Source organism: Micromonospora sp. NPDC005979 (assembly GCF_040614415.1).
Taxonomy (GTDB): Bacteria; Actinomycetota; Actinomycetes; order Mycobacteriales; family Micromonosporaceae; genus Micromonospora.
This window is the reverse complement of record NZ_JBEXUR010000022.1, coordinates 57,672-102,442: the sequence shown is the minus strand read 5'-3', so window position 1 is coordinate 102,442 and position 44,771 is coordinate 57,672. Positions and strand designations below refer to the sequence as shown.

General features: G+C 70.9%; 45 protein-coding genes and 2 pseudogenes (1 of these 47 only partly in view). 28 read left to right on the top strand and 19 right to left on the bottom strand.

Annotated features, from left to right (window positions below):
* Nucleotides 1-860 (bottom strand): annotated as a pseudogene (locus ABZ272_RS28275) (hypothetical protein); the annotation flags it as partial.
* A gap of 371 nt (nucleotides 861-1,231) precedes the next feature.
* Here ABZ272_RS28275 and ABZ272_RS28270 point away from each other — a divergent pair.
* From ABZ272_RS28270 to ABZ272_RS28250, 5 genes are all read left to right on the top strand, one after another.
* Entirely contained in the window at nucleotides 1,232-4,381 is a 3,150-nt protein-coding gene (locus ABZ272_RS28270) for a BTAD domain-containing putative transcriptional regulator (RefSeq protein WP_355052971.1), read from the top strand.
* Between the two features lie 119 nt (nucleotides 4,382-4,500).
* Nucleotides 4,501-5,094: a hypothetical protein gene (locus tag ABZ272_RS28265; protein ID WP_355052970.1), complete on the top strand. Its 594-nt coding sequence runs from the start codon at nucleotides 4,501-4,503 to the stop codon at nucleotides 5,092-5,094.
* Nucleotides 5,095-5,723: 629 nt separating this feature from the next.
* On the top strand, nucleotides 5,724-6,170 hold the full coding sequence (locus ABZ272_RS28260) for a hypothetical protein (RefSeq protein ID WP_355052969.1): 447 nt from the start codon (nucleotides 5,724-5,726) through the stop codon (nucleotides 6,168-6,170).
* A gap of 95 nt (nucleotides 6,171-6,265) precedes the next feature.
* Nucleotides 6,266-6,733, top strand: coding sequence for a nuclear transport factor 2 family protein (locus ABZ272_RS28255; protein ID WP_355052968.1), 468 nt, complete (start codon nucleotides 6,266-6,268; stop codon nucleotides 6,731-6,733).
* A 70-nt stretch (nucleotides 6,734-6,803) separates the two neighbouring features.
* A complete protein-coding gene (locus ABZ272_RS28250) occupies nucleotides 6,804-7,235 on the top strand; it encodes a DUF6196 family protein (RefSeq protein WP_355052967.1) in 432 nt (143 codons plus the stop codon).
* 226 nt (nucleotides 7,236-7,461) lie between these two features.
* On the opposite strand, the gene ABZ272_RS28245 is transcribed toward ABZ272_RS28250, so the two are convergent.
* Nucleotides 7,462-7,860, bottom strand: a complete 399-nt coding sequence (locus tag ABZ272_RS28245) for a DUF2809 domain-containing protein (protein ID WP_355052966.1) — start codon at nucleotides 7,858-7,860, stop codon at nucleotides 7,462-7,464.
* Between the two features lie 125 nt (nucleotides 7,861-7,985).
* On the opposite strand from ABZ272_RS28245, the gene ABZ272_RS28240 reads away from it, so the two are divergent.
* Nucleotides 7,986-8,444: a GNAT family N-acetyltransferase gene (locus ABZ272_RS28240; RefSeq protein WP_355052973.1), complete on the top strand. Its 459-nt coding sequence runs from the start codon at nucleotides 7,986-7,988 to the stop codon at nucleotides 8,442-8,444.
* 54 nt (nucleotides 8,445-8,498) lie between these two features.
* Here ABZ272_RS28240 and ABZ272_RS28235 read toward each other — a convergent pair whose 3' ends face one another.
* Both ABZ272_RS28235 and ABZ272_RS28230 read right to left on the bottom strand, forming a co-directional pair.
* Complete coding sequence (locus ABZ272_RS28235) at nucleotides 8,499-9,782, bottom strand: hypothetical protein (RefSeq protein WP_355052965.1); 1,284 nt, start codon at nucleotides 9,780-9,782, stop codon at nucleotides 8,499-8,501.
* Nucleotides 9,779-10,237 carry a hypothetical protein gene (locus ABZ272_RS28230; protein ID WP_355052964.1) on the bottom strand — a complete coding sequence of 153 codons (459 nt, stop codon included), beginning with the start codon at nucleotides 10,235-10,237 and terminating at the stop codon, nucleotides 9,779-9,781. The genes ABZ272_RS28235 and ABZ272_RS28230 overlap by 4 nt, the downstream gene beginning before the upstream one ends.
* A gap of 213 nt (nucleotides 10,238-10,450) precedes the next feature.
* Between ABZ272_RS28230 and ABZ272_RS28225 the strand changes: the two genes are divergently transcribed.
* Nucleotides 10,451-11,485, top strand: coding sequence for an XRE family transcriptional regulator (locus ABZ272_RS28225; protein WP_355052963.1), 1,035 nt, complete (start codon nucleotides 10,451-10,453; stop codon nucleotides 11,483-11,485).
* Between the two features lie 28 nt (nucleotides 11,486-11,513).
* Here the strand turns inward: ABZ272_RS28225 and ABZ272_RS28220 are convergent, their stop codons facing one another.
* The gene (locus ABZ272_RS28220; RefSeq protein ID WP_355052962.1) at nucleotides 11,514-12,008 is read right to left on the bottom strand and encodes an SMI1/KNR4 family protein; all 495 of its coding nucleotides are present in this window, start codon (nucleotides 12,006-12,008) and stop codon (nucleotides 11,514-11,516) included.
* Nucleotides 12,009-12,181: 173 nt separating this feature from the next.
* On the opposite strand from ABZ272_RS28220, the gene ABZ272_RS28215 reads away from it, so the two are divergent.
* Nucleotides 12,182-12,811 carry a VOC family protein gene (locus ABZ272_RS28215; protein ID WP_355052961.1) on the top strand — a complete coding sequence of 210 codons (630 nt, stop codon included), beginning with the start codon at nucleotides 12,182-12,184 and terminating at the stop codon, nucleotides 12,809-12,811.
* A 68-nt stretch (nucleotides 12,812-12,879) separates the two neighbouring features.
* Here ABZ272_RS28215 and ABZ272_RS28210 read toward each other — a convergent pair whose 3' ends face one another.
* Nucleotides 12,880-13,935 (bottom strand): FUSC family protein, encoded by a 1,056-nt coding sequence (locus tag ABZ272_RS28210; RefSeq protein WP_355052960.1) that lies wholly within the window; start codon nucleotides 13,933-13,935, stop codon nucleotides 12,880-12,882.
* A 201-nt stretch (nucleotides 13,936-14,136) separates the two neighbouring features.
* Nucleotides 14,137-15,126 (bottom strand): hypothetical protein, encoded by a 990-nt coding sequence (locus tag ABZ272_RS28205; protein ID WP_355052959.1) that lies wholly within the window; start codon nucleotides 15,124-15,126, stop codon nucleotides 14,137-14,139.
* A 502-nt stretch (nucleotides 15,127-15,628) separates the two neighbouring features.
* On the opposite strand from ABZ272_RS28205, the pseudogene ABZ272_RS28200 reads away from it, so the two are divergent.
* Nucleotides 15,629-15,949: pseudogene (locus tag ABZ272_RS28200) on the top strand (molybdopterin-binding oxidoreductase); the annotation flags it as partial.
* A gap of 145 nt (nucleotides 15,950-16,094) precedes the next feature.
* Here the strand turns inward: ABZ272_RS28200 and ABZ272_RS28195 are convergent.
* On the bottom strand, nucleotides 16,095-16,268 hold the full coding sequence (locus ABZ272_RS28195) for a hypothetical protein (protein WP_355052958.1): 174 nt from the start codon (nucleotides 16,266-16,268) through the stop codon (nucleotides 16,095-16,097).
* A gap of 220 nt (nucleotides 16,269-16,488) precedes the next feature.
* Between ABZ272_RS28195 and ABZ272_RS28190 the strand changes: the two genes are divergently transcribed.
* The gene (locus tag ABZ272_RS28190; RefSeq protein ID WP_355052957.1) at nucleotides 16,489-16,896 is read left to right on the top strand and encodes a zf-HC2 domain-containing protein; all 408 of its coding nucleotides are present in this window, start codon (nucleotides 16,489-16,491) and stop codon (nucleotides 16,894-16,896) included.
* Between the two features lie 59 nt (nucleotides 16,897-16,955).
* Here the strand turns inward: ABZ272_RS28190 and ABZ272_RS28185 are convergent, their stop codons facing one another.
* The gene (locus ABZ272_RS28185; protein WP_355052956.1) at nucleotides 16,956-17,795 is read right to left on the bottom strand and encodes an NAD(P)H-binding protein; all 840 of its coding nucleotides are present in this window, start codon (nucleotides 17,793-17,795) and stop codon (nucleotides 16,956-16,958) included.
* Between the two features lie 108 nt (nucleotides 17,796-17,903).
* Between ABZ272_RS28185 and ABZ272_RS28180 the strand changes: the two genes are divergently transcribed.
* Complete coding sequence (locus ABZ272_RS28180) at nucleotides 17,904-18,266, top strand: helix-turn-helix domain-containing protein (RefSeq protein ID WP_355052955.1); 363 nt, start codon at nucleotides 17,904-17,906, stop codon at nucleotides 18,264-18,266.
* A gap of 102 nt (nucleotides 18,267-18,368) precedes the next feature.
* On the opposite strand, the gene ABZ272_RS28175 is transcribed toward ABZ272_RS28180, so the two are convergent.
* Complete coding sequence (locus ABZ272_RS28175) at nucleotides 18,369-18,791, bottom strand: helix-turn-helix domain-containing protein (protein WP_355052954.1); 423 nt, start codon at nucleotides 18,789-18,791, stop codon at nucleotides 18,369-18,371.
* Between the two features lie 86 nt (nucleotides 18,792-18,877).
* Between ABZ272_RS28175 and ABZ272_RS28170 the strand changes: the two genes are divergently transcribed.
* Nucleotides 18,878-19,681 carry an NAD(P)H-binding protein gene (locus tag ABZ272_RS28170; protein ID WP_355052953.1) on the top strand — a complete coding sequence of 268 codons (804 nt, stop codon included), beginning with the start codon at nucleotides 18,878-18,880 and terminating at the stop codon, nucleotides 19,679-19,681.
* A gap of 236 nt (nucleotides 19,682-19,917) precedes the next feature.
* Nucleotides 19,918-20,589 carry a hypothetical protein gene (locus ABZ272_RS28165; RefSeq protein WP_355052952.1) on the top strand — a complete coding sequence of 224 codons (672 nt, stop codon included), beginning with the start codon at nucleotides 19,918-19,920 and terminating at the stop codon, nucleotides 20,587-20,589.
* A 223-nt stretch (nucleotides 20,590-20,812) separates the two neighbouring features.
* On the opposite strand, the gene ABZ272_RS28160 is transcribed toward ABZ272_RS28165, so the two are convergent.
* From ABZ272_RS28160 to ABZ272_RS28150, 3 genes are all read right to left on the bottom strand, one after another.
* A complete protein-coding gene (locus ABZ272_RS28160; protein WP_355052951.1) occupies nucleotides 20,813-23,053 on the bottom strand; it encodes a glycoside hydrolase family 44 protein in 2,241 nt (746 codons plus the stop codon).
* Between the two features lie 156 nt (nucleotides 23,054-23,209).
* Complete coding sequence (locus ABZ272_RS28155) at nucleotides 23,210-23,443, bottom strand: holin (protein ID WP_355052950.1); 234 nt, start codon at nucleotides 23,441-23,443, stop codon at nucleotides 23,210-23,212.
* Between the two features lie 116 nt (nucleotides 23,444-23,559).
* Nucleotides 23,560-26,415 (bottom strand): BTAD domain-containing putative transcriptional regulator, encoded by a 2,856-nt coding sequence (locus ABZ272_RS28150; protein WP_355052949.1) that lies wholly within the window; start codon nucleotides 26,413-26,415, stop codon nucleotides 23,560-23,562.
* 208 nt (nucleotides 26,416-26,623) lie between these two features.
* Here ABZ272_RS28150 and ABZ272_RS28145 point away from each other — a divergent pair, with 208 nt between their 5' ends.
* Both ABZ272_RS28145 and ABZ272_RS28140 read left to right on the top strand, forming a co-directional pair.
* Nucleotides 26,624-27,451 carry a hypothetical protein gene (locus tag ABZ272_RS28145; RefSeq protein WP_355052948.1) on the top strand — a complete coding sequence of 276 codons (828 nt, stop codon included), beginning with the start codon at nucleotides 26,624-26,626 and terminating at the stop codon, nucleotides 27,449-27,451.
* Between the two features lie 92 nt (nucleotides 27,452-27,543).
* Nucleotides 27,544-28,242: a Type 1 glutamine amidotransferase-like domain-containing protein gene (locus tag ABZ272_RS28140; RefSeq protein ID WP_355052947.1), complete on the top strand. Its 699-nt coding sequence runs from the start codon at nucleotides 27,544-27,546 to the stop codon at nucleotides 28,240-28,242.
* Between the two features lie 57 nt (nucleotides 28,243-28,299).
* Here ABZ272_RS28140 and ABZ272_RS28135 read toward each other — a convergent pair whose 3' ends face one another.
* The gene (locus ABZ272_RS28135) at nucleotides 28,300-29,163 is read right to left on the bottom strand and encodes an aminoglycoside phosphotransferase family protein (RefSeq protein WP_355052946.1); all 864 of its coding nucleotides are present in this window, start codon (nucleotides 29,161-29,163) and stop codon (nucleotides 28,300-28,302) included.
* A gap of 530 nt (nucleotides 29,164-29,693) precedes the next feature.
* Here ABZ272_RS28135 and ABZ272_RS28130 point away from each other — a divergent pair.
* The 6 genes from ABZ272_RS28130 to ABZ272_RS28105 all read left to right on the top strand — a co-directional run bounded on the left by ABZ272_RS28130 (nucleotide 29,694) and on the right by ABZ272_RS28105 (nucleotide 32,821).
* Entirely contained in the window at nucleotides 29,694-29,900 is a 207-nt protein-coding gene (locus ABZ272_RS28130) for a hypothetical protein (protein ID WP_355052945.1), read from the top strand.
* The gene (locus ABZ272_RS28125; RefSeq protein WP_355052944.1) at nucleotides 29,891-30,151 is read left to right on the top strand and encodes a hypothetical protein; all 261 of its coding nucleotides are present in this window, start codon (nucleotides 29,891-29,893) and stop codon (nucleotides 30,149-30,151) included. The genes ABZ272_RS28130 and ABZ272_RS28125 overlap by 10 nt, the downstream gene beginning before the upstream one ends.
* Nucleotides 30,152-30,166: 15 nt before the next feature.
* Nucleotides 30,167-30,634, top strand: a complete 468-nt coding sequence (locus ABZ272_RS28120) for an NUDIX domain-containing protein (protein WP_355052943.1) — start codon at nucleotides 30,167-30,169, stop codon at nucleotides 30,632-30,634.
* Between the two features lie 57 nt (nucleotides 30,635-30,691).
* Nucleotides 30,692-31,264, top strand: coding sequence for a GNAT family protein (locus ABZ272_RS28115; RefSeq protein WP_355052942.1), 573 nt, complete (start codon nucleotides 30,692-30,694; stop codon nucleotides 31,262-31,264).
* Nucleotides 31,265-31,367: 103 nt separating this feature from the next.
* Nucleotides 31,368-32,195, top strand: coding sequence for a TIGR02452 family protein (locus ABZ272_RS28110; protein ID WP_355052941.1), 828 nt, complete (start codon nucleotides 31,368-31,370; stop codon nucleotides 32,193-32,195).
* A 56-nt stretch (nucleotides 32,196-32,251) separates the two neighbouring features.
* Nucleotides 32,252-32,821 (top strand): dihydrofolate reductase family protein, encoded by a 570-nt coding sequence (locus tag ABZ272_RS28105; RefSeq protein WP_355052940.1) that lies wholly within the window; start codon nucleotides 32,252-32,254, stop codon nucleotides 32,819-32,821.
* Here ABZ272_RS28105 and ABZ272_RS28100 read toward each other — a convergent pair.
* The gene (locus tag ABZ272_RS28100) at nucleotides 32,803-34,032 is read right to left on the bottom strand and encodes a DUF418 domain-containing protein (protein WP_355052939.1); all 1,230 of its coding nucleotides are present in this window, start codon (nucleotides 34,030-34,032) and stop codon (nucleotides 32,803-32,805) included. The genes ABZ272_RS28105 and ABZ272_RS28100 overlap by 19 nt on opposite strands.
* Nucleotides 34,033-34,134: 102 nt before the next feature.
* Between ABZ272_RS28100 and ABZ272_RS28095 the strand changes: the two genes are divergently transcribed.
* From ABZ272_RS28095 to ABZ272_RS28085, 3 genes are all read left to right on the top strand, one after another.
* The gene (locus ABZ272_RS28095) at nucleotides 34,135-34,878 is read left to right on the top strand and encodes a TetR/AcrR family transcriptional regulator (protein ID WP_355052938.1); all 744 of its coding nucleotides are present in this window, start codon (nucleotides 34,135-34,137) and stop codon (nucleotides 34,876-34,878) included.
* Between the two features lie 266 nt (nucleotides 34,879-35,144).
* Nucleotides 35,145-38,330: a penicillin acylase family protein gene (locus ABZ272_RS28090; protein WP_355052937.1), complete on the top strand. Its 3,186-nt coding sequence runs from the start codon at nucleotides 35,145-35,147 to the stop codon at nucleotides 38,328-38,330.
* A 210-nt stretch (nucleotides 38,331-38,540) separates the two neighbouring features.
* Entirely contained in the window at nucleotides 38,541-38,810 is a 270-nt protein-coding gene (locus ABZ272_RS28085; RefSeq protein ID WP_355052936.1) for a hypothetical protein, read from the top strand.
* A gap of 76 nt (nucleotides 38,811-38,886) precedes the next feature.
* On the opposite strand, the gene ABZ272_RS28080 is transcribed toward ABZ272_RS28085, so the two are convergent.
* The 3 genes from ABZ272_RS28080 to ABZ272_RS28070 all read right to left on the bottom strand — a co-directional run bounded on the left by ABZ272_RS28080 (nucleotide 38,887) and on the right by ABZ272_RS28070 (nucleotide 40,643).
* The gene (locus ABZ272_RS28080) at nucleotides 38,887-39,252 is read right to left on the bottom strand and encodes a GntR family transcriptional regulator (protein ID WP_355052935.1); all 366 of its coding nucleotides are present in this window, start codon (nucleotides 39,250-39,252) and stop codon (nucleotides 38,887-38,889) included.
* Nucleotides 39,249-40,028 (bottom strand): hypothetical protein, encoded by a 780-nt coding sequence (locus ABZ272_RS28075; protein WP_355052934.1) that lies wholly within the window; start codon nucleotides 40,026-40,028, stop codon nucleotides 39,249-39,251. The genes ABZ272_RS28080 and ABZ272_RS28075 overlap by 4 nt, the downstream gene beginning before the upstream one ends.
* A 63-nt stretch (nucleotides 40,029-40,091) precedes the next feature.
* A complete protein-coding gene (locus tag ABZ272_RS28070) occupies nucleotides 40,092-40,643 on the bottom strand; it encodes a GyrI-like domain-containing protein (RefSeq protein ID WP_355052933.1) in 552 nt (183 codons plus the stop codon).
* A gap of 193 nt (nucleotides 40,644-40,836) precedes the next feature.
* Between ABZ272_RS28070 and ABZ272_RS28065 the strand changes: the two genes are divergently transcribed.
* The 4 genes from ABZ272_RS28065 (at nucleotide 40,837) to ABZ272_RS28050 (ending at nucleotide 43,900) form a co-directional block, all read left to right on the top strand.
* Complete coding sequence (locus tag ABZ272_RS28065) at nucleotides 40,837-41,718, top strand: hypothetical protein (protein ID WP_355052932.1); 882 nt, start codon at nucleotides 40,837-40,839, stop codon at nucleotides 41,716-41,718.
* Complete coding sequence (locus tag ABZ272_RS28060; protein WP_355052931.1) at nucleotides 41,711-42,211, top strand: SigE family RNA polymerase sigma factor; 501 nt, start codon at nucleotides 41,711-41,713, stop codon at nucleotides 42,209-42,211. The genes ABZ272_RS28065 and ABZ272_RS28060 overlap by 8 nt, the downstream gene beginning before the upstream one ends.
* Nucleotides 42,212-42,315: 104 nt before the next feature.
* Entirely contained in the window at nucleotides 42,316-42,993 is a 678-nt protein-coding gene (locus tag ABZ272_RS28055; protein ID WP_355052930.1) for a hypothetical protein, read from the top strand.
* Complete coding sequence (locus ABZ272_RS28050; RefSeq protein WP_355052929.1) at nucleotides 42,986-43,900, top strand: serine hydrolase; 915 nt, start codon at nucleotides 42,986-42,988, stop codon at nucleotides 43,898-43,900. Before ABZ272_RS28055 ends, ABZ272_RS28050 begins: the two co-directional genes overlap by 8 nt.
* Before the next feature lie 60 nt (nucleotides 43,901-43,960).
* On the opposite strand, the gene ABZ272_RS28045 is transcribed toward ABZ272_RS28050, so the two are convergent.
* On the bottom strand, nucleotides 43,961-44,771 hold the 3' portion of the coding sequence (locus tag ABZ272_RS28045) for a histidine decarboxylase (RefSeq protein WP_355052928.1). It continues 404 nt past the right edge of the window; 811 of the gene's 1,215 nt are visible here — the last part of the coding sequence; its start codon lies off the right edge, out of view; the stop codon is at nucleotides 43,961-43,963.

Genomic DNA, 44,771 nt, shown 5'->3' with positions numbered 1-44,771 from the left:
TCGAGGTTGTATTGGCTGGAGGTGTAGAAGCGGCCGCGGCTGGTGACGCCGGCGTCGAAGACGTAGAAGCCGAAGGTGCCGTCGCTGATCTGGTACGCCATGACGACGTCGTCGGTGCCGTCACCGTCGACGTCACCCGAGGCCATCCGATCGCCGACGTTCGCGAGATCGAAGGAACTCTCACCCTTGTAGTCGGTCGTGTGGTCGAACGCCGTACCGGTTGAGTTCCAGCGGTGGATGGTCAGGGTGCCGTCGCCGTCGTCGTGCCCCAGCGCGGGCCCCTTGCGAGCCGTCGCCCCGGCGATCAGGCCGGTGCGACGGATCGGCTTGTAGGTCCTCAGGTCGCTGGCGCTGTTGAACCCACGACTGCCGACGTTGTTGTCCTTGTACGGGTTCTGGACCGTCTGGCCGGTGTCGTTGAAGGAGTAGACGTAGGCGCCCTTGCTGTGGTCGTTCCGGTCGGCCCAGTGCGAGAAGAGCTCGATGTGGCCGCTGCGGACCATCGCGTCGCCGGCCTGGAAGCTGTCGATGCTCCCGAGGGTGTCCCAGCGGGAGTTGTCCACCTGGAAGTCGTCGGTGACGTAGCTGGTGTTCAGGTGCCAGGCCATCGACACGAGACCGGAGCAGTCGCGCCGGTAGGTCTTGTCGCCGTCCATGTCGCTCGCCCAGGAGCCGGTCTGGGTGTAGGTGAGTTCCCGGTCCACCCAGTTCTGTGCGCGGGACATGATCTCGCTGCGGCTGATCGGGCCTTCGATGGTGGAGGCCTGGGCGGGTGCGGACGACACGCTGACCAGGCCCGCGGCGATCATCGTGATGGTGCCGAGGATCGCGGCCGGTCTGCGGGCTCGGAAGCGACGCATGGGTTTTCCCTTCGTGGTGGGGATGAACGGAGTGGTCGCGAACGTGAGTGCAGGTGCACGACAGCCATTGGCTGGACCCGATGCGACAGGTAAAGTCGCAGCGCACGAGCCACCGTGGGGCCTGCCCCCGATGGCTGGTCCCAACTGGTCCTGCTGTGCGGTTGTGTGTTCGCGACCCTTTCGTCGGAGGTGGGATGAGGGCCTGCCGCTCCGGTGAGTGGTCCGCGAGCTGCCGGTGCGGTGGCTGGCAGAACCCTCGCAGCCACATCAGGTAGCGAACCTTGATGGATGCTTGACAACTTCGGACGCCCTGCTAACGGGCAGTCCAGCGGCGCTACGGACGCGGGGGCGAAGCCGTGGAACTATGCATATTGGGTGATCTCCGTGTGGTCGCGGCCGGCCGGCTGATCGAGTTGGGTCCACCGAAGCAGCGGCTGGTGTTCGCGGCGCTCGCGGTGGACGTGGGCCGCAGCGTGCCGATCGAGGCGCTGGTCGACCGGGTCTGGGACGACGCCCCGCCGGCCGACGCCCGGGGCGTCCTGTACACGTACCTCACCCGAATCCGGCGGATCCTGGTCGCTGCCCAGTCCGCCGAGACGGCCCCGATCACGGTCGGCCGCAACCAGACCGGATACCTGCTCGACGTCGACCCGGACCGCGTCGACCTGTACCGCCTGCGCCGCCTCGCCGAGCAGGCGCAAGGCCTCGCGGTGGACCACCGCGACCGGGCGGCGCTGCTGCGGGAGGCGGTCGAGCTGTGGCGGGGCGACCCGCTCGACGGGCTGCCCGGCGCCTGGGCGGCCCGGGTTCGGGAGGGTCTGCGCCAGCAGATCGTCCGAGTCCTGCTCGACTGGGCCGACAGCGAGATCAGCCAGGGCCGCCCGGGACAGGTCGTCGACCGACTCACCGCAGCCCTGGAGCGCAGCCCGCTCATCGAGCCGCTGGCCGTGAGCCTGATGCGCGCCCTGTATTTCAACGGTCGCCGAGCCGAGGCGCTCGACCTGTACGCCCGGACCCGCGTCAAGCTTGCCGACGAGCTGGGCATCGACCCGGGCTCCGACCTGCAGGATGTGCACCGGGAGATCCTGCGCGGCACGCTGCCCGCGCCGCGGGTGGCCGCCGCCCCTGTCGAGGCGCCCCGAGTGGCGCAGCCCGCGGTCGCTGAGGCCGCACGTGTCGAGGCCCAACCGGAGCCAGCGCACCATGCCCCGACGGGCCCCGGCTGCCAGCTTCCGGCCGACCTGCCCGACCACGTCGGCTGCGAACCGGAGATCTGCTGCGCGTTGAGTGTGCTGCAACCCGGCGATGGACGCCCCGAGGGCAACGCCGCGCCCGTGGTGATCCTCTCCGGGCCGGGCGGCGTGGGTAAGACGGCGCTCAGCATCCGGCTCGCGTACCTGCTTCGCCACTCGTACCCCGACGGGCAGATCTTCGTCACCCTCGCCGGCCGAGGCGGCGACTCCGGGGAGGCCCTGGACCGGGTGCTTCGGGCCCTGGGCGCCACCAACATCCAGCAGTTGCCCACGCTGGAGGACAAGCTTGGGCAGTACCGCGCCATGCTGAGCGGACGCCGATTCCTCATCGTGCTCGACTCGGCGGTCAGCGCCGAGGAGGTTCGCCCGCTCGCGCCCGGTGGGCCGGGAAGCGCCCTGATCGTCTCCAGCCGGGCCCTGCTGACCACCATCCCGGGCGCCGAGCAGATCGAGGTGCCGTTGCTCGATCGGGCCGACTCGCTCGTCCTGCTGGAGCGCATCGTCGGGCCGGGCCGGGTGGCGGCCGAGCCGGAGGCGACCGCCGCGCTGGTCGAGATGTGCGCGGGGCTGCCGCTCGCCCTACGGATCGTCGGCGCCCGGATCGCGGCCCGACCGCACCGCCGGATCGCCCGGCTGGCGGAGCGGATGCGCGACGAGCGCGCGAGGCTCGACGAGATGACTGCGGACGGGCTGGCCGTCCGGGTCAGCGTCGCGGTCGGCTACCAGGCGCTCGACCCACCGGCCCGCCGGGCGTTTCGGTTGCTCGGCTTTCTCGGGGTGTCGAGCTTCGCGGACTGGCTGGTGGCGGCACTCGTTGGTGGCTCGATGGACGACGCCGAGGAGCTGCTGGAACAGCTTGCCGACGCCCGCCTGGTGACCGCCGTTGCGGACCCGACGCACCGGCTGCTCCGGTACCACATGCACGACCTGGTCCGGCTGTTCGCCCGCGAACGCGCCGTCGAGGAGGACAGCGACGGTGCGCTGCGCGCCGCGGTGGCCAGAGTGCTGGTCACGGCCACCGAGCTGGGTGAGCGGCTCAACCAGCGGTTGCCGTACGCCGTTCCGCCGCTCTACCGGCAGGCGCCGCTGCCGGTGGACGTGCCGACCATCCCGCTCCCGGCCGACCACCAGCTACCCGGTTGGCTGGAGGTCGAGGCGCCGACGCTGATCGTCGCGGTGGAGCGGGCTGCGGAACTCGGCATGGACGTGGCGGCGTGCGCGCTGGCGGACGCGTTGGTCTACGCGTCCTTCGCGGTCCGCAACGACTTCGTCGGCTGGAGGCGCACCCACGCGGCGGCCTCTGCCGCGGCCAGGGCGGCCGGCAACGCGGTCGGCGAGGCGGTGATCGAGTGCGGTATCGCGCTGCTGCGTTACAAGGAGGACCGGTTCGCCGAGGCCGAGCGGAACTTCCGTACCGCCATCGACCTGTTCGAAGCCGCCGGCCACGAGCACGGGTCAGCCGCGGCGCGCAACGGTCTCGGCACCGTACTGCGTGAGGTGGGCCGGCATCGGGAGGCCGTCCCGCTGCTGACCACAGCCGCCGAGGTGCTGGGCCGATTGGGGGACGAGAACGCCGCCGCGCACGCGACCTACGGCATCGGCTGCTGTCTGCGGGAGCTCGGCGACGACGAGGCGGCACTGAGCTGGATCGGTCGTGCCGTGGACACCTACCGGTCGCTGGGCCACGCTCGCGGCGAGGCCATCGCCGCCCGGGGCATCGGCCTGGTGCATCGGGCCCGGGGTGAGCTGGCCGACGCGGAGCGCTGGTGCTCCCGCGCCCACGACCTGATCGTGGCGAGCGGTGATGAGTTGCTCGCCTGCTACACGGAGCAGGCGCTGGCGAAGGTGTGGGTCCGGCAGGGCAAGATGTGCCGGGCGCAGGAGCCGTTGGAGCACGCCCTCGGCACGTGCCGGCGGCTGCATGACCGGTTCGGGGTGGCGCTGGTCCAGCGGACCATCGGCGAACTGCACCTGGCGGCCGGCCGGCCGGACACCGCCCTGGAGAACCTTCGCCTCGCGCACGACGGGTGGAGCGAGCTGCACCACGATCTCGGTGTGGCACGGACGCTGCGCGACCTGGGTGCGGCTCATGCGGCGCTGGGCGACGTCGCGTCCGCCCACCAGGCGTGGGAGACCGCTGCGGCGAAGTTCCGCCGGCTCGGCACCCGGGAGGCCGGCGAGGCGGCTGGCTGGCACGAGCGGTGGGGATGCGGGTGCGAGGCGACGGCACCGGTGGGCGTAGCCGTGTCGGTCGCGCACCCGGTCTGAACCCACCCTGGCCTGCTCTTCCAGGTTTCGTCCAGATCGCTGGCAGGCCGGCTCCCTAGCGTCGGAGCAGCTCCGGGCACCAGCCCGGGCAGCAGCTTCGACACGATGGAGAGACGTTCATGACGATCCGACGCAGCAGCGCGTACCTGGTAGTGGCGGTGGCCGTGGCCCTTTCGGCGGCCGGCTGCGCGCACGCCGAGCGGACCGGTGTCGCGGCCGGCCGCCCGGCGTCGGCCTCCTCCGGGCCGGCCGCCGCTCCGGACCCGGCGGGCACCGCTGTCGGACCGCAGGCGACGCCCACCACCTCCGGCGTCCCCGCGCCACCGGCTCCCGCCTCCGACGCGGCCAGCTCCGGTACGGGAGCCGGCCGGGCCGCCGACCCCGCCTCCGCCGCCACCGGGCCCACCCGGCTCGCCGCCCTGCCGACCACTGACACCGACCCGTCCTGCCGGCCGCCGGTCCTACTCGAGGCCACCGGCGCCGCGCTCAACGGGCAGAGCGTCGACGACGTGCAGGTGCTGGGCTGCCGCAACGGCTTCGCCCGACTGATGGCGATCGCTCCGCGGTCGGCCCCGATTCCCGGCGGCGGCCAGGTGTTCCTGCGCAAGGACACCAAGGGCTGGCAGGTCGTCGGACGTACCTCGGCGTCCACCGACTGCGGCGACCCGGGCCTGGTAACCGCGGTCCGGGCGGTCTGCACCGGACTGGCCTGACGGCCGGCGGCGGCTTCCGGGCCGGGCGGGCCGGCCGGAGGGGAGACCGTCCGGCTCCCGGGCCCGACGAGCGGCAGTGCCGAAGACGACGGATACTCGCCTGATGACTGGACCGGATCTCGACCCCGAACAGTATCCTCCCATCGACCCACGTGAACCGGTGCCCGACGACGCGGGCGTCCTTCTGCCTGGTGGACCGGACGAGTTGCCCGAAGCCCCGCACGAACCGTCGCCAGACGATGGTGGCAACGCCGGCGGCGTGCGCGAGCCGGCATAGACAAACGCCGCGACCTGCGAACTCTGTGCGGTGACCTCTTCGCCGATTGCGAAGGCGTCAGCGTCGGCGCCCCGGGGAGTCGGTAGGGCGGCGCCCGCGTATGCCAACGAGCGCGCACCTGATCTTGACCAAACGCGCTCAGCCTTGGCGGAACGGGCGAGTGATCGGGTGCTTCTGATCAGCTGCTTCGCCCTCGTTCGTGGACGTATTGCGGCGCAGGTGCAGGGCGAAGGCGGTGATCCAGGTCCAGCCGCGCACCGTGCGGCGAGTTGATCAAGTTTCAGTGCCATTGCGGAGGATGGACGCAAGCCTGCCTTCCGGCTATCTTGCTTCAAGATCAAGGGGGGTCAACGTGGGTGCGTCCGGGTGGAGCTACTACGTCGCATATCAGCCGGATCTCCAAGTCGCGCTGGACGGACTGCGGCGGCAGGTTTTCGAGACCGGCGACTACTGGTGGGCCGTGCCGTACGAGTACGGCAAGTCGGCGGCGGATTTTCCGAATCGGCCGATGACGGAGGCCGAGCTGTGGGCGGACGAATCCGTCCAGGAGTCCGGTACCCACTCGATACTGGATATGTCGCGAATCTTGGCCGACGGTGAAGAGCCTGACTACGGGACGATTCAGCCGGTGGTCGAGGCCGAGGCGATCGAGTACCTGGGTACCCGCAAGCTGACTCGGTCGCACGTGGAGGCGATCGAACCTCTCGCTAACCGAAGCTGGTTCGGCCGGTGCGCGGTTTTGCATGACGCTGACGGCAATCCCAGCGAAATCTACTTCTGGGGTTCCTCTGGTGACTAGGGCTGTGTCGTAGCTGGACGGAGGTGTCGGCCCTCTCCGCATGTCGCCCTCGGCATGACACGCGTGACATCTATCTGATTCGAAGGAGGCTCGGCATGACTGATCCACGCGAAACGTTCCTCCGACTGGTGAACGGTGTCTGCGACGGTCCGTACGAAGACCTGGCCGACCTGTATGGCGAACAAACCCACGTCACGCATCCGTTTCACCCGCTCGATCCGCCACCGCTGCGCAGCCGCAGCGAGCTGCACGAGCATTTCACCGCGACACCTCCGGTGGGGCGGACATTGAACCGTAAGCCGGTCGACGTGAGGATTCATGAAACCGCGGACCCGGAGGTGATTGTCGCCGAGTTTGCCTATCAGGGGCGGGTCGCCGAGACGGGTGAGGCCTTCACGGTGCCGTGCGTCTTCGTGATGCGTATCCGCGATGGGCTCATTATCGAGTCCCGGGACTACATCGACCACGTCGCCAGCGCGCGAGCGTGGGGTCAACTCGACAACCTGTTGACCGCACTCCGGCCGCAGACGAGCAGCACCATCGACGGCGAACCCCGACCCTGACTCACGCCCCGCCAGCAGCGGTGTGTCGAGGGCGACTGCGTTGGCTGCCGTCCTGGGGCAGGATCGTTGCGTGGTCAGCATCAGCCAGGAATCCCGTGACGAAACCGCGCAGCGGCTGCGACGCGTCATAGCGGCCGCCGAACTGGTCATATTCGACGGCGAGTGGTCGTTTTTCGAGGCGCCGCTCACTCAGCCACCGGCCTTGACGGTTGACCTGCTGGCCGTGGTGCGCGACGAGGATCGGTGGTCCTGGCTGGCGCCAGTCGGGGCGACCGACGGTGAGCGCTTCACGGTGTTCTCGTTCCACTTCCCGCCGGAACTGGACAACAGCGGGTTCGTCGGGTGGCTGGCCACCGAGTTGAAGCGCCGGCTGGGTACCGGGGTGTTCGTCATCTGTGGTCACAACGGCGACCGCGGTGGCATCTACGACTACTGGGGTTGCCCAACGCGGGTCCGCGCCGAGGTCGTACAGGTCCTGAGTGAGCTGCGAGCCGGCCGGTAGACACAGCGGCGGTGGCCTCCGAAACATGGCGGCTGACGATGCACCCCGGAAATGCCCAGGTGCCGGTCCCCGGCACCGCCGCCGCGAGCGGCCTACGCCGTTTGGCCGGTCGGAGCGCCCCCGGCCTCGACTTGGTCTGGATCACATTCGTACCGGCGCCCTTCGGCGCGACGCGGCCGCGCAAGCGACGAGGCTGGGGCACGTCGGGGACGGCTGGAAACCGATGTCACGCGTCGGTTGTGCGGTGGCGGGCGCGTACCAGGTGGTGCAGCGCCACCAGGGGAGCCACGCCCGCCGGATACCAGGCCAGGTCGACCGGGTCGAATTGCACACCCAGCGCGAGCCTCGCGGCGAGGCTCCGCGCCGACAGTTCGGCTGGCACCCCGGTCAGCTGTGCGAGCTCCACCACCCAGCAGAAGGCCGTGGCGACGGTCCCGGCGGGCATCGGCGCCATCCGTGGCCACAGGAACAGCACTACGGCCCAGACCATCGACGCGTACAGCGCGGTGCCGGAGTACTGCCGCAGCGCCCCGTCGTCGAAGGCGCGAATCAGCAGTGCGAGGCCCAGAAACAGCAGCGCGACCAGGGGCATGAGCCACCGCACCGTACGGGGCTTGATCGACATTCCCGATACGGTAGCCCGTTGCCGGACCGCCACCTGTCCTGCCTCTCGGCTCGATCGAGGGCGCCTACGCACGCCCTCGCTCTGCGCGCGCCGCGGCCTGGGGTTGATGTGAGGATGGCGACGTGATGAGCATCGGCCCGTTGACACACCTCGACCGCGGCGAGTGGGAAGCGTTGACCCGGAGTTTCCACGCGCACTGGGCTGGCCGGCCGGGTCGACCCGCGATTGAGGTCGACGACGATGGCTACGAACGGACCTGGCAACGCCTGGTGGACGGTGGGCAGATCCGGGGCATCTGCGCACGGCTCGACGGCACGATGGTCGGCATCGCGCATTACCTGTTCCACCTAAGCGTCTGGGGCGCCGGGAGGTGCTATCTGGCCGAACTGTTCGTCACGCCCGAGGTACGACGGCGAGGCATTGCCACCGCAATGATCGAATGGGTGGCGCAGGATGCCGACAAGCACGGCTCCCCACGCCTGTATTGGAACACCGAGGTCGATGCCGAGGCCCGAGCTCTGTACGACAAGATCGCGGTCTACCGGGGCTACGTCGTGTACAACTACTCACCGTCGGCCACTTAAGGCCAGGTCAGTACGCCGATCGCGCGATGCCGCGCCCTCGTGGTCGTTCACGCGTCAACGGACGACGAGCGCGTCGCTCATGCGGAAAGCCTCTTCGGCGCGGTCGATGTGCTGACCGTCGTCGAACGCGGTGCTGGCTATCCGGAATCGTGACGGCTCGGCGATCTCCGCACTGGCGAGAGTCCACGGTCCTTCGCGGTCTGCGCCCGGCACCGCGGCGAGGAGGGCGACGCCGCCGTGCTGAGGGACGTCGTGGTCGGCGTGGGGCTCGTCGTACCGTGCGTGACGCAGCACGACCGGGCCGGAGCGGATCGTCTCAGGCGGCACCCCGGGGGGTACGTGACGCCACCGTCGAACAAGCTCCGCGAAGGCGGTCTGACGCTCGGCGCCACGACGCGTGCTCGCGGCGAGAATGGCGCTGCCCGCGTCGGCCGCGATGCGGCAGATGTCGAGGATCGGCACGCCGGCGGCCAGCTTCGGATAGTAGTGGACGAGCCGAGCGTGGTTCAGCAACATGACGAGCGCTTGAGCGGCGGCCCGTTGCGGTGCTTCGAGGGTCGACGTCGGTACCGGCTTTCGTCGGTGCGGCCGCGTGTGCGGGGTGACGAGGTCGGCCGCCCGGCCGGCCGTCGACTCGTACCATCGCGGGTCGTCGGGCCAGACGGAAGCCTCGGTCGCCCGCAGGCGACCGGTGCGCCCGATCGCCACCCCCGGCCCGGCGTCGGTGCGGCTCACGGCCATCCCGACCCGGTCCTCGGCGTCGAACCACAGATCGGCGACCCCGTCGAAGGTGAACTTCAGCGGCGCGTCCGGCCAGGGCTTCTGGGACCCGTCCCGCGAGACGCGTCCGGTACCGGGGGTGAACCGGCGTGGAGTGGCCAGGGTGAGCTGTACCCGCAGTCCCGCATCCGAAGGTCGGGCCGTGAGCGAGCGCACGCTGCCGGCGGCGAGGTCGTAGTCGCGGGCGAGCGCGTCGACGACTTCCGCGGTCAGCCGGAAGGTGCCCGGGAAGACGCGACCCAGGTAGTCCCGATGGACGGAACGGTCCGGCTGTGCGGTGGGGAGCACTCTGTCCAGGCTCGGGTCCAGGTCGACCATCAGCCTGCGTCGGTCGGCACCGAGGTCGGCCATCCACCGTAGGCCGGCGCGCGCTCGTCTGGATCGAAGTGGCCTCGGCGCGCATGCCGCGCCCACCAGAGGTACGGCGTTGTTGTCCCAGATATCGGCGATGCGGCCGATCCGAGCCGCGTCGAAGCCCCGGGCGTCCGTGGCCAGGGCGGTGATCTCGCGGATGGAGCGGTCGAGCAGCCCGGCGAAGGCTTCCAGCGGCGAACTCACGGCCGCGAGTATCGCACCCGCGAACACCCGGCCGCTCGGACGGCGTCCTGGCCGAGGAGCTCGACGCGTACCGTGCCGGCCCCGGTGGGCGATCCGACCCACAGAGGTAGGGCACCGGCCCGGGCGAGGGAGATCTCCGGCTCGCTCGACATCGGCCGGACGGCGGCGGCGACGGGTACGTCCACGGCGGCGGCGGACGGCCACTCAGGGCGGGCCGCCTTACGCAACGCGGCCTGCTCCTCCAGGTCGACAGCACGCGGGCGGGCCGGTGCCGACGTCCCCTTGACCGGCGCGACCGGGTTCTTCGCAGCGGGGGAGCGGGGGTGGCCGGCGGGTCCGGCGTGTGCGGGCGCCGCCCCGGCCAAACTGATGACCAGCGCCAGGACGAGAGCGCCGGCCAGCGAGCCACGACCGGCGCGTATCCAGCCGATCCGACGGGTACCTGGTATGGGCATCCTGTTCCCCCCGCGTGAAGTGGTGACTGCGAACAAGCCGGTTGCCCCGCACGCGCCGGATCGGCCGTCCGACTAGGACACTGGGCGTCAGACGACGCCGTGGGCAACGGATCCAGCGCGTTCGGGACAGTCCCGAACGGGCCCGCACGGCGAGCGTCAGATGACTAGGATCGATAACCTCGATCGAGTCCGATCGACGCATGGGGGAGTCGCATGTCCGAAGCCGGAACGCAGCCGCCGAACCCCGACGAGGCGACGAACTCGACCGAGTTCGTGACGGCGCTGCGGGCCCTGCGGGAATGGTCCGGCCTGACGTACCGGGAACTCGCGGCCAAGGCCGACGCCTCAGGGGACGCCCTGCCGTCGAGCACGATCGCGTCGGCTCTGAGCCGTACGACCCTGCCCCGGCAACAGGTGGTGCAGTCCTTTGCGCGAGCCTGCGGACTCGGCGACGCCGCGGCGGCCCGCTGGGTCGCGGCCCGTAACCGGCTTGCCGTCGGGCCGATCTCGAGCGGTTCTCCGGATCCGGTCGAGGAGCCCGAGGTGGCCACCGCGGAGCCGGTCGCACCGCCCGTCCCGGCTGCTCGGCCGCGACGGTCGAGGAGGGCAATCGTGGTGATCGCCGCCCTCGCCGCCGTGATCGGCTCGGGCACGGCGTTGGCCTGGAAGGGCGCCCTCGGCTCAGACGGCTCGAACGGCTCGAACGGCTCGGGTGGCCGTGCCGTGGAATCCTCCGGGGCTTCCACGCCCGCGACTGCCGCCCTGCCCGATGGCTGGTACCTGATCCAACCCGCGCACGTGCGGGACCGTGACCTGTGCCTGGGCGAGGGGCGGGAGCGTAACGGCCGCACTGACCGGCCGCTGGCGGTGCAACGGGCGTGCGACCGGATCTCCCCGGACACCTTCCTCAAAGCGGTCGGTGTCGGGGTCTACGAGATCGAATGGCACCATCCGAAGGAGGGCGCGGGCTGTCTGACCGTCGACGAGGCGCTGACGGGGGACGGCGCGTTGCTGGCGCCGGACAACTGCACCGGTGCCGCCCACCAGCGGTACCTGTTGGAGGCCACAAACGTGCCGGTGCCCGGCGGCTACCGGCTCCGTCCGATCCACAGTGGCCTCTGCGTCGGGGCGCTCGGCGGCCCGGCCGATGTGAACCCCGGCGCCGAGGCGATGCAGGCGAACTGCACCGGGGCCCTGGATCAGGAATTTCTCTTCGTCGCGACGAAACAGGCAGGCCGATCGTCCTGAATCACTGCCGTGGTTGTCGAGCGGACGATCAATCGTCCTCATCGAAATCCGTGTCGTCGACGAGGCCGCCCAGGAACGTCTCGAAATCGGGGGCGAGGACAGTGATCTGGTAATCCCACTCCTGGTCGACGTGCACGACTGTCGGCTCGCCGGTGGACCGGTAGTCGAGGGCGATCATGTCGTGGCCCGCCGAGGGGCAGTCGGCGATGTAGATACCAATGTCGGGGTAGCCCCACTCGGCTATCCAGAACGCGCTCCCGAGCTCGCCGCACAGGCTGAAGGGCGCGGTCCGGCCGATCGCCGCCAGGGTGTCCACCGCGACGTAGTTCGCCGACCAGGAGGTTCGGCTGGGCGAGGGGTGGGCGTCACGAGCCAACAGTCCGCCGTTGTGTCGCCGGGCCAGGTCGACGTACGCGGCGGGTAGCTTGCGGCCGAGCTGCGCCTCCACCTGCCGTAGAACCTCGTCGGTGAGCGGACTTTCCAGCGGATCGGAGGCGTCGAAGATGATCGTGGGATCGAGCACGCGCTGACGGTAGTCGCTGAACGTCGGCTGCCGGAACGCCCCGGGCTTCACTGTCTGGACGCTGTTCGTGTTGAGGATTCACTCCTGCCGCGACTGCGCGGACCCGGCGGGTGCGCTGCACCGACGCTTCCTCGGCTGGCCCAGGTGAGCATCCTGCTGTTAGGTTCGCGAACGTGACGGTGCAGATCACCGCTGGGCGTTTCCACGAGGCTGACGGTGTCGACGACTGGCGTTGTCTCTACCACCTGGTCTCGGCCTACTTCCGGACTGGCTCGCTGTCGGCGGGGATCGCGTTCGTCGACGAGATCGGCCGGCTCGCCGGCCGCGACGAGCACGAGCATCTCAACCTAGACCTGCGCCACGTGGGCGTCACCGTTTCGCTGTCGCGGCGTGACATCTCATTGGCGCGACGGATATCGGCCGCTGCGCGGGCGCTGGGCATTCCCGCCGATCCCACGGCGGTGCAGCTCCTCAACATCACCCTCGATGCCCTGGTGAAGTCGGACGTGCTGCCGTTCTGGCAGGCGCTGCTGGGATACCGGCAGATCGGTGACGACTACCTGGCCGATCCGGCGCGACGGGGGCCCGGATTCGGGCTGCAACCCATGGAGACGGCGCGACCGCAACGCAACCGGATGCATGTCGACATCGCCGTCCCGCACGATCAAGCGGAGGACCGCATCGCCGCCGCCCTGGCCGCCGGCGGGCGCGTCGTCTCCGCCGCGCACGCGCCGAAGTGGTGGGTGCTGGCCGACCCCGAGGGTAATGAGGCATGCGTCGCGACCTGGGTCGGACGCGAGTAGCGGGTCAGCCACGGGGGAGTTTCGCCGTACCGACGGCGCGAACTGCTCTCGCCCCGACTGACCGGGCGTCACACCCGGCTCAGACCGAGCGCCTCGTCCACCCGGTCCAGCACCCCCACGTCGTCGTGGCCGACGCCGCGCAGCAGGTCGATGGCGGTCGCCCGGATCTGCCCGACGATCATGGTGACCGGCAGCGGCGGATCGGACCGCAGCAGGCCTGCGGCGATCCGGACCGCCTCCAGGGCCGCCGCGTCGGCCCGGTGCGCGTGCCGGTCGGCGTCGGCGCCGCTCAGGTCGCTGGCCAGTGCCTCCCCGGCCGACCGTACGGCGGCGGTCAGCGCGCCGATCGCGGCGGCCAGCTCCGGCGGGGTGGCGGTGTGCCGGCGGGTCAGGGTCACGCCGGCCCGGGCCAGCACCCGGATGTTGCGCGCGGCGTAGTCGAGCTGCCGCAGCGTCGCCTCCACGTCGACGAGCTTGCCCAGGTGCCGGCGGCGCAGTCCCAGCCGCAGCGTCTCACCGGTGGCGAGCACGGCTGTCTGTAGCTGGGCGACGCAGTCGTCCACCTGCCGGGCCTGGTCCAGCGCGGCGCGGGCGGCCTCCTCGTCGCAGCCCCGCAGCGCGGTGTGCACCTCGTCGAGCAGGTCGGCCAGGTCGGTGTAGCTGCGCCGGGCCTGCGCCACCAGCGGCGCCAGCGGGTCACGGGCGGCCATCAGTTGGCTGGCGGCCAACGCGACCGCGCCACCGATGAGCGCGTCGACGAAGCGGAACGGCATCAGCGTGCCGTGCGGCGCGGCGACCACGACCAGGTACATGGCCGAGACGGTGGCCTGCACGACCAGGGCACGGCGGGCGCCGATCAGCACCAGCGTCGTGGTGGTCAGCAGCAGCACCAGCAGGACCGTGCGGGTGCCGGGGCCGAGCGCGTACACGAGCAGCTCCGCGACGAGCACGGCGGCGGCCACCGCGAGCAGGATCTCGACGGTCTGCCGCAGCCGTCGCCCGCGGGACTCACCGAGTACGACGAGCGCGGCGGTCGGGGCGTAGAACGGGTCCGGGTGACGGATCACCACCGCTGCCACGATCCAGGCGACCACCGCGGCAGCGGTCAGCTCGACCACGGTCATGCCGTCGCCCCGCAACCGCGCTACGGCGTCGCGCCCCCAGGTCCGCAACGGTGCTGCCCCTCTCGCCGGGCGGACCCGACCCGGCCGCCTATTGATCTTCCGCGAGGACCGGGACTACCCCGCCTGTGAACTGCTCAATCGTTGGGTGGCGGGCGGCACGCGGGACGGCAGGCCGGTGGCAGGTCATGGTGGGCGGCCGCGTCACTGCATGGCGGTGGCCGCAGGATGGTCGGCTGACACGGGGCAGCGGAAGGTGTACAGCGAGTAGCCGCGCCCGATTTGCACACCGACAACGTCCGGGGACGCGGTCGGGTCCTCCTCGGACGGGCGCCAGCTGCAATGCATCCCGTTCCAGTCGCCCGAATCCACGGTGAAGATCAAGGTCATCGTGGTGCCGCAGGCGACACAGTCCATCGGGTACGGATCGGTCAGTGACCAGTTCGCGTACCCGCCGACCTTCCACCCCGGCGCCAGCGACAGGTCGCTCTGGTAGTGGGGACGGCTCTCGTCCTCGTCGTCATCCCACTCGTCGAGCCGGTCGCGTAGGTCAGCAGGGAGCAGGTCGGCGTATTGGTATTCGCGGACCTGTTCGGGGTGCACCAGACACGGGATCGGCAGGTACATGTCGCTGATCACCGATGGCTCGGGAGGTGCTTCGAGCAGTGGGACGACGGCTGAACTGTCGCGCCAGTAGAGGAAGACGCGAGGGCTGTAGTCCCGGTCCGAGTGGTCCACGGGGCACCACAGCACCTGGAGCAGGTCGGTGCCGTCCGGACCGGCGTAGTCCGGGATGTCTCGTCGGTAGAGCTGCGCGACGGGGACCAACGGGATGGGATCCTCGATCAGGTCGTCCAGTTCCAGGGCGTCGGCGGCGTCCAGTTCCGCCCGCTCCTCGACGGTCAGGAAGTCCTCACCCGGCACCGACCCCCGGGCTTCTGCGGTCGCGAGGATCTCCCGCTTGCGGCGCAGGGCAGCCGGGGTCGTGAGGTTCCATGGCTCGTGCGCCCCGGCGTCGTCGCAGACCGGCCATACCTCCTGGGCCGGCCACAGCAGCGGTCCACCGACCGAGCTGTCCCTGGCGGTCGGAGCGCCGGGTCGGGGATGCAGGCGGGTAGCCGTGGTGGAGTGTTCCCGCAGCTCAGGAAAGACTGCGGCGATATCCAGCGGACGCGGAGGTGTGGTACGGGCCATATCGGTGGATCTTATGGCCCGCGTACCGGTCCTGATTCCCCGGATTGCTGGCAACAGCCGGCGTCTGACGGCGCCCGGGCTGTCGGAATAGCTGATCTTCCGGCGGTGATTCGGCTCCGACCGGTCAGGCCGTACCCTGGCGGTTGACTCGGCCCTCGTGGGCTGCCTTCGACCGGCCATGGTCGCGCTCGGTGCCCGCTGATCCGGTAGCGGTGCGCTCGTGCCGCTGATCAGGCGAGTGCTCGACCGTCGCCCCCTGCCGGCCCCGTGCGCCGTTGCCCGGGTGCCGGCGGCCCCGCGCCGACTCGCCGCCGCTGTCGTGCTTGTTGCGCTGTTGGCTTCCCATGCCAGGTCGGGTACCCGGTGCCTGGGCACTCATGCTTTCGGGCGGGACGGCTCCGGCGCAGTTCCGCAGGCCAGCTCGGATTGTGCAGGTCAGAGGCCGGTTGGCCACAAGCCCGCAGGTCTGCTCCCGGTGCCGTGCCGAATTTGCTCCCTGTTGCGCATCGACACTCCGAGACCTTTCGCGCAACGTCGCGCCGGGCCTGTCATCATCGCCGGTGTCGCGTGGGCGCAACGGCGCGGAATCGTGGCCGTCGAGATTCAGGTCGACGGCGGGCCGTGGCGGCAGGCCCGCCTCGCCGATGGACCATCGCCGGACCTGTGGCGGCAGTGGACCTACCGCTGGGACGCCACCCCGGGCAGCCACACCCTGCGCGTACGGGCCACCGATGCGACAGGTGCGACCCAGACCGACCAACGGGCTGCGCCCTTCCCCGACGGCGGGACCGGCTGGCACCGCACCACCGTCACGATCACCTGACCTGGTGCTTGCCGTGATTCCGGCCAGCAACGAGTACGCGGCGGCAGACCGCACGGCCGCCAGCACAGGAGAGGACATGCCGAGGATGAACGGCGACCCGGAACACGCGCGGCGGTTACGCTCGGTGCCGCCGGACGCCGCGACGTCACCGAGCCCCGACGAGCTGCTGGCGCGGGTGGCACGGGGTGACGAGGTTGCGTTCGCGGCGCTGTACGGCACCATGGTCGGCCGCGTCCTCGGGCTGGCCCGCCGCGTCGTACGCGACCCGGCGCAGGCGGAGGAGGTGACGCAGGAGGTGCTGGTCGAGGTGTGCCCACACCGACCGCACCCAGCGGGTCGCCGCAACCGAGACGCACGTCCCCTACGACGAGGTCGTCGAGGACGTCCCCGCCCGGTTGGAGCGCGAACAGGTCCGTCGGTGTCTGGGCCGGCTGACACCGGTCCAGCGGGAGGCGGTGACCCTGGCCTACTAAGGCGGCCACACCTACCGTGAGGTCGCCGAAAAGCTGAAGACACCGCTGCCGACGGTGAAGACGCGGATGCGCGACGGACTGATCCGGATGCGTGACTGCCTGGGCATCGACATGGAGGGGACGGGCATGAGCGCCGACATCCATACCCTCGCCGGCGCGTACGCCCTGAACGCGGTCGACGAACTCGAGAGGGCGGCGTTCGAGCGGCACCTGGCCGACTGCGAGTCGTGCCGCCAGGAGGTGACCGAGCTACGGGAGACGGTCGCCCGGCTCGCCGACGACACCGTCGTCGAGGCCATGCCCCAGGGGTTGCGGGAGCGCACCCTCGTCCAGGCGGCGCGTACCCCGCAGGTGCGCTCCGCTGCCGCAGGGGACAGCGCCACACGGCAGCCGAGGCGGGAACGTTCGGCGTCTCCAACGAACCGGTGGGCGGTTCCGTCGCCCCCACGCGAATCGTGGGCACGGTCGCGCTGAGCTGAGCACCGGCGGCAGGGGAGATCGCTGCTCCTTCGTACCGCCACGGGCGTGAGGCGTCAGCGGAAAGCGTCGATGTTGAGCTTCGCCCAGGCGGCGAAGGGGCGTGGGGATCGGCCCAGGATCTCGGCAATGTCCGGGCTGATCCGCTGTTCGGCTTCGGTGGGCGTGCCGAGGATCGCCAGCGTGCCCTCGACCACCAGTGGCGGCATGAACCGCAGCATCTGCTCACGGGCCTCGTTCGGCGTCTGGTCCACGAAGCCGATCGGCTCGCCGAGCGCGGCGGCGAGGTCGGCGACCCGTTCGCGAGGCGTGCTCAGAGCCGGGCCGGTCAGTTCGTAGGTGCGGCCGACGTGCGAGCTGTCGAGCAGGGCTGCGGCCGCCACTTCGGCGATGTCGGCCGGGTCGACCAAGGGTAGGCCGACGTCGCCGAACGGCGCGGCGACCATCCGCGTACCCCGCACCGGTTCCGCCCAGGCGAATGCGTTGGAGTCGAAGCCGCCAGGGCGCAGTATCGTCCAGCCGAGGTCGGATCGGCGGATCAGGTCCTCAATGGCGTGCAGGGGTGCGTGTGACGGCGAGTCGGGCCGTGTGACGACCGCCTGCGAGGACTGCAGCACGATGCGTTTCACGCCACCGGCTGCGGCGACCCGCAGGATTTCGCGCATGTCGAGATGGGCTCCGGCGCCCTCGACGAGTAGGTACAGCGCGTCGGCGCCGGCGAGAGCCGGACTCAGGCTTTCCGGCCGCTCCAGGTCCGCACGATGGTGGCGGACCCCGTCCGGCAGGGTGATCGGGCGTCGTCCCCGGGATACCGCCGTCACCTCACCGGCCGAGGCCGCGAGGATCGACGTGAGCGTGCTGCCGACGTTTCCGGTGGCTCCAACCACGACAAACATGTCTGTGTCTCCAGTTCGACCGCGTCGTTCGCGCGGTTGCCGGAAACGCTAGTGGCGCCGATATAGTAGGTACCTAGAGGATAGTAATGGGTTTGTGACGGAGGGCACGTGCAGCGCTCGACGGATCCCGAGCTGGCATGTCCGGTCGCGCCGGTCGTCGACATCGTGTTCAGCCGGTGGACCACGCCAATCCTGTGGGCTCTGCACGAGTACGGTCGGCAGCGCTTCGTGGAGCTGGAGCGCCGACTGACGAGCATCACGCCCAAAGTGCTCACGCAGCGGCTCCGCCAACTCGAACGCGACGGACTCGTGACGCGCACCTACCACGCCGAGGTGCCGCCTCGAGTCGAGTACCAGATCACCGAGTTGGGTGCGAGCCTCGGCCCGATCTTCGCCCACCTGGCCACGTGGGCCGACGCCAGCCTCCCAGAGGTGGAACGCGCGCGGGATGCCTACGACGCCGGGCGATGAGGCCCCTCCACAACGCCGATGCGGGAACCGCCAGTCAGAACCTCACCATGATGGGCAGGCCGACGAGCTGACGCGGTCAGCTTGTCGAAGGCGCGTTGCGCGTCACCGGATCTCGTTGTCGGGGTGGTCGTTGTCGAACGCCTGACGGGCTTCGGCGATGACGTCGCGGTGGGCCAGCGACCAGTCGGCGAGTGCCTTGACGAGGTGGGTGAGGCTGGCGCCGGTTTCGGTGAGCCGGTAGTCGACCTGGGTGGGCACGGTCGGGTAGACGGTCCGAAGGACGAGGCCGTCGCGTTCCAGGCGGCGCACCGTGAGGGTCAGCATGCGCTGGGAGATCCCATGGATGGCGCGCTGGAGTTGGCGGAATCGTCGCGGTCCGGCGGCGAGTTCGACGATCACGAGAACGGACCACTTGTCGCCCACCCGGTCGAGAACGTCGCGGATGCCGCAGTCCGGGTGATCCGGTTGTCCGCACGGTTCGAGCGCGGCGGCTTCGGCGGTTACCTCGGTGTGCGCTGGTGACACGAGACTGCCTCCTTGTGGCCCGCCGGGCGTGGGTCCAGGCTCCCCGGTAGTTACTGAAGAGAACCACGGCAGGAGACCGAGCCGCAATGATCATGGTTACCGGCGCCAACGGGCAGCTCGCTTCGCGCACCCTCGCAGAGCTCGCTGAGCGAGGGATACCCGCCCTGGCGGGAAGTCGTACCCCCACCGGCGCACAGCGCCACCTCGACTTCGACGATCCCGCGACCCTCGACCTCACCGAGGTTTCGACCCTGGTCCTGGTCTCGGCCGGGTACGCCGAGGACGACACGGTCATCGCGCGGCACCGGGCTCTTCTCGACGCCGCCGTCCGCGACGGCGTGGCCCACGTGACGTACACCAGCCTGACCAGCGCCGGGGACCATCTCGGGTTCGCGCTGGCCCACCGGGCCACCGAGCACATGGTCACGAACAGTGGGCTCGCGTGGACGATCCTGCGGAACGGGCTGTACGCCGAACTCTTCGGCGCCCTGCTGACGTGGACGCCGGACGGCCTGGAGTCGGCGTTCGGGACCGGCGCGCTCGCCGCGGTGGCGCGGGCCGACCTGGCCGCTGCCGCAGCCGTCGTCGCAAGCGAGCCCAGCGCCCACGCCGGGAACGTCTACGAACTGGTCGGAACCCCGATCGCCGCTGGCGACATCGCCGACCGTCTCGGCGTCGCGCACCGCGCGATCGGACTCGGCGAGTACCGCGCCCGCCTGCTCGGCGACGCCAACCTGCTGCCGTTCCAGCCGCCGATGCTCGCCTCGATCGCCACCGGTGTCCGCCACGGGTTTCTCCACCACACCGGTCCTGACCTCGGTCGCCTGCTGGATCGCCCGCTCACGGATACCCTCGCTGTCGCCGCGGACGTCACGGCCGCCATGCGCTGACCCAGGTACTTCGCAAGCGGACACGACGACCCCGGCCATCCGTTTCGGACGGGAGAAGCTTCAGTACACAGCCGTCGCCCGTTCGTCCGCCCAACTGCGGCCGGAATCCTCCGGGTCGTCCGCGAAGACCGGATGCCCGGTCGACGCCACCAGCGCTGCCGATGGTTCGGGGTGGTCCGGCGGGTCCTTCCACCCGCTAGGCTGCGAGCGAGCTTCCATCGACGCAGGGAGATGTCGTGTCGCGCCGTACCGGTAAGCCCTCGTATCAGCTGCCGACCCCGGACACGGGTCGCCGCCGGACGGCACGTCTCGCCGTCATCGTCGTGGCAGTCGGGCTCGCGGCTCTTCTCGTGGGCGGTGTCGCCGGGTACGCAGCCAATCGTCCGGACGGCGTCGAGTCAGCAGCCGCTGACATCCGCAAGGCCGAGGTGCAACGCGACAGCCAGCAGATCGTCGAGCTGACGGCAACGGCCCGACGCCTCAGTAAGGAGGTCGCTCCCATTCTCACCGCCCTGCGGGCAGTGACGTCGACCGGCGAGCAACCAGGCCTCGAGCAGGCCCGCCAGTGGCAACAGACCATGCTGCGTGCCGCGGCGCCGTTCGCCGACACCCCGTCGGGCACCACCGCGACAAACGTTGCACGGGGCGGGCTGCGCGGCGCGGTCGAACAGGCATCCCTGGCCGTCGAGACGTATCTCCTCGCGATCACCGGGCCGCCCACCCAACGGGCCGCCTTGACGGCACTGGCGAAGCGACAGGCAGTCCAAGCGGAGGCCGCCTGGTCCGTCGCAGCAACCCAGCTCGATCAGGTGAACATCGATGCCGGCCAGGGCCATCAGCACGTCTACCTCGAGGGCGGCGACGGCGCCGCCACCCACGACGGCGCGGCAGAAGGCTCCGGCGGCTGATCCATTTCCGCGCTCCACAACGGCCTGTCGCAGGTCACCGAGCAGCAGGCCGGCACCGCGGCGCACGACGTTCCAGTCGGCCTTCGCGCGGCGGTCGAGGTTCCTGGTGAGCCATTGCCGTCGGTTGTCGTGTTCCTGCCGCAGTTGGACGAGGGGCGCAGGGGTCCGGGACGACGTCGCGCCCCGGACCCCTCGCCCCTGCTGACGGAGTGGGACTCTCAGGTCATCCGCAGCGTTGACCGTTGAGGGTGAAGGCGGTCGGCGCCGGGTTGGTGCCGTTCCACGTCCCGTTGAAGCCGATGCTCGTGGACGCGCCGGCGGCGAGTCTGCCGTTCCAGCTCATGCTGTCCGCAGTGACGCTCGTGCCGTTCTGTTTCCAGGTGGCCGACCAGCCCTGGCTGACCTTCTGGCCGGCGGTGGGGAAGTCGAAGCCGAGTTTCCAGCCGTCGATCGCGGTGCTGCCGGTGTTCTTGATCGCGACGGTCGCCGTGAAGCCGCCCGGCCAACTGTTCGCCGTGTAGCCGACCGTGCAACGGGCGGTGGGCGCGGTGGGAGCGGTCCGCACGGTCAGCCCGGGCGAGGCCGCCGAGACGTTCCCCGCCGCGTCGCGGGCGGTCACCACGAAGGTGTACGAAGTGTCCGGCGTCAGCCCGGTCACGGTGTACGCGGTGCCGGTGGCGCTGCCGACCTTCACGGTGCCGGTGGTGCCGACCCGGTGCACGTCGTACCCGGTGACGGCGGTGTCGTCGGTGGACGGCGTCCAGCCCAGCGCGATGCTGTCGCTGGTGACCGTGCCGGCGGTCGGCCTGCCCGGAGCGGTCGGTGCCTGGGTGTCGCCGGGCGCGGTGGCGCGCGGCAGCACCAGGTGGGTGATCGAGTTGGCCGGGAAGGTGGTCGTCAGGCCACCCGCGGTCACCGGCTGGTCGGCCTCCCGGACGACACCGGCCAGGTTGGCCCCGCTGTACCGGTAGACCTGGGCGGTGCTGGCGGAGACGCCGGTGAGGGCGACCGAACTGGTCAGGTCGTCGCCGGTCTTGTTCACGACGACCACGGTGAGCGCCTTGTCGGCGCTCCGCTCGGCGGCGTACACGGCCAGTTTTCCCTGGTCGGCGCTGGTCGCCCGGACGGAGGTCTCGCCGAACGCGCCGCCGTTGCCGTCGTAGTTGCGGTAGACGCGGAAGGCGTTGGCGACCGGCTGGTCGGCTGCGGGAGCGGTCCAGAGGGCGGCCATGTCGAGCCCTTCGCGGCCGAAGATGCCGAGGACGTCGGCCTGGGCGAGCGCGCCGTTGAGCGAGCCGTGCGCACCCCAGTTGTACTCGGTCATCGCGATCTTCGTGCCCGGGTAGTGCTGGTCGACCAGTTCGCGCAGGCGCGGGATGTACCGGACCGGCTGGTTGATCCAGCTCTCGTCCACGTAGGTCGGGTCCCAGAGCTGGCGGGTCGAGCGCAGTCGCAGCGCCTGGGTGTTGGCGTCGCCGGCCGCGTCGCCGAAGACGCCGGACTGCTGCGGGTAGAGGTGGACGTCGAAGTAGTCGAGGAGGCGGGTGCCGTGCTGCTGCTCGTACTCGCGCATCCGGTCCAGGTACCACGGGCCGAGGTCCTGGCCGCCGTGCGCGGCCTTGTCCGGCGGGTTCGACCAGCAGCCGGTGCGTGAGCAGGTGTCCTGGTCGAGCCCCGAGTAGATGATCGAGTTCAGGCCCCAGCCGACGGGACCGAGCGTCTTCGCGCCGGGGTCGGCAGCCTTGATCGCGGCGGCGTACTCGTAGGTGCGGTCGCGCAGCTCGTCGTAGCCCATCCCGGTCGGTCGGACGTCGCGGTGGGTGGACTGCCAGAGGTCCGGCTCGTTGTCCAGGTTGTAGAACTGCACGCCGCCGTCGGCGGCGCCGCCGAACTGCCCCTTGAGGTGGTTGACGAAGTCGGCGACGTACTCCGGACCGACCGCGATGCTGGTGTCCTCCGGGTCGTTGCCGGTGATCAGCGACCCGTCCGGCTTCTTGCCGTTGCCGCAGTCCGGCGCCCAGGGGTCGGTGGACTCCTGCGGACCGTACTTGGCGACGCTGAAGCCGCAGGCCCGCGACCGGTCCTTGGCGATCCAGCCGAGCATCGGCACCGTCATGACCGTGCCGGCGCCGGTGGCCTTGTTGCGCTGCACGAACCGGTCGCTCTCCGAGCCCCTCGGGAGGTCCTCCGGACTCGAATTGTCGTTGGGGATGTTCTCGAAGTACCAGTCCGCCGCGCGGTTGGTGGTGTCGGCACGGAAGTTGTAACGGGTGGTGGCGTTTCCGCCGTAGCGGTTCACCGGCAGCCGCAGGTCGCGGGCGAGGGCCTCGTCCGCGAAGTTCATGCCGTAGATGTACGGGCTGATCTGGTGCCGGGCGGTGGTGGTGTCCACGGCGAGTGCCGGGCCGGCCGCGGCCAGGGCGGGCACCGGCAGGGCCAGACCGCCGAGGGCCGTGGCGAGCACGACCGGAAGTAGAACTCTGTGGGGACGCACGAGCATTCCTCTCGAATAGGAGCCCGTCGATGGGAGCGCTGCCACAGCGTTGCTCGTTCGCGCCTCCGAGTCAATTCGACGGCCGGGAGCGCCTTCGACGCCGAGGGGCTCCCGGCTGGGCCGGTGCTACTGCTCGCCGCCCACGAGGCTTGGCGAGTCACCCTCGCCGGACACCCTCGCGCTCACGAGCGAGGTGAGCACCGACAGCACCGCGGCGCCGGACGCGATGCCACCCGCTGCCGCCCAGTCCGCCTGCCACGCGTTGAACACCACGTCGGCCCCCCAGTAGAGGAGCAGACCCTGCGCAGCGCTCTTCACCGCCCGCTCGGCGGTGGCCTTCCAGAACTTCGTGGTGAACACGTCCGTACCTCCAGAGCCAGGTTCGTGGAATGGTCCATGTGCCAAGAATGCCTGGTCAGGAGGGGTTGTTGCTCGTCGAGTTTCAGCCGTTGTCGATCCACGGCGGCCGGGCTCGGTCAGAGTTCGCCGCCGCCGGTGGGCGCCACCGGGACGGCCGGGACGGCCAGCTTGGCCCGGGGGCGGTCGGCGTCCGGATGCCGCAGCTCGTCGAAGATGGTCAGCGCCTCCCGCCACGCCCGGCGCGCGGCGTCGAGGTCACCGGCGGCCCGCAGACTGTCACCCAGGTTGTCCAGCACCTCCGCCTCGTCGTACCGGTCGCCGAGTTCGCGGTGCAGTGCCAGCGCCCGCCGGTAGCAGTCCGCGGCCTCGTCGTGGTCGCCGAGGCCGTGCCGGACGTACCCGAGGCTGTCCCAGGTCAGCGCCGCGCCGTGCCGGTCGCCGGTCTCCTCGTGCAGCCGCAGGGCCGCCTGGCAGCACTGCAACGCCGGCCCGGGCTCGCCGAGCCGGGCGTGCATCCAGCCCAGATTGTTGAGCGCCTTGGCCTGCCCGACCCGGTAGTCGGTGGCCCGGTAGAGGTCGAGGGCCAGTCGGGTCTCGTCCAGGGCCGACCGCAGCCGACCCTGCCGGGCGAGCACCCAGCTCACCCCGAGGTGCGTGTGCGCCCGCCCGGTGTCGTCGCCCAGCTCGCGGTACAGCTCCAGGTCGCGTCGGTAGTGCCGGTGCGCCGCCTCGTGATCGCCCGACCAGGTGCAGGCGATGGCGAGGCCGCGGTGCGCCAGGGCCTGACCGGCCAGGTCACCCCGACGCCGCGCCGCCGCCAGCGCGGTCCGCTGGGCGGCGGCAAGCTCCGGCCAGTGCCCGCTGCGATCGAGGTACGTGGTGAGAGCCGCCGCCAGCGTCCACGCGTGCCGGTCCAGGCCGGCGGACGCCGCCTGTTCCACACACGCCAGCAGGACGTGGTGCTCGGCGGCGAACCACGCGGTCGCCCACGCGTGCTCGGGGCGGTCGCCCACCGTCACTCCCGTCGCCGGGGGCGGCAGCGCGGCCGGTCGCGCCAACCGGTACGGGTCGAGCAGGTGGTCCGCCGCGTGCGAGGCGTGCAGGTAGTGGTCGAACAGGCGGCGTCGGGCGGCCTCCCGCCCGTCCGAGGGGTCGGTGTCGTGGCACAGCTCCGCGGCGTACGCGCGCAGCAGGTCGTGCATCGCGTACCGGCCCGCGGTGCGCTCGGTGAGCAGGTTCGCCCGGGTGAGGTCGGCCAGCAGCGGACCGACCCGAGCCGGCGGCAGGCCGGCGAGGCTGGCCACCGCCGTCCGTCCGGCGTCGGGGCCGGGGTGCAGCCCGAGCAGTCGGAACAACCGGGCCGAGTCGGCGTCCAGGGCCCGGTACGACCAGGAGAAGACCGCCCGCACGTCGGTCATCGGATCGCCGGTGGCCAGTGGGCTGAGCCGGTCCGGGCCGCTGTCCCGCAGTTCGCTCGCGAGCACCGCCAGCGGCACGTCCGGTTGCCCGACCGCGCGGGCCGCGACGACGGCCAGGGCCAACGGCAGGCCGGCGCAGCATCGGACGATCTCGTCCAACGCCATCTCTTCGAGCCGGGCACGGCCGCGACCGAGCCGAGCGATCAGCAGCTCCCGCGCCTCGGCCGGTGCGAGCAGGTCCAGCGTCACCGGGTGGGCTCCCGCGTTGACCACCAGACCGGTGAGCCGGTTACGGCTGGTCACCACGACCAGGCTGCCCGGGGATCCCGGCAACAGGGGCCGTACCTGCTCGTCGTCGCGGGCATTGTCGAGCAGCACCAGGACCCGGCGGTGGGCGAGCAGCGTCCGGAACAGGGCGGCCTGCCCGGGCAGGTCGGTGGGTACGCGCTGAGGCGGCACGTGCAGCGCCTCCAGGAAGCCGCGCAGCGCCTCGCCCGGTGACACGGCCCGTCCGTCGAGGTCGAATCCGCGCAGGTTGACGTAGAGCTGCCCATCCGGGTAGCGGTGCGCGACCTGGTGGGCCCAGCGCACCGCGAGGGTGGTTTTGCCGACCCCGGCCGTGCCGGCGATGGCGGAGATGACCACCGCCCGGGCCGGGTCGTACTGGCCGCCGTCCCGGGCGGTCCGCGCCGGGTCGGCGGGCAGCAGTGCGTCCAGTTGGCGCAGCGCCGCGGCGCGGCCGGTGAACCAGGCGGGGTCGCCGGGAAGCTGCGCCGGAGGCGGCACGACGGGCCCCGGGGGTGCGGGCTCGGCCCTCGTCTGCCCCCGCAGCACGCGCAGGTGTGCCTCGCTCAGCTCGGGGCCGGGCTCGACGCCCAACTCGTCGACGAGACGGCGGCGGGTCTCGGCGTAGAGCCGCAGCGCGGCGGCCTGTTGGCCACAGCCGGCAAGGGCGAGCAGGTAACCGGCCACCAGCGGCTCCCGGAGCGGATGCTCGACCACCAGGGGGCGCAGGGTCTGCGCGGTCGCGGCGTACCGGCCGAGGCCGAGTTCCACGGCGGCGAGCCGCTCGTACGCGAGCAGCCGCTGCTCGTCCAGTCCGGCGGCGGCGGCGTCCACGAAGGCGCCGGCCGCGCCGGCCAGCGCCGGCCCCCGCCACAGCGCCAGGCCGTCCCGCAGCAGCCGCGCCGCCTCGGCCCGCCGACCGGCTGTCTCCTCGACGCGGGCCCGCTCGACCGCCACGGTGAACTCGGTGAGGTCCAGCTCGGTCCCGCCCACGGTGAGCCGGTAGCCGCCGCTCTGCGTGGTCAGCAGGTCGGCCGCGCCCGCCTCGCGCAGGGCCGCCCGGATCCGGGAGACGCAGACCTGCACCTGGGTCCGGGCGCTGGCCGGCGGGTCGTCGGCCCAGAGCGCCGACACGACCTGCCCGAGAGGTACGAGCCGGTCGGCGTTGAGGAGCAGCAGCGCGAGCACCGCGCGTTGCTGGGGGCGGTCGATGGGGAGGACGCGCCCGCCGGCGGTCACCTGGACGGGGCCGAGGACTGACCACCGCATGGCTTTCCTCGTCAGTCGTGATGGGACGACCACAGTCTATGGACGGCGGGGCCGGTGCGGCCCACGCCAAGCGGTCGGATAGCGGACGCCAAGCGGCCTCGCCCAGGCTTTCCTCAGCCGCCGGATCCGCAGGTCCGGGGGGAGGCGGGCCGGTTGTCCGGCCACTGTGGACAGGGGAAGCGACATGCGAGTAACCAGGGGACGGGGTGTGCTGACGGCAGTCGTGTCGACGGCTGCCGTGGTGGCGGGCCTGGGCTGGGCGGCACCGGCCTGGGCGGTGCCGGGGTTGGAGACGGTCACCCAGTCGGCGGCCGAGAGCAGCGCGGACAAGTCGGCGCTCGCGTCCTGCCCGGCCGGCAAGGTGGTCACCGGAGGCGGAGGCTTCCTTCCCGCCGGCTCGTCGGCCGCCGGGCGGGTCGGGCTGGACCGGTTGGAGCCGCTGACGAACGGCACCGGGTTCCTCGTGACCATGCGGGAGGCCGGCCCGGTCAACTTCGCCGGCGACTGGGGGTTGCAGGCCGTCGCCCAGTGCGCGACGACGCCGGCCGGATGGCAGGTGGTGGCCACGACCGGGGCGGTCGGAACGGAGTACGTCACGGCGAGCTGCGGAACGAAGAAGGTCATCGGCATGGGTGGGCGGGTCAACAGCGGCCTGGGTGACGTGGTGCTCGACCAGGTCGTGCCGTCGTTCGACCTGACGTCGGTGACCGTCCGGGCGGTCGCCGTGCAGGGCACCTCGCCGGCCGGCTGGAGCGCCACCTCGATCGCGGTCTGCGCCAACGGGCCCGCCGGGCTGGAGCGCGTCGTGACGACGGGAGTGAGCGCGAGCGACCCGTCGTCCACCCACCTCAAGGCGTGCCCGGCCGGCAAGGGCCTCTACAGCGCGGGCGCCGACATCATCGCCGGCAACGGCCAGGTGTTGCTGACCGCGATCAACATCACCGGGGGGAACACCGTTCGGGTGCGGGCGGACGAGGACGCCGACGGCTTCGCCGGCTCGTGGAGCCTCAACGGGTACGGCATCTGCGGGAGCTGATTCGCCGACCGGGGCCGCCACTGGCGGCCCCGGTCACCGGTGCTCGGGGGCCATATGCTCGTCATTGAGTGATGACCGGGAGGGCGGATGTCATGAAGTTCCTTCTCACGTCGGGGGGCATCAGTAACCCGAGCATCTCCGACGCGCTCGTCGACCTGCTGGGCAAGCCGATCGCCGAGTGCACGGCCCTGTTCATCCCGACCGGCGTTCACCCCTTCCCCGGTGGCGCCGAGCGGGCGTGGAAGGCGGTCCACGGCCACGCTTCGATCCCGCTGACCCAACTGGGTTGGAAGTCCCTGGGGATGTTGGAACTCACGGCGCTCCCCACCATTCGGCGGGAGAACTGGGTCCCGGCGGTCCGGGAAGCTGACGCCCTGCTCGTCTGGGGCGGCGACGTGCTGTACCTGACCTGCTGGCTGCGCCAGTCGGGCCTGGCCGATCTCCTGCCGTCGCTGAGTGACACGGTCTACGTGGGGGTCAGCGCCGGGAGCATCGCGGTCACCCCGTACAACTGCGACGCCGAATTCGACCTGGGATTCGTCCCCGACGGCAGCGACATGGCGCAGGACGCCGACCGGGCGCTGGGCCTGGTGGACTTCACGCTGTACCCCCACCTCGATCATCCGGACATGCCGGACACCGCACTGTCCAGCATCGAGAAGTGGGCGGCCGGCATTCCGGTCCCGACCTACGCCATCGACGACGACACCGCCATCACGGTGGTCGACGGGGCCGTCGACGTCATCTCCGAAGGCCACTGGAAACTGCTCAACGGCGGCGCCAGGTCGTGACGAGTCGGCCGCGCAGACCGGCCGATCACCGCGCCCGGGACGGGAGGCGGACGATGCTCAGGATGCCGGTGGGTCGGCACTGATGCGCGCGAGTGTGCGTCGGCCGATCAGACTCATCGTCGGGTTGGTCCGGTGGTAGTACCAGACCAAGCCCATTGCCTGCTGGAAGGCCCACGCCCTACCGCGCTCCCACTCGAGATCGTCGCAGTCGAGTCGCTTCCGGAACGCCTGGCGTGGCTCCCGTTCCAGCAGGTGCCAGGCGCCGACGAGGTCGAGGGCAGGATCGGCAGGGCCCAGCCCGCCCACGTCGAGAACCCCGGCCAGCCGCCCGTCGGAGACAAGGACGTTTCCGGGTATGAGATCGCCGTGGTTCATCGTGTCCGGGGCCCCGCCCCGCGGCAGTTCCCTCATCGCTCCCCAGAACCGGCGGAGCGGGGGGACGTCCAGCAACGTCTCACTCTGCCGGAAGCAGTCCTCCAGGTACTCGTCGTGTGTTGGCAGTTCGCCACCGCGACCCTGGCCGGTGAACGTGCGGCCGCGTGTGTCGATGGCTCGCACGCCGTCGACGAACTCGGCGAGATCGTGCGCGAACGCGACCGAGTCCCCGGGATCCTCATCGGTGGCAACGACTCCGGGTATCCAGGTCTGGACCGACCAGGGAAGCGGGTAGCCGCCGCCCGGCTTGCCGATGGCGACCGGATCGGGAGTGGGAAATCGCGTACGGCCCACCAGCTCTCGGGCCGCTTCCGCCTCGCGTTCCAGCCAGGCCTGTGCCACGTCGATCTCATGAGGCTGGAGGGGGAATCGGGCCGTCAACCGCTCCCCGATACGGACGATGGCATTGACCGTTCCCTGCGAGGCGACGCGCTGGAGAGCCAGGCCCCGCCACTCGGGGAACTGCGTGTCCACCAGCTCACGCACCACGTCGAGTGAGACCGTGAGCTGGCCCTCGTGCATCGGCGCATCCGGCGGCAGGGGAGTGGCTGGCACGACAATCATCCTTCGTCAGGTTTCGAGGCGGCTGAGCCTAGCGGCGGACGGCGCAGTCGCGGAGCTCTCGGCGTACCGATGGTGGATTTGCGGCGTCCGGTCACACTGCCGGTATGCGGCGGGGACATTGGGTGAGCGTCCTGGTGGTGGTCCTCTGCGTCCTACTCTCGGTGGCCGTCGGCGGGTGGCAGGGCTGGCGGAGTGCGACGGTGAATCCGCCTGCGCCTCCCGCGGTCTGCCCGCTCATCCGGTCGGCGGTGTTCGATCGTCTCGTGCCTGGGCACGGTCCCCCGAAGGTTGCCGAGCAGAACGGGCCGGGCCTGCGCTCGAACTACTGCCTCGTCGAGAGCAGGTCTGGGAAGGAAGCCCGACGCACCTTCCTATGGGTCTCACTCGGACGTTACGGCCGGCACGAGGGTCGCGGTCCGCGTTGCCTGGACCGTGATGGACTCGAGCCGGTCTTGAACAATAGGAATTACCCGTTCGCGCTCGGCGACCGCGCCCTCTACTACCTTTCGGGTGACAGCGAGACCGGTCGGCGTATCCACTTCTCGGTGTGTCTCGGCACGTACGGGGTGCTCGTCGACTACGAGGCCGCCGGCGTCGCCGATCCGGCGGTGGTCGAGTCGGCCGCCACCGTCGCCCAGGAGGTGCTGTCGTGGCTATGATCGGGCCCCCGAGCTGGGCCCTCCGGCGTAAGAACCTGCAGCCGCCTCCGCGTTCCGACCGGCGGGTGTCACCGTGGCAGTGGCTGCTCGTTGCGGGGGCGGTGTTGCTCGTCATTGCCGTCGGCGTCCTCGCCTGGCGCGTGAGCCGGCTGGCGGTGCCCACACTCGTCAACTGGCAGATCACCGTCGTCGACGAGACGAGCGACGCCCCGCCGCTACCGGACCTGCCGGCAGATCCGTTCACGCGCTGATCCGGGGGCGCTCTGATGGCCATTTCCGCGCACCTGGCCCGGCTGCGGGCCGTGATCGGCCCCGAGCTGATCCAGTTGCCGTCGGTGTCGGTCCTCGTCGTCGACGAGAACAAGCGGCTCCTGCTGGTACGCCACACCGGAAGTCCGGACAGGTGGGGTGTGCCGGGTGGTGCGGTCGAGATCGGCGAATCGCCGGCCCAGGCGGCCGCGCGTGAGGTCCGGGAGGAGATCGGCGTCCGGATCGGCCGGCTGCGGCTGCTGGACGTGCTGGGCGGTACGGACTACGAGGTGACCTACTCCAACGGTGACCAGGTCGCGTACGTCACCGCCGTCTACGAGGCGGCGATCGTCGACGGGACACCCGCCCCGGACCAGGAGGAAATCTGCGAGCTGGGCTGGTTCACCCCGACGCAGCTGCGGAGTGTCGGCCTCAACCGGTTCACCCGGGCGCTGCTGGGGGCAACCGGCCACCTCACCAGATGACGGCGGCCTGCCCTCCCGGGACAGCGGATCGCCCGTCCCGTCGCTACGGTCACCAGGGTGACCAGTTCTGAGCCGCAGGTGGTCGGCGTCGTGCACCAGGCTTCCGGATCGACGGTACGGCTGCGCCCCGTGGCCGAGGACGATCTGGAGATGTTGCGCCGGTTCGCGGTCGAACCCGGGCTGATCGGGCTCGACTGGGCTGGTTTCCGGGACGCCGCCGCGCCGGCCCGTCGGTTCGCCGAGGACGGCTATCTCGGCGAGCGGACCGGTGGCCTGATCGTGCAGGTCGAGCCGGCGGCCGACGCGCGAGCGGGCTACCTCAGCTACCTCCAGGGGCAGTACGGAGGTCGGGCGCCCTACTGGGAGATCGGCATCGTGCTGCTGCCCGAGTGGCGCGGCCAGGGCATCGGCTGGCGGGCCCAGGCGCTGCTCTGCGACTACCTGTTCAGCCACACGCCGGCGCAGCGCATCCAGGCCGGCACCCACGCCGAGAACGTCGCCGAGCAGCGGTCGCTGGAGAAGGCCGGCTTCCAGTTCGAGGGGGTCGTACGGGCCTGCGAGTTCCGGGCCGGCGCCTGGCGGGACGGGTGGCTCTACAGCCGGCTGCGCGACGACCCGTCACCCCTGTGACCCTCTCCCACGGGTTTGAGAAAACCGCTTGTGGGTGGCTGCTGTGCCTGCCTAGCCTGCTGGCTGTGGCCGCCCTTCGTCTTCCGATCCCGCGGGTGGCCCGGTGAGCGGCCGGCTTCGGGAGATCGCCCGGCAGACCGTCGCGATCGTCGAGTCGGGACGCTACCGCAATGACAACGGCATCGAGGTCCTCGTCGGTGCGGCGGTACGCGCCGCGGTCGCCGGGACTCGTCATCACCTACCCGACGAGGTGTTCGAGGCGCGGGACGCGGCGCCCGGCGCCGCGACGGTGGAGGTGACGCACGAGTCGACGTTGCAGGCGGCGTACCGGCTCGGGCCCGGTGCGGCGTGCCTGGTGTTCGCGTCGGCGAAGAACCCGGGTGGCGGCTTCCTGGGTGGGGCGCAGGCCCAGGAGGAGAGCATCGCGCGCTCATCGGCGCTCTACCCGTGCCTTCGTGCCGTGCCGGAGTTCTACGCGTTCCACCGGGCACAGCAGGATCTGCGCTACAGCGACCGGGTCATCTACTCCCCGCTGGTGCCGGTTTTCCGGGACGACAGGGGAGACCTGCTCGAGCAGCCGTACCAGACGTCGTTCCTGACCGCCGCGGCGCCGAACCTCGGCGCGATCGTGCGCAACCAGCCGGCACACGCGGCGGACGTGCCGGCCGTGCTGGCCCGGCGTGCGCGGCGGGTTCTGGAGGTCGCCGCCGCGCACGGACATCGGTCGATCGTGTTGGGCGCCTGGGGGTGCGGGGTGTTCCGCAACGATCCCGCTGCGGTGGCCGGAGCGTTCGCCGACGCTCTGCACGTGGTCGATCGGTTCGACCACGTGGTGTTCGCCATCCACGACGGCCTGCCGGGCACTCCCGTGTACCGCGCGTTCAGGAAACGCCTGGCGGGATCTGCCGAGGACTCGCCAACGTCGGGTTAGGTGGGTGCAGACCACGATCACCGGGAGGCTACGTGTCGGGCCGTTTCGTGTACTGGATGAACGTCTCTCTCGATCTCAGGATCGAGCATGCCCCGGGCGAGGAGGGCGCCGGGAACTGGCTGCGCATCGGCGAGCCGCTGCACCGGGAGTTCAACGCCCGGGCCCGCGCGCTCACGTCGATGGTCCAGGGGCGCACGATCTACGAGACGATGGAGGGGTTCTGGCCGGCCGCGCGCACCGACGAGAAACTGCCCGACTACCTGCGTGAGTACGGCGAGATTTGGACGACGAAGCCCAAGGTGCTGGTGTCCCGCACCCGCACCGAGGCCGGGTACAACACCCGGACCCTCGGCTCGGACGGCGACGCCGTCGAGCTGCTCGCCAGGTACCGGGAGGAGCAGGACGGCGACATCGGTGTCGGCGGCGCGACGGTCGCCACCCACCTGCTCCGCGCGGGGTTGCTGGACGAGCTTCTGATCTTCACACACCCCGTCGTCCTCGGTGGGGGTCGGCCACTCTTCGACGAGTTGGAGCGATCGGTGCAGCTGGACCTGATCGAGCAGGGATCCTTCGCCGAGGGCGTCACGCTGCACAGGTACGCCGTCCGCTACGCCGAGGACGCGTGATCGGGCCGCCGTGCGCCGTCCTCGACAGCGTGCACACGATCGGTTCGGGCGAGGAAGGATGGGCGGTGGGCGTTGGTGAGCCAGCGCAGCGCCCACTCGACCGGCCCGTAGCGGAACCGCCGCAGCCAGAAGGCGCTCGCCGCCAACTGGGCCGCGAACACCGCGAGGACGAAGGCGAAGAGGGCCAGCGGTGAGAACGACCCGGCGAGGCCGAAGCCGAGGCCGGTGAAGGCGATCAGGCCGACCGCCGACTGGGCGAGGTAGTTGGTGAGGGCCATCCGGCCGGCCGGGGCGAGCGCCGCCCGGACCACCGACGTACGAGGGTTGTGCATGATCCGCAGCAGCGTCGCCACGTAGGCGGCGGCCAGCAGCGGCGCGGTCGAAACGCTGGCCGCGACGCCGAGAGTGTTGCCGTTGCCGCCGCTGGTCGCGTAGACGGCCGCCCCGAGCAGTCCGATCGGAAAACCGATCCACTGGATCCGGCGCAGCACCGGCTCGTGACCGGAGACCCGGTTCAGCCACTGCCGGCGTCCGGCGACTATGCCGAGCAGGAACAGCGCCAGGGCGGTCGGGCCCTGCAGGGTGACCGCTTGGAGCACCAGCAGGGGCAGGCCGGCGAGGTGCTCGCCGATGTTCGCCGTCCAACCGCCGAGTAGTGCCTGGGTTGCCTCCTCGCCGTTGGCCAGCGCCTGGGCCTCGCCGGGCAGGAACGCCGAGCGGTCCACGAGGAGCGCGCTGGCGACGAGGCTGATCAGCACGAGCGTGTAGAGCGCCGCCGCGATCCGAAGCGCCGTACGGTCGGCCACCTTGCGCAGCAGGAGCAGCGCTAGGCACGCCACCGCGTACGTGGTGAGGACATCGCCGCCGTACAGGAACACGGTGTGCAGGGCGCCCAGGACGAAGAGGCCACCGATCCGGCGGAGCATGCGCGCTGGGAACGCCGCGCCGGCCCTGCTCGCCGCGGTCATCTGGAGGGTGAAGCTGTATCCGAAGAGGAACGAGAACAGCACGTAGAACTTCATGTCTACGAAGACCGAGGAGAACGTGCGGACGGCGTCGTCGAGGCCCGAGGTGAAGTCGGGATCCGTCACCAGGTTCCCCGGATAGCCGGAGGCCATGAAGGTGACGTTGACAGCGAATATGCCGAGGAGGGCGAACCCTCGGATCGCGTCGACGTCGTGAAGACGTCCGCCCGGTACCCGCGTGGTCATCACGATCTCCATCTCTGTATTAACTACAGCGTACGAGATACAGAGTCCCCGAGATCTAGAGTGCAGGCAAGACCCCCGGGTGAAGAGCGAGGAGATTCGGACGTGGCGGAACGGAGGCTTCCGGCAGTGGTGGCCCGGATGTGGGGTCGTGAAACCAGCTCCCGGCACGGCCCCCGGCCCAGCCTCGAACTGGGCAGCATCGTCGACGTCGCGATCCGGATCGCCGACCGCGAGGGTCTGGCGGGGGTGACGATGGGCAGCGTCGCGACCCAGCTCGGGGTGGCGGCCATGTCGCTGTACCGCTACGTCGGCAGCAAGGACGAACTGCTGGTCATGATGGCTGACGCCGCAGCGCCCGAGCCACCCGCGCTCGACGGACGCGCCTGGCGCGACTACCTGTTCGACTGGACGCGCGCCAACCGCGACTTCCTGCTCGCCCGACCGTGGCTGCTGGCGCTCGACCAGCGCACCCCGCCCACCGGGCCCCGGTTGCTGCGCTGGCTGGACCGCGCGCTCGCCGCGCTCGCCGGTACCGGGATCGCTTACGGCGCACGGATCAACATCGCCACCGTTCTCAGTGGTTACGCTGCCCAGCAGGCGGCCCTGGCCCACGCGCTGAGCGCCGGTCCGGCCGCCACCGACGACTCGATCGCCGGGCTGGCCGAGTACGGCGAGATCCTCGGGCAGGTACTCGACGCGGACGCCTACCCGGAGCTGACCTCGGCCATCGGCGCGAGCGCACTGGGCGTCGCCGAGGAGTGGATCGACGACGCCGACTTCACCTTCGGGCTCGATCTGCTCCTGGACGGCATCGAAGCGCTCGTCGCGCGTGGGGCGCACGACTGAGTGCGCCTGCCTGCCGGGGGTGAGCGGCGACCGAGCCAGCCTGAAGGCTCAAACGTGTCGGTCTTCGACGAGAAAGTCGCGAAACGTCGACATTGGCGTGTGGTGAACGATGGGTATCCCTAACGACGGTTCAGCGCCGATCATTGCCCGGGATCGATGTGAGTCATTCTCACCTCCGGGTGCAGCGCCCGGCGCGGAGGGCGAGACGTCGGCACCGGTAGCCGGGCGCACCGAACGGCCCGACTCCGCGTCCCCGGAGGATCGCCATGCCCCGTCCCGCACTCCGCACCCGGCTCGCGGCGTTCACCGCCGCCACCCTCACCGCGAGCGTCCTGACGGTGACCCCGCCGTCACCGGCGCTGGCCGCCACCACGTTCGCCGCCAACGACTACTGCCTCGGCCAGTGCTCCGACATCCTGCCGCCCGGACAGAACGGCAACGCCACGCTCGTCGCCATCCTGGCGCACCAGGCGCTTGGCACCCGTCCCGCGCACTCCAGCGATCAGCTCGACGAGTACGCGAACCTGGTCTACAACTACGCCGGGCTGACCGACGAGCAGATCGCCCAGTTCTACAACGACGCCTCGTTCGGCGTGCCGGCCGCGCAGGTCGAGAGCACCGTCTCGCCGCGTGCGGACGTGACCATCGTGCGGGACAAGGCCACCGGCGTCCCGCACGTCACCGGCACCACCCGCGGCGGCACGATGTTCGGCGCCGGCTACGCCGGGGCGCAGGACCGGCTCTGGGTGATGGACCTGCTGCGGCACGTCGGCCGGGGCAACGTCAGCTCGTTCGCCGGTGGCGCGCCCGGCAACCGGGAGCTGGAGCAGAGCGTCTGGGCCAACTCCCCGTACACCGAGGCGGACCTCCAGGCCCAGGTGGACGCGCTGCGCACCAAGGGCGCCCGTGGTCAGCAGCTCTACACCGACGTCGTGGACTACATCGCCGGCATCAACGCCTACATCGACAAGTCGATCGCCGACGACAACTACCCCGGTGAGTACGTGCTCGCCGGCGCCGGCAAGCCGCGGCACTTCACCATGACCGATCTGATCGCCACCGCCGGCGTGATCGGTGGCCTGTTCGGCGGGGGTGGCGGCAGTGAGATGCAGTCCGCCCTGGTGCGGGTGGCCGCCAGAGCCAAGTACGGCGCGACCGAGGGCGACCGGGTCTGGGCGGCGTTCCGGTCGCAGAACGACCCGGAGACCGTGCTCACCCTGCACGACGGGCAGAGTTTCCCGTACGGGGGGACGCCTCCGGGCGCGACCAGCGCGGTGCTCCCCGACGCCGGCACCGTGGTCGCCGAGCCGCTCGCCCACGACGCCAGCGGCGGGGCCGCCGCCCGCACCGGCGCGAGCGCCGCCACCAAGGAGCTGATCGGCGGGCTGGCGAACCTGCGCGCACACGGCATGTCCAACGCCGTCGTGGTCTCCGGACGGCACACCACCACCGGTAACCCGGTCGCCGTGTTCGGTCCGCAGACCGGCTACTTCGCACCGCAGCTGCTCATGCTCCAGGAGTTGCAGGGGCCGGGCATCAGCGCGCGCGGGGCCGCGTTCGCCGGGCTGAACCTCTACGTGCTGCTCGGTCGCGGCCAGGACTACGCGTGGAGCGCCACCTCCTCCTCCCAGGACCTCACCGACACGTACGCGGTGACGCTGTGCACCACCGACGGCACCGCGCCGACGCTGCGGTCCAACCGCTACCTCTACCACGGTCAGTGCCTCGCCATGGAGGCGTTGGAGCAGCGCAACTCCTGGTCGCCGACGCTGGCGGACTCCACCCCCGCGGGCTCGTACACGTTGCGCGCGCTGCGCACCAAGTACGGGTTGGTCTCCTACCGGGGACTGGTGAACGGGCAACCGACCGCGTTCACCAAGCTGCGCTCCACCTACCGGCACGAGGCCGACTCGGCGATCGGTTTCCAGGCCTTCAACGACCCGGCGGCGATGGGAAGCGCGGCGGCCTTCCAGGACTCCGCCGCCAGCGTCGGATACGCGTTCAACTGGTTCTACGTCAACTCGACCGAGGCGGCGTACTTCAACTCCGGCTCGAACCCGGTCCGGTCGTCCGTCACCGACCCCAACCTCCCGGCGAAGGCCGAGCCGGCGTACGAGTGGGCCGGCTGGAATCCCGACACCAACGACGCCACGTACACGCCGGCGTCGGCCCACCCGCAGTCGGTCAACCAGGACTACTACGTGAGCTGGAACAACAAGCAGGCGCGGGACTTCGGGGCGGCGGACGGAAACTTCAGCTTCGGCTCCGTACACCGGGGTCAGTTGCTCGACGGACCGGTGCGGACGGCGATCTCCCAGCGCAAGCTCGGCCGCGCCGACGTCGTCAAGATCATGGCGGACGCGGCGGTGACCGACCTGCGCGGCCAGCAGGTCCTCGGCAAGCTGTTGCGGGTGCTGGACAGCACGCCGGTCACCGACCCGGCGCTGGCCGACGCGGTGGGCAAGCTGCGCGCCTGGCAGCAGGCGGGCGCCCGCCGCGTCGAGACAGCCCCCGGCTCCAAGGTCTACCAGCACGCCGACGCGATCCGGATCTTCGATGCCTGGTGGCCGCTGCTGGCCTCGGCCGAGTTCCGGCCCGGCCTCGGTCCGGACCTCTACGCCGCGCTGGTCGACGCCATCGAGGTCAACGAGGCGCCGTCGGGCGGCCAGAACGGCGGGCGTGACGGCACCGCGAGCTGGGCGTCGCAAGGTCAGGCGCACAAGGGCTCGTCGTTCCAGCACGGCTGGTGGGGCTACGTCGACAAGGACCTGCGTACGGTGCTCGGCGATCCCGTCGCCGGCGGGCCGGGCCGCGCCTACTGCGGCAACGGCAACCTCGGCGCGTGCCGACAGTCCCTGTTGGACACGCTCGGCCAGGCCTCCGCGCTGCCGGCCGCCACGGTCTATCCCGGCGACAAGTCCTGTGGTGCCGGTGACCAGTGGTGCGCCGACTCGATCGCGCACTCCGGGCTCGGCGGCATCACCCACCCGGTGATCGCCTGGCAGAACCGTCCCACCTACCAGCAGGTCGTCTCGTTCCCGGCACGCCGGGGTGACGACGTCACCAACCTGGCCCAGGGCCGCCCGGCGACCGCGTCGAGCACCCAGTTCCTCACCAGCTACACCCCGGACAAGGCGGTCGACGGCAGCCTGAGTAGCCGGTGGGCCAGCAGCTACAACGACAACCAGTGGCTCCGCGTCGACCTCGGCGCGGCCCGTACCGTCAGCCGGGCGGTGCTGCGCTGGGAGTCGGCCTACGGCACCTCGTACCGGATCGAGGTCTCCGGCGACGGCAGCTCCTGGACGTCGGTGTTCGCCACCACCGCCGGCAACGGCGGCGTCGACAACGCCACCTTCGCTCCGGTCACGGCCCGCTACGTGCGGGTGTACGGCGTCAAGCGGGCCACCTCGTACGGATTCTCGCTGCACGAATTCGAGCTGTACGGACGGTGACCCGACCGGGAGGGGTTGGCGAACCGCTCGCCGGCCCCTCCCGCCCTGACCAGCGGTGCCCGGGTGACCGGTGGCGCTCTCGTGCGCGGTCATCGGCCGACCCTGGTGGTGGCGGGCGACGGTCCCGTTCGCCGGGCGAGGACCGGTGCTCTGGGTGACACCCGCGGTGTGTGGGCACCGTTCGGCCGGAGGTACGGGGACAATGGAGCGATGAAGCGAGAGACTCGGCTGAAGCGGTTGACCGGAACGCGCGTCGACGGCGCGGTGGCGACGGGCGCGGTGGCCACCGGCGCGCGGGCGGCGGGGGCGGCGTCGCTCGGCGCCCTGGCTCTGGGGGCGCTGGCTGTCGGCGCCGTGGCCGTCGGAGCGCTGGTCATCGGACGGCTGGCCGTCCGCCGCGCGGTCGTGCGGGAGCTGCGCGTCGGCCGGTTGGAGATCGGCGAGCTGGTGGTGCACAGCCGACCCGTTGCCGAGCAGTAACCCGCCGCGGCGGTGCGCGGGAGGAGCCTCGCGCGCGTGCTCCCGTCCGCACCGGCAGACCGGTCCGCCCGGGAAGTCATGGCCTCGCGGCCTGGCCCAGTGCCGCCTTGACGATCCGGATCGCCTCGGTGGTGTCGATGCCGACGCGGGCGATGACGGCCGCGTAGTCGTGGGCGGCGCGGCGGGCCTGTTCGAGGGACTGCTCACCGCCGGCCGAGACAAAAGAACCGGCCCGCCCGCGGGTCTCGATGAGCCCGGCGTCCTCCAGCTCCCGGTACGCCCGTCCGACGGTGTTCACGGCGAGACCAAGGTCGGCCGCGAGCCGGCGGATCGTCGGCAGTCTGGTGCCGACGGCCAGCGTGCGGCCCTGGATCTGCCTCGCGAGTTGGGCCCGGAGCTGCTCGTACGGCGGCGTCGGCGAGGCCGCGTCGATGACGATCATCGGACCGCCAGGGCGCGCCGCGCCGTCGTCCCCACGTCCGTGGTCCGGCCCTCGATCAGGCCGAGCGCGCAGACGCCCGCCAGCACGAGCGCTAGTGAGACGGCGTTCCACCAGCCGAGCGACTCCCCGTACAGGAAGATGGCCGGCAGCGACCACACGAGACTCGGGGTGACGAGGTGGCGGGCGTCCTCGACCCGCATGACGACGTCGACGGTGAGCGACGCCTCGTCCTCGGCCACGGCCGGGGTCGTCAGGATCTGGCGTAGCTGCATGACGATGCCAGCCCCGACGCCGGTGAGGCCGATCAACACGACGGCCGCTCCGTACCGCAGGCCGGGGTCCGGCACGGACAGCACGCTCACGGCGAGGAGCGCCGCGCCGGTGAACGTGGCGACCGCGAAGGCGGCGTGCGGCCGACCGAGCACCACCGGCCAGCCGAGCTCGACCGGATGGGCCACCCGGCGGGACAGTCGCGCGCCGGCCGTCCGGTCGACCCGCCGTACCCACCAGCCGAGCAGCCACTGCCCCGTCAGCAGTACGACCACCAGCGCCGCGAGCACCAGCAGCGGAGGCCAGGAGAACGTGTCGTCGTCGAGTCGGCTCAGCACGTGCGTCAGCGCGGCGCCGATCAGGAACGCGGCCAACAGGACGCTGTCGGCGAGCTTCGCGTGCCGCCGTACCGCCAGTCGCGTCGCGAGCAGCGGCGTCGGCTCGACGTCGGTCAGGCCGTGCCGGCTGAGCCACCGTCCGGCTTCCGCATGATCCGCTTCGCGCATGACACCCACCCCGATACGTCGCAAGCCTTGTCTCAACACGATGAGACACGACATGCGGCAATGTCAACCCCCGCGGCGCGTCACGCCGCCTGGCCGGGCGGCCGTCTGGGCCTTGGCGGTGACCGGCTGCCGGAGGATGGTCCGCTGTTTTTCGGGGGCGGTCCTGCGGAAGTCGCTGAGGTGGATCTCGTGGTGCCGACCCGCCATGCGGAGCCCTTTACTGGGGATGAACGCGTGGTGCAGTTGCGTGAGCACGGCCGCCTCGTCGTCGAAGGAACCGACGTGCAGTGTCTGGACGCACCGTCCCTCTCGTAGCGTCTGAAAGCGGACGTCGTCGAGCCGCGTCGGTTGGCGGGCCCACCACAGACCTTCGAGCGGCGGGACGACGTAGTCGCGCCCGAGGTCCCGCTTGCTGGCGAACTTCAGTCTGTACGCCACCGGGTAGAGCGCCGCGATCGCGTCGGCCAGAGCGGGTGAGGTGTTGGGGTCGCCGTGACCGTCGGTCATCAGGCACCGCATGTCGGGCACGTCGATGATCCGGGAGCGGCCTCGTTGCGCTCGGTAAGCATCAAGGGACTTCTTGAAATCGACTTTGCCGTTGCTGTCCCCGGTCACCCGGTCATTCTGCCGGAATTCGAGAGCGGGATGTAACTGTCCGGAAGTGCCTGACCACGTGGAGAAAGTGCGACCCAGCTCACCGCCGACGACCGAAATTGGTACCGGAAAAGCGCGACCAAAATGGCCGCCGGCCCGTCTTTAGGGTGACGGATGGTCACGGCCGGCGGTACGCCATGGAGGGGTAAGGGACGTGGGGGACCTACGTGGGCGCTTCCGGGACGAAATGGCCCGGCACGTCGTCCCGCCGCTCGGTGACCTGCTTGAGCAGTCGGTGGTGCAGGGTCGACGACTACGCCGTCGGCGTCGGCTCGCGCAGTTCGGCGCGGGCGGATCCGCGTTGGCGATGCTGCTCGTGATCGGCCTGGCGGCCGGGCCGCTCACCGGCGGTGCCGACCAGGTGGGTCAGTCCGAGACGTGGGGCGTCGGTTCGCCGGGTGGGTCGGTCGACAGCCCGACGCCGTTCCCGGCGGAGACCCCCGACAGTGCCCCGGGCGGCGGGTCCGTGGCGGGCGCAGCCGAGGCCCCAGGAGTGGCCACGTCGGCGACTCCCACCACCACGGTGATCGACAACGTGCGGATCGGGGCGGGGCCGGATGGTCCGTCGCTGACCACCACACCGCAGGGCGCCCTGGAGTTGTTGATGCGGCTCCTGCCCAAGGGCGAGACCAGCGGTCAAGCGAGCTTGGAAAGCAGCGGGGCGGGCCCGGGCATGCCGTACGTCCAGATCTTCCTGGATCGGGGCGACGGGCCCGGCATGGTGCGGCTCTCCGTCTACCAGGACCGCCTCGGCGGCGATTCGCTCCCGGGGACGGTGGAGCTGACCGAGGTGCCCGGCAACTGTGTGCAGGACAAGATGATCACGGTGTATCACCGGGACGGCCTCCAGATCGACGTGCTGATCTCCACCTGTCTGGCCTGGGATGGCAAGGGGAGTTCGCCCGCGCCCGCCGTTCTGTCCGTGGACGAGGCAATCGCGATCGCCGCCAACCCGACCTGGGGGACGAAACTGCCGGCCGAGTACGTCAAGAGCGGCGCCAAGAGGTTCCCCACCCTGGCCAGGTCGAATGGCTGACGAAGACTTCGTGGAATTCGCGCAGGCGGCCGCCGGTCGCCTGCGCGACGCCGCGTTCCTGATGTGCCGCGACTGGCATCTCGCCCAGGACCTCACCCAGACCGCGCTGGCGAAGATGTACGCCAACTGGGGGCGGGTCCGACGGGCCGACGACCCCTACGCCTACGCCCGCAAGGTGCTGCTGCGCTGCGTCATCGATCAGCAGCGGCGTCGCTCCAGCACCGAGTTGGCGATGTCGACGCCGCCCGACCACGGCGAGGAGCATCCGGCCGAGCTGCGCATGACGTTGCTCGACGCGGTCGCCACCCTGCCGCTGCGCGACCGGGCGATCATCGTCCTGCGCTATTGGGACGACCTGAGCGTGGAGACGACCGCCGAGGTCGTGGGCGTCTCCACGGCCGTCGTGAAGAGCCAGAGCATGCGCTCCCTCAGCCGGCTGCGCGAGTTGCTCGGCGAGACCCGTTCCGAGTTGTTCGCCGAGGAGCGGCATTGATCGGCCAGGTCTGTCCGGTGGCGGCGACGGGGGTGCCACCGCGCACCCGCGGCGACGCCGCGACCCGCGATGGCAGTCATCTGTGTGTGGGAGGTTCGGTGTCCGTGTCGAGCAGCAGGACCGGCCGGGGCCCGGTTCGGGGCGGGGTCCGGGTGCCGGCCCTGCTCGTGCCGCTGGTCCTGTCGGCGTTGGTGGTGCTGGTCGCGGGGTGCCAGCGGTCGGGGCCGGGTGACGGCCCCGAGGAGCCACACACCGTGAACGTCGAACGGAGTGGCCTGAGCATGCTGCTGGGAGCGGGCGACCTGGGTGCGGGTTGGCGTGCGGACGACGCGCGGCCCGGTCTGCCACCCTGGCCCTGGGAGCAGGACGACTGCCCCGACTACCGGAGCAGCGACTACACCGCGAAGTCGCACCGACGGGCTGCCGTGGAGCGCTACTACCGGCTGCCGGACGGCTCGTCGCCGGCCCACCACATCGTGGAGACGTACGAACCCGGGTGGGCCGAGCGGAATGTCGACGACGTCCGTGCGGTCCTCCGGCGATGCGCGAGCTACCTGGTTCACGGATCACGGGTCTCGTTCGAGATCATCGACCCGCACTATCTGGGCGGTGTCGGTCTGCTCGTCCGGGGCCGCATCGCACATGCCGACACCCCAACTACCGCTAGGTACTTCGTCATGGTGAAACGGGACGAGACGGTCTCGACTATCAGCCTGCCCGACCTGGGCAACCAGGCTGCGGTGGATACGATCGCGGCGAAGGCGGTGGCCCGTCTTGGCTGAGCGGGGAGGTCGCAAGCTGCCACGCCGCTGGGTCGTCTCCGCGGCCACCCTGTCTCTCGCCGGCGTCGCGACGGCCGCCTACGGCACGACGCACGTCCGCGACGGTGGCGGATCCGACGCGTCACCCGGTCGTTCGCCGGCCAGTCCGGTTCCGACGACGCCGGCCGTCGACCGGCTGAAACCGGCGCGGGCACGTATCGAGGCCTACGTCGAGAAGTACGACGGTCATCTCGCGGTCGCGGCACTGGATCGACAGAGTACGGCCGCGGTGACGGCCGGCGTCACCCGCTTCGAGACCGCCAGCATCGTCAAGGTCAATATTCTCGCGGCGCTGCTGCTGCGGCAGACACCGCCCGGTAAGGCCCTGAGCTCGGCAACCAGACAGCAGGCCGAAGCCATGATCGTGTCGAGTGACAACGACGCCGCGGTGGCCCTGTGGCAGAAGATCGACGGCTCGCGCGGCCTCACGGCCGCGAACCGCACACTCGGTCTGCGCGAGACCAAGGCGAACAAGCACTGGGGGACGACCACGACCACGGCCGCCGACCAGATCCGTCTGTTGACGGCGCTGACGTCGTCGAAGGGGCCGCTGACGCCGCAGGACCGCACCTTCGTCATGGGCCTCATGAAGAAGGTGATCCCCGAGCAGCGGTGGGGAGTCACCGCCGCGCGCGAGCCGGGCAATTCGGTGTACGTCAAGAACGGCTGGGACACCGCGGACACCGACGGCGGTCGCTGGCTCGTCAACAGCATCGGACGGATCGTCGAGGCCCGTCACGACTGGCTGATCGCGGTGCTCTCCGATCATCACGTCAGCCAGGAGGCGGGCGTCGGCGTGGTGGAGAAGGCGGCGACGTTCGTCCTCAAGGAGATGCGCGCCGCCACGGCGGGCGACGGCCCCTCGTAGGGTGGGCCGTCGCCCCCGGGCGTCCCGCCGCACGGCTGGCGTTCGGGCGGTGGCGGCCGATCAGGGCCGGTCGGCGGCCGCCAGGGGCAGGTGCGCGACCGGTACGAGTCGCCGGACGCCGCGGCTCGGGCTGGGCTGTTCGGTGCCCCGGACGGTCGCGATGTCGGCCGCGAGCGCCTCGATCTGTTGGCGGGTGACGCCCGGCATGCAGATCAGGTGACTGATGCCGCCGTCGGCGTTCGACAGGCCGTAGCGGCGGGAGATCGGCGGTGGTGGTGTCGTGAAGTACACCGTGAAGGCGTGCACGTTGCGCCAGGCGGGCCAGCCGACGCTGGCCAGCAGGGAGTGGGCGAAACGAGCCGTTTCACGTGCGCGCTCGGCGCGTTCACGGTGCCCGTCCTCGCCGAGCAGTCGCAGCGCGTACCACATCTGGACGGCGAGTTGGCCGCAGCGCGAGCCGCTGATGGTGCTGTCGGTCGTGGCGGTGTAGGAGATCCGCCGCGCTGCCCGTTGCAGCGAGCGGCGGGTGACCACCAGACCGCCCGGGATGGTGGTCCCGTAGAACTTGTGGCAGGAGATGGCCACGGAGTCGACCACGCCGCCGAGGTCGATGGCCACCGGCCGGTCCGGCAGCAGGGCCAACGGCACACCGGCGAGCGCTCCGTCGACGTGCAGGTGAGCGTTGCGGATCGCCAGTTCGGACAGGGCGCGACGAACGCGGGCCGGGTCGTCCACCGCCTCGGTCACGGTCGTGCCGGCGTTGGCCACGACGATGGCCGGCCGGTCCCTGCGCCGGGCCAACTCGCCCCGCAGATCGTTGTAGTCGATCTCGCCGGTCACGTCGGTGCGGATGACGACCTCGGGGAGGTTC

What these genes read in the sequence shown, in the direction of transcription:
- ABZ272_RS28265 (WP_355052970.1), top strand. Translation starts at nt 4,501, where the DNA reads ATGACGATCCGACGCAGCAGCGCGTACCTGGTAGTGGCGGTGGCCGTG.
- ABZ272_RS28255 (WP_355052968.1), top strand. Translation starts at nt 6,266, where the DNA reads ATGACTGATCCACGCGAAACGTTCCTCCGACTGGTGAACGGTGTCTGC.
- ABZ272_RS28245 (WP_355052966.1), bottom strand. Translation starts at nt 7,860, where the DNA reads ATGTCGATCAAGCCCCGTACGGTGCGGTGGCTCATGCCCCTGGTCGCG.
- ABZ272_RS28240 (WP_355052973.1), top strand. Translation starts at nt 7,986, where the DNA reads ATGAGCATCGGCCCGTTGACACACCTCGACCGCGGCGAGTGGGAAGCG.
- ABZ272_RS28230 (WP_355052964.1), bottom strand. Translation starts at nt 10,237, where the DNA reads ATGCCCATACCAGGTACCCGTCGGATCGGCTGGATACGCGCCGGTCGT.
- ABZ272_RS28225 (WP_355052963.1), top strand. Translation starts at nt 10,451, where the DNA reads ATGTCCGAAGCCGGAACGCAGCCGCCGAACCCCGACGAGGCGACGAAC.
- ABZ272_RS28210 (WP_355052960.1), bottom strand. Translation starts at nt 13,935, where the DNA reads ATGACCGTGGTCGAGCTGACCGCTGCCGCGGTGGTCGCCTGGATCGTG.
- ABZ272_RS28205 (WP_355052959.1), bottom strand. Translation starts at nt 15,126, where the DNA reads ATGGCCCGTACCACACCTCCGCGTCCGCTGGATATCGCCGCAGTCTTT.
- ABZ272_RS28190 (WP_355052957.1), top strand. Translation starts at nt 16,489, where the DNA reads ATGCGCGACGGACTGATCCGGATGCGTGACTGCCTGGGCATCGACATG.
- ABZ272_RS28185 (WP_355052956.1), bottom strand. Translation starts at nt 17,795, where the DNA reads ATGTTTGTCGTGGTTGGAGCCACCGGAAACGTCGGCAGCACGCTCACG.
- ABZ272_RS28170 (WP_355052953.1), top strand. Translation starts at nt 18,878, where the DNA reads ATGATCATGGTTACCGGCGCCAACGGGCAGCTCGCTTCGCGCACCCTC.
- ABZ272_RS28150 (WP_355052949.1), bottom strand. Translation starts at nt 26,415, where the DNA reads ATGCGGTGGTCAGTCCTCGGCCCCGTCCAGGTGACCGCCGGCGGGCGC.
- ABZ272_RS28140 (WP_355052947.1), top strand. Translation starts at nt 27,544, where the DNA reads ATGAAGTTCCTTCTCACGTCGGGGGGCATCAGTAACCCGAGCATCTCC.
- ABZ272_RS28120 (WP_355052943.1), top strand. Translation starts at nt 30,167, where the DNA reads ATGGCCATTTCCGCGCACCTGGCCCGGCTGCGGGCCGTGATCGGCCCC.
- ABZ272_RS28105 (WP_355052940.1), top strand. Translation starts at nt 32,252, where the DNA reads ATGAACGTCTCTCTCGATCTCAGGATCGAGCATGCCCCGGGCGAGGAG.
- ABZ272_RS28100 (WP_355052939.1), bottom strand. Translation starts at nt 34,032, where the DNA reads ATGACCACGCGGGTACCGGGCGGACGTCTTCACGACGTCGACGCGATC.
- ABZ272_RS28090 (WP_355052937.1), top strand. Translation starts at nt 35,145, where the DNA reads ATGCCCCGTCCCGCACTCCGCACCCGGCTCGCGGCGTTCACCGCCGCC.
- ABZ272_RS28085 (WP_355052936.1), top strand. Translation starts at nt 38,541, where the DNA reads ATGAAGCGAGAGACTCGGCTGAAGCGGTTGACCGGAACGCGCGTCGAC.
- ABZ272_RS28080 (WP_355052935.1), bottom strand. Translation starts at nt 39,252, where the DNA reads ATGATCGTCATCGACGCGGCCTCGCCGACGCCGCCGTACGAGCAGCTC.
- ABZ272_RS28075 (WP_355052934.1), bottom strand. Translation starts at nt 40,028, where the DNA reads ATGCGCGAAGCGGATCATGCGGAAGCCGGACGGTGGCTCAGCCGGCAC.
- ABZ272_RS28060 (WP_355052931.1), top strand. Translation starts at nt 41,711, where the DNA reads ATGGCTGACGAAGACTTCGTGGAATTCGCGCAGGCGGCCGCCGGTCGC.